The following is a 57671-nucleotide window of genomic DNA, read 5'->3' as shown; positions in this document are numbered from 1 at the left end:
GCTGCCGACCGGCATCAAGGACGAGTTCGACGCCCTCAAGCACCGCCTCGAAGCCGAAGGCAAGTAAGAGCCCCAGGCCCAAGTCAGCGCGAGCGTGCGTGTTTGAGGCAGACACGCCGCAGGATTTGCGGAGTTCCCGCACGCTCGCGCTCGGCTTCTCACCCTCTTGACACCTGTCAAGTCGGCGCATCGTAAAGTCGTGACATGCAGATTCGCGAACACGCTGTAGCCAACCCCGACAAGCCCGCCGCCATTCTTCATCCCAGCGGGACGGTGGTGACGTTCGGCGAGATGGAGGCGCGCGCCAACCGATTGGCCCACGCTTTCCGGGAGGCCGGCCTGGTCGAGGGCGACACCGTCGCGATCCTGATGGAGAACAACGAACACCTCCACGCCGCGATGTGGGGCGCGCGCCGATGCGGGCTGTACTACACGGTCGTCAACACCCATCTCACCCCCGCCGAGACGGCCTACATCATCGACAACAGCGGGGCCAAGGCCATCATCGGATCCGCGGCGATGCGCAAGGTCTGTGAGGGATTGGCCGAACATCTGCCCACCGGGCTGCCGGACCTGCTGATGATCGCCGACGACGACATGGACGGCTGGCAGCGCTATCCCGAATGTGTGGCCCACCATCCGATTACCCCCATCTCAGATGAGATCGAAGGCGACCTGCTGCAGTACTCGTCGGGAACCACCGGACGGCCCAAGGGAATTCGGCGCGAGTTGCCGCACGTTCCTCCCGCGGACGCGCCGAACGTGCTGTCCGCCCTGCTGATGGCCATCCAGATGACCGAGGACTCCGTGTATCTGAGCCCGGCCCCGCTTTATCACACCGCACCGTGCCTGTGGTCCATGGCCGCCCAGGCGATGGGCGTGACGACGGTGGTGATGGAGAAGTTCGATCCCGAGCAGGCCCTCGACGCAATCCAGCGCTACCGCGTCACCAGCGGCCAGTTCGTGCCGGCGATGTTCGTGCGGATGCTCAAACTTCCTGAGGACGTGCGTAATTCGTATGACGTGTCGAGCCTGAAGCGGGTGGTGCACGCGGCGGCGCCGTGTCCGGTCGACATCAAGAAGCAGATGATCGACTGGTGGGGTCCGAAGGTCGACGAGTACTACTCGTCGTCCGAGGGCGCCGGCATCACCTTCATCACCGCCGAGGACTGGTTGACACACCCCGGCTCGGTGGGCAAACCGCTGCTCGGTGTCGCACACGTACTCGACGAGGACGGTGAGGAACTGCCCGCGGGTCAGGCCGGTCAGATCTACTTCGACATGGCCGGAATGGAATTCGTCTATCACGGGGACCCGAAGAAGACCGCCGAGTCACGCGACAAGCACGGCTGGGTGACGGTCGGCGACGTCGGATACCTCGACGAGGACGGCTATCTGTTTCTGACCGACCGCAAGAACCACATGATCATCTCCGGCGGGGTGAACATCTATCCGCAGGAGGCCGAGAACCTGCTGATCACCCACCCGAAGGTGCTCGACGCCGCGGTGTTCGGCATCCCGGACGAGGAGATGGGTCAGACGGTCAAGGCCGTGGTGCAGACCGTCGACCCTGCCGACGGTACCGATCAGTTCGCCGACGAGCTGCTGGTCTGGCTGCGAGACCGGTTGGCGCACTACAAGTGTCCGCGCTCCATCTCATTCGAGACGCAGTTGCCACGCACCGAGACCGGCAAAATGCTCAAGCGGGAGCTGGTAGAGAAGTATTCGTGAAACCAGTCGAACTCGGGCCGGGTGTGGTCGTCGCGGTAGGGAGACCGTCCGACGACGCGGCGTTCACCCTCGCCGACGACGACGTTGACGACCGGCGCGTCGTGCCGGTGGCGTCCGTTGGTGACGCGCTCGACGAACTGCGCGAGCGCTGCCGGCGCTGGCCGCACGCCTCGGCCGTCTGCGTAGACGTGTTGCGCGCCATGGACCCGGCGGCGGCGGCGTTCGGTGGCGTCGTCACCGAATCGCTGGCGTACTCGACGCTGCAGTCCGGTCCGGAGTTCGCGCGCTGGCTCACACAGCGGGGCCCGGCCCGGCCGGTCGAGATACCCGACCCCGTGCAGGCCGACCGGGTCGGCGACTCGCTTCGGGTGCGGTTCAACCGGCCCCAGCGGCACAACGCGTTCTCCACCGATGCCCGCGCCGCGCTGCTGGAAGCCTTGGAGGTGGCCCGCCTCGACCCGTCGGTGACCGAGGTGGTGTTGTCGGGCAACGGGCCGTCGTTCTGCAGCGGCGGTGACCTCGCCGAGTTCGGTACCTTCGCCGATCCGGCCAGCGCGCACCTCGCGCGCACCCGGCACAGTCCCGCCCTCGTGCTCGACGAACTCACTGCCAGGCTCGGCCGCGGCTGCCGCGCCGAGGTGCACGGCCAGGTGCTCGGCAGCGGGCTGGAGATGGCTGCCTTCTGCGGCTGGGTGCAATCGCGACCCGACGCCGTGCTGGGCCTGCCGGAGCTGAGCCTGGGCCTGATTCCCGGCGCGGGTGGCACGGTGAGCATCACCCGGCGGATCGGACGCTGGCGCACCGCCTATCTGGTGTTGTCCGGCCACACCATCGACCCGCAGACCGCGCTGAGCTGGGGCCTGATCGACGAAATCCGGTGATTTCGGCGTGGTAGGTCGCGCTCAGCGCAACCAGACACGCCGAAATCGCTAGCCCGAGCGGCGCAGCGTGACCCGGTAGGTGTACTGCTCGGGCAAAAAGTGGCTGACCGAGAACTCGACCGGGCGCCCGCTCGCATCGGAGTACAGGCGGTCCACCCGCAGCATCGGATGACCGACTTCGCACTCGACCGCCTCGGCGACCGCGCCGTCGGCCGGGGCCACCGTGATCGACTGGGCCGCTTCGACGATCGGTTCGGCCAGATGCGGCTCGAGCACGCCGATGACGGTCTGCGGGCCGACCGCGCCGTCTGCCAACTCCGCAGATCCCAACACCGCCGCGGCCACCGACGGCACCAGATGTACGGCCGTCGACACGAACGGCACCCCGTCGTGCAGGCGGCGGAACACCACCGAGTACACGACGTCGTCGTCGAGACGCAGCCTGCTGGCGGCATCGAGATCCACCCGCCTGCGCAGCCCGGCCAGCACCTCCATGGTGGTGTCGTCGGACAGGCTCATCAAATCCTCGATGGAGCCGAGCTGCCGCAGATACCGCCGCCCCGGCTCACTGGCGTAGGTGCCGCGTCCCGGCACCCGGTACACCACACCTTCGGCCACCAGATCCTGAAACGCGCGCCGCACGGTCTGCCGTGAAACACCATGTGCTTCAACGAGTTCTGTCTCGGTGGGTAGACGCATGCCATCGCGGTAGCGGCCTGCGACGATATCGTCGCGGAGCCGGTCGCGTAGCGACTGATAGGCGGGCGCGGGTTTGGTCATCTGGCCCTCGCGTCAGAGCCCTCCGCGGGCGACCAGTTGGGCGGCGATCACGTTACGCTGGATCTCGTTGGTGCCCTCACCGACGATCATCAGCGGCGCATCGCGGAAGTAGCGTTCGACGTCGAACTCGGTGGAGTAGCCGTAACCACCGTGAATCCGAACGGCGTTGAGCGCGATCTCCATCGCCACCTCGGAGGCGAACAGCTTCGCCATGCCTGCCTCCATGTCGCAGCGATCGCCGCTGTCGTAGCGCTCGGCGGCGTAGCGGGTGAGTTGGCGTGCGGCGGTCAGCTTGGTGGCCATATCGGCCAGATAGTGGCCGACGGCCTGATGCTTCCAGATCGGCTGGCCGAAGCTTTCGCGCTGCTGGGCGTACTCCAGCGCATCCTCCAACGCCGCGGTGGCCACCCCCAGCGCCCGCGACGCCACCTGGATCCGGCCCGTCTCAAGGCCTTTCATCATCTGGGCGAAGCCCTTGCCCGGTTCGCCGCCCAGAATCGCCGACGCGGGCACCCGGCAGTCCTCGAACGTCAACTCACACGACTCGACACCCTTGTATCCGAGCTTGGGCAGGTCGCGCGACACCGACAAGCCCGTCGTGCCCTGCTCGACCAGCACCACCGAGATGCCCTTGTGTCGCGGCGTGGCGCCGGGATCGGTCTTGCACAGCAGCGCGATCAGGCCGGATCGCCGGGCATTGGAGATCCAGGTCTTGGAACCGTTGATCGCCAGCCCGCCGCCCTCGGAGGGCAACGCCGTCGTCGACATGTTCTGCAGATCCGAACCGCCGCCTGGTTCGGTGAGCGCCATCGTGGCGCGCAGTTCGCCGGTGGCCATCGGCGGCAGGTAGCGCTGCTTCTGCTCATCGGTGCCGAACAGGTCCAGCAGCTTGGCGACGACGGTGTGGCCGCCCATTGCGCCGGCCAGGCTCATCCAGCCGCGGGCCAGTTCCTGGGTCACCTCGACGTAGCAGGGCATCGACACCGGCACGCCGCCGTATTCCTCCGGCACGGCCAGCCCGTAGATGCCGATGCGTTTCATCTGCTCGATCCACGCCTCCGGGTAGGTGTTGGCGTGCTCGACCTCCCGCACCGTCGGCTTGACCTCCCGGTCCACGAAGGCCCGCACGGTCTCGATCAGGAGCTTCTCTTCGGCATTCTCGGTACTCATAAGTACGGCCATATTGACACTTTGTACGGCCCAATGCCAACATGACCTCCCGTGAGCGGCCCATTTTTCGACGATCTCCGCCTCGGCCAGGTATTCGACACCGCGCCGTCGATGACGCTGACCGCCGGCGTCGCGGCCGTGCACCAGTCGATCGTCGGGGATCGGTTGCGGATGGCCCTGGACGGTGAACTCGCGACGGCGGTGACCGGGGCGACGGCGCCGTTGGCGCATCCGGCGCTGGTGTGCGATGTCGCGATCGGCCAGACGACGCTGGTCACCCAACGGGTGAAGGCCAACCTCTTCTACCGCGGGCTGACGTTTCACCGGTTCCCGGTCATCGGCGACACCCTGTTCACCCGCACCGAGGTGGTCGGGCTCAAGCAGAACTCGGCTCGGCCCGGACGTGAACCGACCGGCCTTGCGGCCCTGCGGATGACCACGGTCGACGGCGTCGGCCGCTTGGTGCTCGACTTCTTCCGCTGCGCGATGCTGCCGCTTCGGGACGGCGCGTCCGACACCGGCCACGCCGACGACCTGTCCACGATCGGCACCGAACAGGCGCCGACGCCCGACCCGACGGCCGACTGGGACGCCGACGCCTACCGCACCAAGGTGCCGGGCGCCCACTTCGATGCGGGTCTGGCGGGTGCGGTCCTGCACAGCAGCGCCGATGTCGTCACCGGCGCCCCCGAGCTCGCCAGGCTGACGTTGAACATCGCTGCCACCCACCATGATTCCCGCGTCGGCGGTGAACGCCTCGTCTACGGCGGGCACACCATCGGTCTGGCGCTGGCCCAGGTGACCCGGCTGCTGCCCAACATCGTCACCGTGCTGGGCTGGCAGTCCTGCGATCACACCGGGCCCGTCCACGAAGGCGACACCCTTTACAGCGAACTGCACGTCGAAGACGCCGCGCCGTTGCCCGACGGCCGCGGCGGTGTCTTGCGCCTTCGCTCGCTGGTCTACGCGGTCGGTGATCCCGACCGGCAGGTGCTGGACTGGCGGTTCACCGCCCTGCAGTTCTGACGCCCGGGAGGAAACGCACAATGGGGACATGGCGTCGTTGGTAGTGCCCACCGCGGTGCTGACCCGGGCCCGGCAGACGGCCGACGCCTACCAGGCACTGACTGGCACCGCTGTCGACTCCGAGGAGATCATCGCGGGCCGGGCCGGGCTGCTCGACATCGCCCCGCGCGGCACGGTGTCAGCGGGCGGCGCGTCGCGCCTGATGCGCAGCCGCGACGGGTGGTGCGCGTTGACGCTGTCGCGCCCCGACGACGTGGACACGGTCCCGGCGCTGCTCCAGACCGACGGCATCGACGCTGACCCGTGGCCGGAAGTGCAGCGTTGGGTGGCCGCCCACGACAGCGCCGACGTCACCGAACGTGCCCGCCTGCTCGGTCTCCCCGTCGCCGCGCTGGCGGAGACACCCCCCGAGCCGCCACGCGTCTACCCGTTCGGGGCCGCCACCGCCGGCCGCGACCCGTCCGGTCTGTTGGTGGCCGACCTCTCGGCGATGTGGGCGGGCCCGCTGTGCGGACAACTGCTGGCCCGCGCCGGCGCCACCGTCGTCAAGGTCGAGACCGCCGCCCGTCCGGACGGCGCGAGGGCCGGCCCGCCGGAGTTCTTCGACTGGATGAACGGCGGCAAGCTGTCCTACGCGGCCGACTTCGCCGAGCCGTCAGGCCTGCGGTCGCTGCTGGCGGCCGCCGACGTGGTGATCGAGTCGTCGCGCCCGGCCGCGTTGATCCGCCGCCTGCTGGGCCCGACCAACATCGAACCCCGGGAAGGCCGAGTCTGGTTGCGGATCACCGGACACGGCACGGACGGAGGGCGGGCGAACTGGGTGGCCTTCGGCGACGACGCCGCGGTGTCGGGCGGGTTGGTGTGTGGCACCGACGACGAGCCGGAGTTCTGCGGTGACGCGATCGCCGACCCGCTGACGGGTCTGCACGCGGCGCTGGCGGTCAGCGAGTCGTTGCGTGGCGGCGGTGGTGAGCTCATCGAGATGTCGATGTCCGCTGTCGCCGCCGGCTACGCCGAGTTGCCCCGAACCGACGAAAGCTTTTGCCGCATCACCCCAGAACTGTCAGCGGCGGCATCCGCGCTGGGCGCCGACAACGCCACCGTCGAACGGTTGATCGCTGACAGGCGTTACGCCCGATGCTGATCACGCGGGCCACCCTGCTCGACGGCCGCACCGTCGATATCCGCGTCTCCAACGAAATCATCGCTGTCACAGACCGATTGACACCACACTCCGGTGAAGAGGTCTACGACGCCTCGGGCACCACCGTCGTCCCCGGCCTGCATGACCACCACGTCCATCTGCGGTCGGCGGCCGCGGCGCTGACCTCGACCCGGGTCGGCCCCGCCGAGGTACACACCCGCGAAGACCTCGCCCGCGCACTGCGGGCCGCGCCGGTGGGGTCCGACGGCTGGATCAGGGCAGTCGGCTATCACGAGGCCGTCGCTGGGCCCCTCGACCGTCATGTGCTCGACGGGATTTCGCCGCCGGTGCCGGTGCGTATCCAACACCGCAGTGGTGTGCTGTGGACGCTGAACACCGCCGGGCTGGAACGGGTCGGGCTGGCCGACCACCCCGACGGCCGCCTGCCCAGCGCCGACCGTAGTTGGTCGGATACGTTGCAGCGCAGCGAAACCGGGCTGGCCGACGTCAGCCGAGTTCTCGCTTCGCTCGGGGTCACCGGCGTCACCGACGCCACTCCGGACCTGGCCGCCACCGACATCGTCAAGCTGGTGCGGGCCCATCGGCGCGGTGAGCTGCGACAGCGTCCGCACTTCCTGACGCCGGGCAAGCGCATCCTGCACGACACCGATCTCGACCACGACGAGCTCGCCGGCTGGATCGCCGACCGGCACACCGACGACGTCCCGGTTGCCGTGCACTGCGTCACCGCCGCCCAGTTGATCGTCACGCTGTCTGCGCTGCGGGCGGCGGGCACGCATCCGCGCGACCGCATCGAGCACGCGGCCGTGGTGCCCGACGACACCGTCGCCGACCTCGCTGAAACGGGCGTCACCGTGGTGACGCAGCCGAACTTCATCGCCGAGCGCGGAGACCAGTACCGCGAGGACATCCCGGCCACCGAGCACCACGAACTCTGGCGGCTGGCCTCGCTGCTCCGCCGCGGCGTGCCGGTCGCGCTGTCCACCGACATGCCCTTCGGCGCGGGCGATCCGTGGGCCGCCATGCGGGCGGCGGTATCGCGTACGACCGCGCGCGGTGCGGTGCTCGGTCACGACGAGCGAGTCGCCGCGGCCGAGGCGGTGACGATGTTCTTCGGCGCGCCGGAGAGCCCGGCCCGTGCCCGCCGCATCGAGCCGGGGCAGCCGGGCGACCTGTGCGTGCTGGGCGCGTCGGCACCAGAGGTGCTGCGCGAACTGGATCCGACGATGGTGGCGGCCACCGTCGTGGCGGGCGAGGTGGTGTTCGAGCGGACCCGCTGAGAGGTCAGGCCACCGCCGGGGCCAGCGCCCGACGCAGCATCGCGCACTGACTACCGAAGAAGTCCTGAGACACCGTGGCTTTGGGGGCGATCCCGTCGAAACCGTGGAACGCGCCCTTGATCACCTCGACCTCGCAGGCCACCCCGGCGGCCTTCAGCCGTTCGGCGTAGGCCAGGTCCTCGTCGTGGAACAGATCCAGGGTGCCCACCCCGATCCACGCGGGCGGCAGCCCACTGAGATCGGAGCGACGCGCAGGCACCGCCGCCTCCGGATCGGCATCGCCGAGATAGGCCGACCACCCGAATTTGTTCAAGGTCTGATTCCACAGCCGGTGCCCGGGGTGGTCCAGACCGCCGCCGATGGTGCGGTCGTCGAGCATCGGATAGGCCAGCAGTTGCGCCGCCGGGGACACCTCGCCGCGGTCGCGGGCCCACAGCGCCAGCGTCGCGGCCAGCCCACCGCCCGCGCTGGCGCCGCCGATGGCGACCCTGTCGCGGTCCACCGACGGCAACTCCGCCAGCCAGGTCAGCGCCGAGTAGCAGTCCTCGACGGGCGCCGGATAGGGATTCTCCGGCGCCAGCCGGTAATCGACTGAGGCGACGGTGATTCCGAGTTCTCGAGCGAATCGCCTGCACAGCACGTCGTCCTGACCGGCATGGCCGATGATGTAGCCCCCGCCGTGAATCCACAACAGGGCCGCCCCCATCCCGGCGCCGGGAGGCGGGGCGAACAACCGCACCCGGACACCGGAGGCCAGGGTCAACGCCTGGATGTCCTTGGGCACCCGGCGCCACATGACGCGGGTGGCCATCCGGACGAGCGGGAACGTGACGGGCGTGAAGACTTGTTTGGGCACATACCGCGCGACGCGGCGCAGATCGGGATGGAACTCGACGGAGGGCACGCGACCAGTATTGCCGTCTGCGGCCGTCCGAACCCCGCGACCGCACATTCCCGGCGACTTGTGACCAAGATCGGTCTAGTTTTTACATATCTCTTTCGTATAAACTCTGTGCACCAGCCGACCACTCGAGCTGATCGAGGCAGGAGGACCGCGCGATGCACAGCCTGGCGCCGGATATCGCACTCGAGCGTGAGCACCGTGAAATCGACGCCGGCATCGAGGCGTTCGTGGATCGCCTCGGTGAGGGTGAGGTCCGTCCTCGGCTTCTGGAAACCGCGCTCGACGCGCTGCGCCGCCACATCTACCTCGAAGAGGTGTTGATGTTTCCGCCGATCCGCGAGGCCGGGCTGGTGATGCCCATCTTTGTGATGATGCGCGAACACGGCGAGATGTGGCGCACGATGGACGCCCTGAGGGATCTGCTGGCCGCCCCGGCCGACGTGCAGCGCCTGGCAGACGGCTGCGCTGGGTTGCTTGCCCAACTGCAGCAACACAATTCCAAGGAAGAACCGGTCGTCTATCCGCATGTCGAGACCGCGCTGCCCGCGCAGACAAAAGCAGAACTGAGCCGGTTCATCGAGACCGGTCGCACGCCCGAGGGCTGGGTGTGCCAGCACGCCAGGGAATGAGACCGCCATGGGGCAACCCGAGACCACACAGGAGGAGCCATGCGCATCGCGGTGAACAGGGATCGCTGTGAGGGCAACGCGATATGCGTGAAGTACGCCCCGGAGGTGTTCGAACTCGACGAAGACGACTATTCGGTCGTGTTGCTCGACCCGATCCCGGCCGAGTACCAGGATCGCTGCGAAAAGGCCATCGCCGAGTGTCCGCGGGTGGCGTTGTCCCGCATCGACTGACGGTGATGTTCATCCAGGCAAGGACTGTCAAAACACTTGGAGGCTGATATGGCGGAGCAGGAACTCGACGTGCGTGGACTGCCGAAGCCCGACAAGCACCCGGCGATCTTCGCGGCCTTCGAGCATGTGCGGCCCGGAAGCGGTTTCGTCCTGGTGAACAACCACGACCCGAAGCATCTGCGGGAGGAGTTCGAAGCCGACTACGCGGGTAGTTACGGGTGGCAGTACGTGGAGTCGGGGCCGCGGGTGTGGCGTATCCGTATCTCCAAACTCTCCGCGCCCGCTCCCCGGATGGCCGAACTGCCACTGAGGGAGGGATGATGACTGGACGACGTGAGGACGTGTTGGCCGCGCTGCGTGACGCGGATCGGGCCCTGAGCATCGTCGAGGTGGCCGAGCGACTGGCGGTTCATCCGAACACCGCGCGCTTTCATCTGGAGGCGCTGGCCAAGAGTGGTCGGGTCGAGACCATCAAGCCCAGCCGTGCCAAACCCGGGCGCCCACCGTTGATGTTCCGGGCGACCACAGGCATGGACCCGGACGGTCCGCGCGACTACCGGATGCTGGCTGCTGTCCTCGCGGATGCGTTGGCGCGTCAACGTGATCCGGCGGGCAGGGCGGTCGCGGCCGGTCGGGCATGGGCGAAAAATCATGCGCCCGCGGCCGCCGCCCCGGACGAGAAGAAGGCCATCGACAAGCTCACCGCGCTGCTCGCGGAGATGGGCTTTGCCCCCGAAAGACGCTTGGATGACCACGATCTCGGCGAAATCGCACTTCGCAATTGCCCGTTTCTGGAACTCGCGGACAGCCGGCGCGACGTCATCTGCCCCGTGCATCTCGGGCTCATGCAAGGTGCCCTGGCGGCCTGGGAGGCGCCGGTCACCGTGGACGCGTTGATCCCGTTCGCCGAGCCCGATCTCTGCGTGGCGGGTCTGGCGCCGAAGGGGCGGTCGTCGTGAGCGCCGCGCTTGCGGTCGCCGTCGCGGTCGTGTTCGTGTGGCTGGGCATGGTGGTGGCGATCTCCTTCATCGAGGCCCCGCTGAAGTTCCGCGCCCCGGGGGTATCCCTGCAGGTGGGCCTCGGCATCGGCCGCTTGGTGTTTCGCGCGCTCAACTCGATCGAAGCCGCGATGGCGGTGATCGTGGTGATCGCCGTCGTGATCGGCCGGCCCTCGACGCTGGCCTGCATCGCGCTCGGCGCAGCGATCCTGATGCTGGTCGCTCAACTGGTGGCGGTTCGGCCCGCGCTGAACCGCCGATCCGACGCCGTGCTGTCCACTCCGCCCGCGGTGAGCCCGGCCGGGCAAAAGCGGTCACGGGTGCACTACGCCTACGTCGCGCTGGAATCGGTGAAGGTCATCGCGCTGATCGTCGGTGGGATCGCGCTGCTGGCGACGTGACGTCTCATTTCAGCAAGGGATCACGGGGGAGCCCCAAAATGCGCTCGGCGATCGTGTTCCTGGTGATCTCCGACGTGCCGCCCGCAATCGTCATGGCCCGGTTACCGAGGTAGGCAAGCGTCAGCATCGGGGTCTGCCCGACGACGGCCGCGGTCCCGGCCAGCGCCAGGCCCAACTCCGTCATCCGCTGACCCGCCTCGGCCACCAGCAGCTTGGTGACGTTGCCCTCCGGCCCCGGTTCGGACCCGGCGATGGCGCGGGTGATTCGGCGCAGGTTCAGCAGCCGCAGCGTATGCGCCTCGGCGAACGCCTCGCCGGCCTGACGCAGGTGGTGCGCCGCGGTGTCGGGCGGCGCATTGTCCAGCAGCTTCATCAACTGGTCGGCGGTGAATCCGGTGGCGCCGCCGGAGCCGCCGCCGATCGAGATGCGCTCGTTGCCCAGCGTGGCCCGCGCCACCAGCCAGCCCTTGTTCACGTCGCCGACCACATCGGCGTCCGGAACGAAGACGTCATCGAAGAAGACCTCGTTGAAGTGAGCGTGCCCGGTCAATCCCCGCAGCGGATTGACTGTCACGCCAGGGGCTTTCATGTCGATCGCCATCATCGTCACGCCGGCGTGCTTGGGGGCGTCGGGGTCGGTGCGTACGGTGGCCAGACCCCACTGGCACTGGTGGGCCAGGCTGGTCCACACTTTCTGCCCGGTGACCCGCCAGCCGCCGTCGACCTTCTTGGCCGCGGTCCGCACGGCCGCGGCGTCCGATCCGGCGCCGGGTTCGGAGAACAGCTGGCACCACAGCACCTCGCCGCGCAGCACGGGTTCCACCCAACGCTCCCGCTGGTCGTCGGTGCCCGCCTGGGCGATGGTCAGCGTCACCCACCCGGTAATCCCCATATCGGGGCGCTCGACGCCGCTGAACTCCTCCTCGATCACCAATTGTTCGAGCACGTCGGCCGCGCGCCCCCACGGTTTGGGCCAGTGCGGCACCAGATAGCCGGAGTCGACGAGGAAGTCCCGCCGCTTGTCGGCGGGCAGGCTGCGCAGCGTGGAGACGGCCTCGCGCGCCTGCTCGCGGTATCTCTCGGCCTCAACCGGCAGGGTGAACGAGGCGCCGTGAGCCTGTCCACTGCGTTGTGCCTCGACGACGTCGACGAGCGGGTCGGCCCCTTCGGTCATCAGCGCGGCCAGCGTGCGGGCTCGCCGCAGATACAGGTGCGCGTCATGCTCCCAGGTGAAGCCGATACCGCCGTGCAGTTGAATGTTGTTCTGTGCGTTGAAGACCTGCGTGCGCACGGCGTGCGAGGCGGCGACGGCGGCGGCAAACCAGGCGCTGTCCAGGTCGTCGGCGCGCGCTGCGTCCCAGGCCGCCGCGGTGGTCTGCTCCGCATTGACCAGCATGTTGGCCGCATGATGTTTGACCGCTTGAAACGTGCCGATGGTGCGGCCGAACTGCTCGCGGACCTTGGCGTACTCGACCGCCATCTCCAGGCTGGCCCAGGCCACGCCGACCGCCTCCGCCGAGGCCAGGATGCGGAACACCGTGAGCGCCTTGCGCGCGGCGCCGCGCAGCACGCGGTCCTCGGCGACGGGAACTGCCCGCAGCGACACCGACCCGATGCTGCGGGTGGTGTCCAGCGACTCGAGTGCGGTGACGACGACGCCCTCGGCGGCGGCGTCGAGCAGCACGACGTCGTCTCCGGCCACGAGCGCGAACAGGTCGGCGTCGGGTGCGCCCAGCACGGCCGGAACCTCACCGGCGACCGTCAGGTCGGACCCGACGCTCAGCCCGCCCGAGACGGCCAGCGCGCCGACGGTACTGCCGTCGGCCAACCCCGGAAGCAACTGGGCGCGAACGGCATCCGATGCGCACCGGTCGATGACCACCGCGGTGGCCACGGTCGGCAGAAAGGGGCCGGGGCACAGTTCGCGGCCCTGGGCCTCTAGGACGACGGCCAACTCGGCGAGCCCGAATCCCGACCCGCCGTGTTCTTCGGCGACGGCCAACCCGGTCCAGCCCAGCTCGGCGGCGCCCCGCCAGATCTCGGCGGGATGCGACGGTCCGTCCTCCAGCGTCGCGCGGGCGGCCGCGCGGCTGTTCACCCGGCTGAGCTGGCCGAACGCCGCATCGGCGAGGTCGGTGTGTTCTTCGGTGATGGCAAGGGCTGACTTGCTCACGGTGGACGTCCTTGTCTACGGTCGGCAGGCGTTTTTCGGCGCTGGATGCCTAACGGTAGTCATCCGCCCAGGTCAGCACATACGTGACGGCGGTCACATCTGATCTTGAAAATGTCACCGGTAGACACTTCCCCGATGTTGTCGTTTGGAATTCGGGGGCCGGGGTACAGTCGCGAAATGACGGTGCGACCGGATACCCGCTACCCCGGGCCGACTCTGATGAGCCGTGCGGAATGGTTGCTGAGGGCCCGGCCCGCCGACTACATGCTCGCGATGAGCGTGGCGTCGGCCTCCCTGCCCGTCATCGGGAAACATCTTGAGCCGCTTGGCGCCGCGGCGGCCATGAGCGTGTGGGGATACCGTCATCTACCCGAATTTTTCGGCGCGACGGCGAAATCGTGGCTTAGCCCGGGCAACGCCGAACTGCGGCGCACCGAGGTCGGCAGCACCCACGCCGTCACCGACGCCGCGCTGCGCGGAATCGTCAACGCCACCGACCTCGACATCGAGTGGCCGCGGCCCGAGCGCATGCCGCCGTTGTGGAAGATGCGCGAACACCGGCGCAACGTGTATCGCAGCTCGGTGCGCTACGGCCCGCTGCCGTCGCAACTGCTCGACGTCTGGCGGCCCAAGGAGTTGCCCGTCGAACCCGCTCCGGTGCTGATCTTCGTTCCCGGCGGGGCATGGGTGCACGGCAGCCGCATGCTGCAGGGCTACGCGTTGCTGTCGCACCTGGCCGAGCAGGGCTGGGTGTGCCTGTCCATCGACTACCGGGTCGCCCCGCACCACAGGTGGCCCGCGCATCTCACCGACGTCAAGACCGCCATCGCATGGGCGCGGGCGAACGTCGACAAGTTCGGCGGCGACCGCAATTTCGTCACGATCGCGGGCACCTCGGCCGGTGGCCATCTCGCAGCGCTGGCCGGTCTGACCGCCAACCATCCAGAGATGCAGGACGAATTGGCGGAGGGCTCGGACACCTCGGTGGACGCGGTCATCGGCGTGTACGGCCGCTACGACTGGGAGGACCGCTCGACCGCGGAGCGGGCGCGGTTCATGGACTTCCTGGAGCGGGTCGTTGTCGGTCGCCGGTCGGCCAAGCACCCCGACATCTTCCGCATGGCCTCGCCGATCGCGCAGGTCCACGCCGACGCGCCGCCGTTCCTGGTGATCCACGGCTCGGCCGACTCCGTCATCCCCGTCGCGCAGGCCCGCGTGTTCGTCGAACGGCTGCGCGCGGCATCGCGTTCGGTGGTCAGCTACGTGGAGTTGCCCGGCGCCGGGCACGGTTTCGACATGATCGACGGAGCGCGCACCGGGTCGACGGCGACCGCAATCGGTCTGTTCCTCAACCAGATTCACCGAAACCGGTCGCTGATCGGCGCGAAGAAGGTCATCTAGGCCGCTTCGAGTAGGAGGTGGTTGTTGAAGAGGCTCAGCGGCTGGGACGCCCTCCTGCTGTACAGCGAGACGCCGGCCGTGCACATGCACACCCTCAAGCTCGCGGTGATCGACATCTCCGAGTTGCGCGGCCGCAAGTTCGGTGTCGATGAATTTCGCGAGGTCATCCACGGCAGGCTCTACAAGCTCGACCCGTTCCGCTACGAACTCGTCGACATCCCGTTCAAGTTCCATCATCCGATGTGGCGGGAGAACTGCGAAGTCGACCTCGACTACCACGTCCGGCCCTACCGCGTGGACGCACCGGGCGGGCGCCGTCAACTCGACGACGCGGTCGGCCGGATCGCCAGCACGCCGCTGGACCGCAGCAGGCCACTGTGGGAGATGTACTTCATCGAAGGTCTCGCCGACGGCCGGATCGCGGTGCTGGGCAAGATTCATCACGCCCTCGCCGACGGCGTCGCGTCGGCCAACCTGCTGGCCCGCGGGATGGATCTGCAGGCCGGGCCCGACCGGGACTCCTATGCCACGGATCCCGCGCCGGCCCGCTCGGAGTTGGTGCGCACCGCGTTCGCCGACCACATGCGCCAGATCGGCCGACTGCCGGGGGTGATGCGCTACACCGCCCAGGGGGTGCGACGGGTGCGCAAGAGCGCGCGCAAGCTGTCCCCGGAGTTGACCCGCCCGTTCACCCCGCCCCCGTCGTTCATGAACCACCGCGTCGACGCTGTGCGCCGATTCGCCACCGCCACACTGGCTCTCGATGATGTGAAGAAGACCGCCAAGCATCTGGGCGTGACGATCAACGACATGGTGTTGGCCATCTCCGCTGGGGCGTTGCGGCAGCTGTCGGTGAAATACGACGGGCGCGCCGACCACCCGCTGTTGGCGTCGGTCCCGGTCAGTTTCGACTTCTCACCCGAGCGCATCTCGGGCAACCGGTTCTCCGGTGTGATGATGGTGGTGCCCGTGCACCTCGCGGACCCGCTGCAGCGAGTGCAGGCCGTGCACGACGGTGCGGTGGACGCCAAGGAGGCACACCACCTGCTCGGGCCCGAACTCGTCAGCAGGTGGTCGGCCTATCTGCCGCCGGCGCCCGCGGAGCGGTTGTTTCGGTGGCTGGGCGAAAAGGACGGCCAGAACAAGGTGCTCAACATTCCGATCTCCAACGTGCCGGGACCGCGTGAACCCGGACGGGTGGGCGGCGCGCTGGTCACCGAGATCTACTCGGTCGGCCCGCTCACCACCGGTAGCGGGCTGAACATCACGGTGTGGAGCTACGTCGACCAACTCAACATCTCGGTGCTGACCGACGGTGCCACGCTGTCGGATCCACACGAGCTGACCGACGCGATGATCGACGCCTTCGTCGAGATCCGCCGCGCCGCAGGCCTTCCCGAGGAACTCACGGTCGTCGAATCGGCGATGGCCCAGTAATCATTCCCCGCGAGCAGACGCGAACACCCCTAAAATTGAGGCAATTAGGGGGTTTTGGCGTCTGCTCGGCGCAGGGATGCTGTATGTCTGGCGTGCACCCAGGACAGGAACTTCTCCACGGCCTGCGCGGTGTAGTGCGCCCGGGGTGACCCGTAGAAGTCGAAGGCGTGCTGGGCGTGCGGGATCTCGGCGTAGACCACCGTGGAGTTCGACACCTTGCGCAGCGCCTCGGCGAAGTCGCGGCCCTCCTGCACCGGGATGATCGAGTCGTCCTGGCCGTGCAGGATGAAAAACGGTGGCGCATCGGGCCGCACCCGCCGGATCGACGATGCGTCGACATAGGTTTGCCGGTTTTCGGTGATGCGCTTCTTCACGACGAATTTCTGCAGAAATGCGATGAATTCGCGGCGGCCCGTCCCGCGTGCGGACACCCAGTCGTAGCGGCCGTAGATCGGCACGGCCGCCGCGACGGAGGTGTCGATGTGCTCGAATCCCGGTTGCCACTGCGGGTCGTCGAAGGTGAGCGCCGCCAGCGACGACAGGTGTCCACCCGCCGACCCGCCGGTGATCGCCACGAAATTCGGGTCGCCGCCGTAGTCGGCGATGTTCTCCTTGATCCAGGCCAGTGCGCGCTTGACGTCGACGATGTGGGCCGGCCAGGTGTGCCGCGGGCTGACGCGATAGTCGATCGACACGCACACCCATCCGCGGTCGGCCAGGTGGCTCAACAGCGGATAGGCCTGGGGCCGCCGCATGCCGATCGCCCAGGCGCCGCCCGGGACCTGCAGCAGCACCGGTGCCTTACCGTCGCGGGGCAGATCCGCGCGCCGCCAGATGTCGGCGTGGTTGACCCGCGGATGCGGCCCGTACTGAACGGTGTCGGCCCACTCCACGTAGCGCCGCCGGATCAACTCGTTCGGCGGCACACCGACGAGGGCGCGACGCCGGCGCGCCGGCTGTGACTGCGCAGCGATCGACTCGTAGTCCTCGCCCAGCGTTTCGCGCAACGGTTCCTCGAAGTAGCGTCGCGACGTCGCGTTGCGGTACATGATGAGGCCGAGCAACGCCCACGAGATCGCCGTGAGCACCAACGCAATTCGCCCACCGGCACCGCGGAAGTCACCGCGGATCGCGCGCCGGATCGCATCCAGGATCGAGCCGACCAGATACAGCGGTGCAGCCTCGGTCGTCGGCCAGCCGAACGCGAACACCGGAAGGGTGATGTACCCCTCCCGCGCGATGGGCCGCACCCCGTTGGCCGCGTTGACGAATTCCGCGATGGCCCGCGGCAGCGCAAAGCGCCGCATCAGCCGAGCACCGGCAGCCGGCGCTCGGCGGCCAGTTCGTCCAGCGCGCGCTGCATGAGATGGCGAACATGGGCGTCGACCTCGTCGATGTCGGGGCTCTTGCCGAACTCCGCGACGATGTCGACCGGCGGCAGCACCCGCATCACGATCTTGGCGGGCAGCGGGATGTTGGGAGGTATCACCACGCTCAACCCGAAGGGGAAGCCGAACGAGATCGGCACGATCTTGGTTCGCGCCAGCCGCGCGATCGGCCCCAGGCGTTTGGCCAGCCACGTGCCGCGGGAGAGGAAGATCTGGGTCTGCTGACCGCCGATGCCGACCGCGGGCACGATCGGCACCCCCGCGTTCAGGGCGGCCTTGATGTAGCCGGTGCGGCCACCGAAATCGATGACGTTCTCGCTGAAGGTCGGCCGGTACACGTCGTAGTCTCCGCCAGGGAACACCACCACCAGCCCGCCGGAGCGCAACGCCGCGTCGGCGTTGGAGTGGTTGGCGCTGATGTAGCCGATCTTGCGGAAGAAATCCCCGGTCGGTCCCGTCATCAGCATGTCGTGGCTGAGCGTGTACAGCGGCCGGCGGTACCCGTGTTGTTCGTAGAAATGGGCGGCCAGGATCGGCACGTCCATCGGCAGCATCCCGCCGGAGTGGTTGCACACCAGCAGCGCACCGCCGGCGGGCACGTTCTCGAGTCCGTGCACCTGCGAGCGGAAGTAGCGCTTGAGGAACGGCCGGGTCACGCCCATCACCCGCTCGGTGAGCTCGGGATCCCACTGGGTGAGCTCCGAGCGCTCGCTGTCGGTCGCGGTCACGGGCGGTCCCCTCGCAGCAGAATTGAAACGTGTTCTAGTTTACCGGTTCGGCGGCACGTTTGGCGCGGCACCCACCCGGCTACGTTAGGGCCATGGCCCCCGAATCGCTTGTGGGCCGCTACGAGTTGCGGACCGTTCTGGGCCGCGGCGGTATGGCCGAGGTCCTCGACGGCTGGGACACCCGCCTCAACAGGCCGGTCGCGGTCAAGCTGCTGTACCCGGCGTTCACGGGCGACGCCGTGGCGCGTCGCAGATTCGCCGACGAGGCGCGGGCCGCCGCGGCGCTCAACCATCCGCACATCGTGGCGGTGCACGACTACGGCGAGCACGACGGCGTCCCGTTCATCGTGATGGAGCGCCTGCCCGGCCGGACCCTGGCCGACGAGATCGCCGCCGGCCCGATGCCGCCGCAGCGGGTGCACTCGATGCTTGCCGACGTCCTCGGGGCGCTGGGCGTTGCGCACGCCGCGGGCGTCGTGCACCGTGACATCAAACCGGGCAACGTGCTGATCGCCGGGGACAGCGGCGCTATGAAGGTCGCCGACTTCGGGATCGCCAAGACCGCAGGCGCCGCGCACACCGCGACCGGCCAGATCGTCGGGACCATGGCCTACATGAGCCCCGAGCGGGTGGCGGGTGCGCCGGCTTCGACCGCCGACGACATCTACGCCGTGGGCGTGATGGCCTACGAGGCGCTCACCGGTCGCCGACCGTTTCCGCAGGAGAATCCCGCCGCCCTGCTGCACGCCATCCTCGACGCCCCGCCGTTACCGGTCGCCCTCGCTCGTCCCGACGCCGATCCGGCGCTGGCCGCGGCGATCGACCGGGCGATGGCCCGTGACCCCGGTATGCGATTTCCCGGTGCAGCGGCGATGCGCGACGCACTCGACGGCCAGCCCGCGCGGCCCGCGACCAAGGTGCTCGCCCAACCGCTGGCGCCGTCGGCGAACTACTTCGTTCCCCCGCCCACCCGCCGCCGACCCATGAGTCGGGAACGCAAACTGCTCGTGGCCGCGGCCGCATTCGTCGGTCTCGTGGTCGCGGTGCTGGCGCTCGCCCTCGATCCGTCGACGACCACGCAAGCCCCGGAGCCGATCGGCACCAGCACCACCGCCCTCGCGCCTCCGCCTCCGCCACCGCCACCGCCGTCGTCGAGTGCTGCTCCAGTGCAGGAGCCCCCGAAGGGCCCGAAAAAGAAGAAAGGGGAGGACCAGGGCCCCGGCAACGGCCGTGGTCACGGCAACGCCGGCAACCGCGGCAACGGCAACGGCAGGGGAGATTAGCGACGCGATCGGCCGGCCGGTCACCGACCGCCCCTACGGCGCTCGCCGACCGAACTGTCTTTGCCGACCCGCGCAGACCGGGCACAACCGCCTCCCGGTCGGCGACGACCGACCGCTCGGCTTGACGGGTGTCGCGCTCGTTACGATCACGGCGTGAGCAACGAAACCACAGGGACCCAGCAGCCCGTCCTGGTCGAGCAGCGCGACCGGATCCTGATCATCACCATCAACCGACCCGAGGCCCGCAACGCCGTCAACGCCGCGGTGAGCCAGGCGTTGGCCGACGCGATGGACCGACTCGACGGCGACAAGGACCTGTCGGTCGGCGTCCTGACCGGAGCCGGTGGCTCGTTCTGCGCGGGGATGGACCTCAAGGCGTTCGCCCGCGGCGAGAACGTCGCGATCGAGGGCCGCGGTCTGGGCTTCACCGAGCGTCCGCCGAACAAGCCGCTGATCGCCGCGGTGGAAGGCTTCGCGCTGGCCGGCGGCACCGAACTGGCGCTGGCCACCGACCTAATCGTGGCGTCCAAGGAGTCCGCCTTCGGCATCCCCGAGGTCAAGCGTGGACTTGTCGCCGGCGGCGGCGGGCTGCTGCGGCTGCCCCAGCGCATCCCGTACGCGATCGCGATGGAACTGGCGTTGACCGGTGAGAATCTGCCCGCCGTGCGGGCCCATGAACTCGGCATGGTCAACGCGCTGGCCGAACCGGGCCAGGCGCTCGAGGCCGCGATCGCGCTGGCCGAGAAGATCACCGCGAACGGGCCGCTGGCGGTCGCCGCGACCAAGCGCATCATCGTCGAGGCGCGCGGCTGGAGCCCGGACGAGATGTGGGCCGAACAGGGCAAGATCATGGCTCCGGTGTTCACGTCGAACGACGCCAAGGAAGGCGCGATCGCGTTCGCCGAGAAGCGCGCGCCGAAGTGGACGGGCACCTGAGGGTTTCTCCGACCGCCGGGGTGGGCAACCGAGTGGCGTGACCACCTCGGCCCCACTGCGGCGCGTGCGAAAGCGCGCAGCGGGGCCGATCCTGCTGCTGGCCGGCGTCGGCGCCGTCGTGGCCGCGGTCGTTTTCGTGCGCGGCCGACAGGCCGAGGGGTCGCCGACACCGGTCGACGGCCTACCTCACCTGTAAGGAGACCGTGCATGTCGCACAGCGACCTTCCCATTCCGGACTACGACCAGCTGCCGTTGACCGACCTGCGGCACCGCATCCGCTCGCTCGACGAGGCCCAGCTGCAGCGGGTGTTCGAGCACGAAACCGCCCACGGCAACCGCATTCCGGTGCTCGAGGTGGTGCACGCTCGGCTCAGGGATCTGCGGCACGGTGCCGAACCGTCAGGCGGCGACCAGGCCAATGCCCCCGGCGTGAGCGGAACCTCCGGTGGCTCGCAGGTACAGGAGTCGACGGCCGCCGAGCCCGGCACCCCGCTTCGTCACGGCATGGCCGCGCAGACACCCTCCCGTGGCCGTCGGTAGCCGGTGAGCGCGGGAGTCGACATCGGCGCGTACTGCGCGCGCATCGGGCACACCGGGCCGACCGAGGCCACCGTCGACACACTCCACGCCGTGGTGGCCGCACACAACCGGTCCATCCCGTTCGAGAACCTCGACCCGCTGCTGGGCATCCCGGTCGCCGACCTCGGCGCGGCGGCGCTCTTCGACAAACTCGTGCACCGGCACCGTGGCGGATACTGCTTCGAGCAGAACGGCGTGATGGGTTACGTGTTGGCCCAGTTGGGCTTTGGAGTACAGCGCCTGGGCGGCCGGGTGTTGTGGATGAACACCTCCGGCACGCTGCCCGCGCAGACCCACGAGACGCTGGCGGTGACGGTGCCCGGTACACCAGGACAGTGGTTGGTCGACGTCGGGTTCGGCGGTCAGACCCTCTCGTCGCCGATCCGATTGGAAACCGGTCCGGTGCAGCAGACCCGCCACGAGCCCTACCGGTTGGTCGACCATGCCGACGGACTGCTGTTGCAGGCGCAGATCCGCGGGCAGTGGCAGCCGCTGTACGCCTTCACCGCCCGCCCGCAGCCGCAGATCGACCTCGAGGTCGGAAGTTGGTATGTCTCAACGCATCCCAGCTCACGATTTGTGGTGGGGCTGTCGGCGGCGCTGGTCACCGACGACGCCCGCTGGAACCTGCGTGGCCGCCACCTGGCAATCCACCGTGACGGCGACACCGAACGCGTCCGGTTCGACAGCGCAGCGCAGGTGATGACGGCGCTGACCGACCGCTTCGGTATCGACCTGTCCGACCTGAAGGGATATGACGTCGAGGCGCGGATCAGCGAGGTGCTGGACAGCTGACGGATACTCGGTGAGCCACTACCGGACTGGATGAGAAGGGGCAACTGAGATGGCGACCGTCTATTACACCGCCGCCAGCCTCGACGGCTACATCGTCGACGAATCCGACAGCCTGGACTGGCTGACCTCGCGCACGATCGAGGCCGACGGGCCCTTCGGCTACGACGAGTTCATCAAGACCATAGGCGCGGTGGTGATGGGCTCGGCCACCTACGAGTGGATCGTGCGCAACCATCCCGGCCCGTGGATGTATGAGCAACCGTCGTGGGTGCTGACCCGCCGCCCACACATCGTCGCCGCGGACCATCCCGTGCACATCGCCGCAGGCGACGTCGAGGAACTGCACCCGAGGCTGGTGTCCGCCGCGGCGGGCAGGGATGTGTGGGTGGTCGGCGGTGGGGACGTGGCCGCGCAGTTCGCGGCGGCGAAATTGATCGACGACATGATCGTGAGCTACGCGCCGTGCTCACTGGGCGGCGGCGCACCGGTGCTGCCCGTTCGCTCGGAGTGGAAGTTGGTGGAGTCCGCCGTCAACGGCGAATTCGTCTGCGCCAGGTGGCGCGCCGCTCAGGTCGTCGGCATACCGTAGCGGCGGACGAATTCCCTTGACTTGATCAGGAATTCGAGTTGGCTGGCGACGTCGCGCAACGGGTCCACGGTGCGGGTGGAGCGGCACAGCACGACCGACCCTTCCAGGGCTGAGATGCACATGATCGCCAGGGATGCGGCGTCGGCCTCCTCGAAACCGTCCGCGACGAACGCCAGGGTCAACCCGTCCCGCCAGTGCCGGAAGATGGCGCCCGCGACGGTCGTCAACTGCGGCCCGACGTCGGCGGATCCGATCGCCGCCGCGACCACCGGACATCCGGCCGTGAAGTCGCTTTCGACCAGCATCTCCTGCCAGAACGCGACGAACCGCCGGATCAGGTGCAGGCCGCCGTTGGCGGCGGCCTCCTCGATGACCCCGGTGATCTCCTCGCCCGCGTACTGCAGCGCCTCGGTGAGGATCTGGCTTCGGCCCTGCGGGAAGTGGTGATACACCGAACCGCGCGGGGCGCCGCTACGAGCCAGCACCTCGTCGATCGTGACACCGGCGGCCCCCCGCTCGCGCAGTACCTCGGCGGCGCTGATCAGCATTTTCATGCGGGTCGAGATACGGGTGGGGCGACCCTTGACGGTCGTCAGATCGCGCCCGTCTGCCGGAGCCGCGACGCACGCCAGCCCAGCCGGCGCGGACCGTTGCGGAAGGCGGACCGCCGGATATGCAGTTCGCGCGTCACGCGCCAACCGGCGATGTTGAGCTCAACGATCCACATGAGCTGCCTTCCTTTCTATGACTTGAACCATAGAAGCGGCAACACATCGGGGCAACATTTGTATTCCGAATCACAGCGCGCGCGACTGTGAGCAGGACGAACAGCGCCGCGCGAAATTGCCATCGCGCAGTGGGCGACCGGCCCGGATTATGGTGAAAACCATAATCCGGGCCTGCCCGCGGTTATTCGGGGGTGTAGCCGAACGGCAGCAGGATGCTCTTCTGCTCGCAGTAGGCCTCGATGCCTTCCCAGCCGTTCTCGCGGCCGATGCCGGAGTTCTTGTATCCGCCGAACGGGGCCACCGGATCGAACGCGTACATGTTCACCGCGTACGTACCGGTGCGGATCTTCGACGCGATCTCCATGGCCTTCTCGTTGTTCGTGGTCCACACGCTGCCGGCCAGGCCGTACACCGAGTCGTTGGCGATGCGCACCGCGTCGTCCTCGTCCTCGTAGGGGATGACCGCGAGCACCGGGCCGAAGATCTCCTCCTGCGCGATCGTCATCGAGTTGTCGACGTCGGCGAACACCGTCGGCTGCACGAACCAGCCCTTGTCGAGGCCCTCGGGCCGGCCGCCGCCGGTGACGATGCGGGCGCCTTCCTCGACACCCTTCTTGATGTAGCCCTCCACGCGCTCACGCTGTGTCTCGGAGATCAGCGGACCGACCGCGGCCGCCGGGTCGTCGGGCAGCCCGACCGGCATCGCGGCCACGGCGCCGGCCACCTTGTCCACCACCTCGTCGTAACGCGAGCGCGGCGCCAGAATCCGAGTCTGCCCGACGCAGGCCTGCCCGCAGTTCATCAGCCCGGAGAACACCAGCATCGGCAGCGTGGAATCCAGGTCGGCGTCCTCGAGGATGATGGCCGCCGACTTGCCGCCCAGCTCCAGCGTGCACGGCTTGAGGTTGTCGGCGGCGATCTTGGCGATCTCCTTGCCGACCGCGCTGCTGCCGGTGAACGTGTACTTGTCCAACTCGGGGCTGGCGGTCAGGGCACGGCCGGTCTCGGCGCCGCCGGGCACGATGGACAGCACGCCCTCGGGCAGGCCCGCCTCGGCGAACATCTCGGCCATCGCGAACACCGACAGCGGGGTCTCCGCGGCGGGCTTGAGCACGATCGTGCATCCGGCCAGCAGCGCGGGGCCCAGCTTGTTGGCGGCCAGGAAGAACGGCACGTTCCATGCGGTGACGGCGCCGACGACACCGATCGGTTCGCGCACCACCTGGGTCTGCCCGTACACGCCGTCGCGGATCTCCTTCCAATGGAACTTGTCCGCTGCGCCCGCGTAGAACTGGAACGCCGACATCGCCGCGCCGTACTGCATCATGTCGACGATGGTCTGGGGCTGACCGGTCTCCGCGGCCAACAGGAACTTCAGTTCGTCGGCGCGTTCCTCCATCAGCGTGATCGCCGCGCCCAGGATCGCGGCCCGCTCCTGCGGCGACATGTGCGGCCACGGCCCCTCGTCGAACGCCTTGCGCGCGGCCGCGCACGCGGCGTTGACGTCGGCCTCCACCGCCAGCGGCACCTTGCCCACCAGGTCGCCGGTGGCCGGTGAGCGCACCTCGATGACCTCCGAGGAGGACGGCGCAACCCACTTGCCGCCGATGAACAACTTGTCCCACTCGGTTCGATACTTGGAAGCCACGGTCTGTGTCATGACCGTCACACTACCCACGATCAGCGGGAAGTAGAACCTGTTCCAGTCGGCGGTCGCAGCACCAGCACCAGATTGCTCACCAGGAACTCGCGCAGCACCGGTACGTCGGTCATCCACCAGGCCCATCGAGGGTGGTAGCGGGGGAATGCGGCGAGCAGTGCGCCGGTGCTGGCCGCCCACTGCAGCCCGTCGGCGGCCGATACGGCGAACAACGACGAGCCGTAGTCGTTCTTCGGCCGGTGCCCGTGTCTGCGGGCATACCGTGCGGCCGCGCGGGCGCCGCCGAGGTAATGCCACATGCCGGTCTCGTGACCGCCGAACGGCCCCAGCCACACGGTGTAGGACAGCACCACCAGACCGCCCGGCCTGGTGACCCGCAGCATCTCGCGGCCCATCCGCCACGGATGGGACACATGCTCGGCGACATTCGACGACAGGCAGATGTCCACGCTGGCGTCGGCGAACGGCAACGCCAGGCCGGACGCGCGCACATAGGCAGCCTCGGTGTGGTCGGCGGCAGGCCCGGAGTGCATCTGATGGATTTCTGCAGGGTCGGGTTCCACGCCGACGTACGCCAAGCCCGCCTCGGCGAACGCGGCCGCGAAATAGCCGGGCCCGCCGCCGATGTCGAGCAGCGTGCGGCCGTGCGGGGAGTCACCGGTCGCGGCCGACCAGAGATCGGTCACCATCGCGGCGGTGTCGGCGGCCAGCGCCCCGTAGAACCGGGCCGGCCGGGTCTGCTCGAAGCGGAATTCGCGCAGCAACCGCCATGACCGCGACAGCGTGGCCCGGCGGGCGAAGGAGTCGGTGACGGCCATCGGACGAACAGTAGCCAGCCATTAGGGTGGACGGGATGTCCGACCGCCCTGTCCGCTCCGTGCTGCTGCTGTGCTGGCGCGACACCGGCCACCCCCAGGGTGGCGGCAGCGAGACCTATCTTCAGCGCATCGGCGAACAGTTGGCCCGGTCGGGCGTGCACGTGACGCTGCGCACCGCGCGGTATCGGGGCGCGCCGCGCCGCGAAGTGATCGACGGGGTGCACATCAGCCGGGGCGGCGGCCGCCACACCGTCTACCTGTGGGCCGGCCTGGCGATGGTGCTGGCCCGCATCGGCCTCGGCCCGCTGCGCAGTGCGAGGCCCGACGCCGTCATCGACGCCCAGAACGGGATTCCGTTTCTGGCCCGGCTGGCCTACGGGCGCCGGGTGGCCGTGCTCGTGCACCACTGTCACCGTGAGCAGTGGCCCGTTGCGGGCCCGGTACTGGGCCGGCTCGGGTGGTTCATCGAATCGCGGCTGTCGCCGCGGGTGAATCGCGCCAACCAGTACGTGACGGTGTCGCTGCCCTCGGCTCGCGATCTCACCCGTATCGGTGTGAACGCCGGACGAATCGCCGTGGTGCGCAACGGACTCGACCGGGCACCGGCCGCGACGCTGTCGGTGCCGCGCTCGCCGACACCGCGGGTGGTGGTGCTGTCCCGGCTGGTGCCGCACAAACAGATCGAGGATGCGCTGGACGCCGTCGCCGAACTGCGTACGCGGATCGACGGCCTGCATCTGGACATCGTCGGCGGCGGATGGTGGCGACAACGCCTCGTCGACCACGCCGAACTGCGCGGGATCACCGATGCGGTGACCTTCCACGGACACGTCGACGAACCAACCAAACACGCTGTGCTGCAGCAGTCCTGGGTGCAGGTGTTACCGTCGCGCAAAGAGGGCTGGGCGCTGGCGGTGACCGAGGCTGCCCAGCACGCGGTGCCCACGATCGGCTACCGGTCCTCCGGCGGCCTGACCGATTCCGTCGTCGACGGGGTGACCGGCCTGCTGGTCGAGGACTACGACGGGCTTGTCGACGGGCTTGCCCGGGTGCTGTCCGACCCGGAGTTGCGTGAACAGTTGGGCACCAAGGCGCAGGTGCGCAGCGGCGAGTTCTCCTGGCAGCAGAGCGCGGCCGCGATGCGCACCGTGCTGGAATCGGTCTCGGCGGGCCGCCACGTCAGCGGCGTGGTCTGACCTTACGACGCCCGGCGGCGCCGCAGCCGCCCCAGCATCCATCCGGCCATAGCGCCGATCAGCAGGGTCAGCCACCCGAAGTGCGTCGCGAGTAACACCGCGCGCCCCGGCGCCGCGGGCTGGTCGCCACCCACCCGGTACAGCGTCAGCTCCCCGCCGCGGTATGCCACTGGCAGTTCCAATGTTTCTGTCGCGGAGTCGGATTCGGCGACGACCCAGCCCACGCCGGCGCGCTCCAGTTCTTCGCGCGACGCCCCGTCCAGCAGCAGCTGTTGGACCTGCCTGGCCCGCAGGCCCTCACCGGGGATGACGCGCCCGCCGACGCTCAGGTCGCCCGACGCCAGCACGTCGGCCCGCACCCACCTCGGCAGCGGATCGAGCACCGGCGCGTCCCCGGCCCAGTCGAACCGCCGCATGCTGCCCACTGGAAGGACCGCGACCGGCCGCGGCTCGGCGTTGATCATCTCCGCGACGGCTGGCCATTCCGGCGGGTACCGCACCGCGGTGACCTTCCCGCCCACGCCCCATGCGAGATCGGGCAGCGTGGCAAGCAGTGCGGCGCAGCAGACGGCCGCGGTGGCCGCCGTCGGTATGCGCCGCCGCAGCGTGAGAACCGCCGCGGCGCCCGCCAACGCGTAGGCCGGCATCGCCAGCCCCACCCACTTCTGGGCGTCGCGCAGCACCCCGAGACCCGGCAGCGTGCGGATCGTCGCCTCGAGCAGTGCCAGGCCCGGCCCGGTCGCCAGCAACGTCGGCGCCACCACCGCGGTGGCCGCCAGCCACAGCAGCGGTATCGCCACCGGGCGGCGCACCAGCACCGGCAAACCCAGCGCAACGACGCCCAGCAGCACAGCCGCCGCAACCACCGCGAAAAGCGTTGTCCGCGAATCGGGTACGGACTGTCCGTTCCAGATGCCACCGAGGCTGGCCAGGCTGCCGAACGTTCCCAATCCCGGCTCGGCGCGGGCGGCGAACCCGCGCACCCCCTCGGCCTGCGAGGACTGCAACGAGTCGGCGACCATGGCGGCCGTCAGCCATGGCAGCGCGGCCACCGCGGCGGCCCCCAGTGCCACCGCCGCGCATCGCCACCGGGGCCAACCGTCGCCGGGCGCGCACAGACTCACCACGGCCACCGTCGCCGCCAGCATCAACCCGGTGGGGGTCAACCCAGCCAACGCGATCCAGAACGCCAGTGCGCACGCGCCCGACCAACCCGGTGCCCAGCCACGCAGCGCCAGCGTTGTCGCCGCGACCCACGGCAGGCACCCGTAACCGACGACCAGACTCCAGTGCCCCTGCAGCAGGCGTTCGGCGACGAACGGATTCCAGATCGCCAGCGTGGCGGCCACGAACTGACCGGCCACGCCGGCGTCGGGCAGCACCACCGCGACAAGTCGCGCCGCACCCCACCCCGCCAGCCACACCCCGGCCGCCAGCAGGAGCTTGACCACCAGGCCGCCGTCGAGCACCGCCGAGGCCATCGCCACCGCGAAGTCCTGGGGCAGCGCCCGCGGGGCGGCCTCCGCGAGTCCGAGCGCGCCGTCGGAGAGATACGAGCGCGGCGTGGACACCGCGTCCCGCAGCAGCAGGTAACCCGGGGCGAACAGCGGGGCGGTCACCGCGACCGCCAGCACCAGCGCGTAAGCGGGCGCTACCAGCGTGCGCGCCCGCTCAGACGCGGGAAAGCGTGCGATCAGACCGGTCTGTCCGGCGGCAGGTCGGTGGGTCTGGACGCGGGCAGCTTCTCCGTCTGCGCTTCGGCGCCGGGCACCGGTTCCCCGGTCTCGCCGCGGGCCCCGAAGAAGCCGTGCTCGGCCTCGTCGAGGCCGGGGTCGATGAGCGCGGATTCCGCCCGCAGGCTGAACGATCCCAAAAGCGCGCCGCCGATGAGCATGACCAACCCCGTCGCGGTGAACGTGATCGGCAGGATGCGGCCCCACAACGCCACCCGATCACGCTCGTCTCCGGCGCTGGCCACCTGCGTTTCGACGGTCTCCTCGTCGTAGGAGACCTTGAAGTCGACGAACGTCACCTCGGGCTTGAGCGCTTCCCGGGCGTAGTAGTGGTAGCCGTGCTCGTCCTTCTTGACGATGGTGCCCGACACGGGTTCCACCCAGAACGTGCGCTGCGCGGCGTAGTAACGGGTCATGGTGATCGGCTCGTCGGGCTCGCCGGGCACCTCCCACATCGAGGCGGGCGCGGTGACCTGGCTGTCGGCGTCGTCGTCGTAGAGCGACGAGTACTTGACCGGCTCCACCAGCTTGCCGTCGGCGTCGTAGCCGACGTTCTGGCTGAACCGATAGGTCGTCATGCCGTTGACGTCCTCTTCGCCGTCGTAGTTGGCGTCGAAGGCCTGCTGGGCGATCGGGTCGAAGACCGGATAGCTGCGCTTCTCGGTGCCGACCGGGAACCGGTAGGTCAGACCCTCGTGCGGAAGCGCGATGTTGGTGGGTGGCTGCTCGTCTTCGATCGCGCGTGGCTTCTGCACCGCGCCACCGGGATTGCTCTCGGTGGACACGGCCTCCGCGGTGGTGCGGTTGACCGTGACGGTGTCGACCAGCGCCAGCAGCAGCCCGGCGTCCTGCTGCTTGTCGGTGCGTCGCAGCGAGCTGCCGACCTGGAGTGTGACGACGTCGGCATTGGACGGCGCCTCCACGGTGAGCTGCTCCTGCAGCACCATCGGCACGTCACGGTCGACGACGAAGCGCTCACTGTTCAGCGAGGCCGGATCGAACGCCGTACCGCTGCCGTCGCTGACAAGCGTGGTGTCGAGGTCCAGCGGAATCTTTGCGATCTTGCTTTCGGTGTACGTCGAAAGCAGCAGGGCGGCGATCAACAGGGCAGCGCCCAGCCCCATCAACCCGCACGCCGCAATACGCAGCGCCACTGCGCGGTTCAAACCGTGCCTCCTTCAGCTGCGGGTCCCCCGAAAAAACCTGTTCGACCCTAACAGCACACATTAAGGTCGTCGCTTACTCCGAACGCATTCGCCCGCGGCGCTTTGACTACCCCTTTTTCCGGGGCCCGGCACACTCGCGGCACACTGGTCGTCGTGACCGGAGCCATCCAGGTGGGCGGAACCCGCAGCTTCCTGCCCGCCGTCGAGGGGATGCGCGCCTGCGCGGCCGTCGGAGTGGTGGTCACCCACGTCGCCTTTCAGACCGGTCACACCTCCGGGTTCACCGGCAGGTTGTTCGGCCGATTCGACCTCGCGGTCGCGGTGTTCTTCGCGCTGTCGGGCTTTTTGCTGTGGCGCGGCCACGCCGCCGCGGCCCGCGGCCTGCGCGACGTCCCGCCCACGGGCCACTACCTGCGCTCTCGCGTCGTCCGGATCATGCCGGGCTACCTCGTCGCGGTGGTGCTGATCCTGAGCCTGCTGCCCGACGCAAAGGCCGACCTGACGGTATGGCTGGCGAACCTGACGCTGACTCAGATCTATGTACCGCTGACGCTGACCGCCGGGTTGACCCAGATGTGGAGCCTCTCGGTGGAGATGGCGTTCTACCTGGTGCTGCCCGTCCTGGCGCTGTTGGCGCGCCGGGTGCCGGTCCGCGCGCGCATACCGGTCATCGCGGCCGCGGGGATGGCCAGCTTCCTGTGGGTGCTGATCGGATTCGACACCCCCTACGGTGTCAACGCGTTGAACTGGCCACCGGCCTTCTTCTCCTGGTTCGCCGCCGGGATGCTGCTCGCCGAACTCACCGTCAGTCCGATCGGGTGGGCGCACAGATTGGCCAGGCGACGGGTGCTGATGGCCGGTATCGCCGTCGCGGCGTTCGCGGTGGCTGCCTCACCGGTGGCCGGACCCGAAGGCCTGACCCCCGGCACCGCGAGCCAGTTCCTGGTCAAGGTCGCGATGGGCGCGGTGGTGGCGGCGGCGCTGGTCGCGCCGTTGGTGCTCGACCGCCCCGACACCGCGCATCGTCTGCTCGGCAGCCCGACGATGGTGACACTGGGCCGGTGGTCGTACGGCTTGTTCATCTGGCACCTGGCCGCGCTGGCGATGGTGTTCCCGGTGATCGGCGAGTTCCCCTTCAACGGCCACATGCCGGTCGTGCTGGTGTTGACCGTGGTGTTCGGGTTCGCGATTGCCGCGGTCAGCTACGCGCTGGTCGAGTCGCCATGTCGGGTCGCGTTGCGGCGCTGGGAGTTTCGCCGCCAACGCCCGGCTCCGCCGCTGGACTCGTCGGTCCGGGACGTGCCGGAGCCCGTCGCACGTTAGCTGGACTGCGCGGCCCGCCGCGAGATGACCTCGTCGCGGACCGCTGAGCGCCTGGCCTTCCCGGCGTCATCACGCAGTGGGGTGCCGCTGAACTCCACCGAGCGGGGAACCTTGTATCCGGCAATCCGTTCGGCCAGGTACGCGATCACCGCATCCTCGTCGAGACCGTCTGCCTGCACGATCGCGTGTGGCACCTGGCCGAGATCCTCATCGGGCACTCCGACCACCAAGCAGGACACCACGTCCGGGTGCGCGGACAACGCCGACTCGATCTCGGCGGGATAGACGTTGCGGCCCCCGACGGTGAACATATCCACCCGGCGGTCGTTCAGGTACAGGAAGCCCTCGGCGTCGAAATAGCCCATATCGCCGATCGACTCCCATCCGTCGCGGCTCTTGGCCGTCGCGCCGACATAGCGGTAGGTCGGCGCGCTACCGGGTGCCGGACGCAGGTAGATCTCGCCGGTCACCCCGGGCGGGCATTCGTTGCCGTCGTCGTCGAGCACCTTCATCTCGCCGGCCACCACCACCCCGACCGAGCCGGGGTGGGACAGCCATTGCTCGCCGGAGATGAACGTCAACGCCTGTAACTCGGTGCCGCCGTAGAGTTCCCACACGACGTCGGGCCCGAGGATGTCGATCCACGCGCGCTTTACGGCCGGCGGACACGCGGCGCCGACATGCCAGAACCTGCGGATCGACGACAGGTCGTAGGCGTCGGGGTGCGCGCGGTACACCGGCAGCAGTCGTTGCATGATCGTCGGCACGGTGGTCAGAAACGTCACCCGGTGTTCGGTGGCCAACCGCAGGAACTCGTGCGGGTCGAAGCGTGGCATCAGAACCATGTGATGGCCCTGCACCAGTCCGATCGCGAACGTGGTGAAGCCGGTGTTGTGACTCAGCGGCACCGAGAGCAGATTGACGTCGCCCTCCTTGGCGCCCAGTGGGTAACCCGCGGCGGCGGGTAGCCGGCTGTCGCCGCCGGCTTCGATCAACTTCGGCCGTCCGGTGCTTCCGCCGGACGCCATCGACTTCCACACCGGCGAAACCGCTTCCGGCAACGGCCCGTCGGAGAACTCTGGACCGGGGGAGAAATCCGAAGACAGGCTGGGGGACCGGCCGCTGGGGTCGTCGCGGCCGACCACCAATGCGGGCGGGCGCAGTTCGAGCAGGGCGGTCAACTCGGCGTCGGGCATGCGTGCCGAAAGTGGCTGCGGCACCGCACCGAGCTTCCAGGTGGCCAACACCGCCGTGGCCCACTCGATCGAATTGGGCAACACGACGGTAACGTAATCACCTTGTCGCACACCGAGTTCGGCGAAGGCGCGGGCAACCCGGTTGGTGACGGACTCGAGTTCGCCGCGGCTGATCGTGCGGCCTGCGCAGGTCAGCGCGGGTGCAGCGGGGTCCGCGGCGGCCAGGCGGGAGAACTGCGTGCTGATCGGGGGAATCTCGTCCATCTTCGGCCCATCTTAATAGGTACCCGCGGTCTCGAAGATTCTGCGCGGATTGTCCACCAGCATCGTGGTGAGCTGATCGTCGGTGACGCCGCGCCCCTTGAGGGCGGGGATGACGTCGTTGTGGATGTGCAGATAGTGCCAATTCGGCATCGCGACCGCCACAACGTCTTCGGGCAGCCAGTCGATGAAACACGAGGCGTCGTGCGACAACACCATCTTGCCGGCGCGGCCGCGCTCGCACATCGTCGCCACGGTGGCCACCCGGTCTTCGAACGACAGAAATGTGTCGACACCGAAGCGGTCCATCCCGATGTAGGAGCCGTTGCCGATCAATTCCTCGAGATACCCGATATCGGTGGTGTCGCCGCAGTGGCCGATCACCACACGGGTCAGGTCGACGCCCTCGTCGGCGAAGATGCGCTGCTGCTCCAGACCCCGTCGGGTGGCCGCGTGGGTATGGGTGGAGATCGGCACGCCCGTGCGCCGATGCGCCTGCGCGACCGCCCTCAGCACGCGTTCGACATCGGGTGTCACGCCGGGTTCGTCGGTGGCGCACTTCAGGATTGCGGCCTTCACCCCGGTGTCAGCGATGCCTTCTTCGATGTCGCGGACGAACATGTCGACCATGGGCTCGGGCCCGTCGAGCAAGGTGCCCGGCCCGCTGAAATGAAAGTACATCGGCACGTCGTGGTAGGTGTAGACGCCGGTGGCGACCACGATGTTGATGTCGGTCTGGGCGGCGATGCGCGCGATGCGGGGGATGTAGCGGCCCAGCCCGACGACGGTGAGGTCGACGATGCTGTCGACACCGCGCGACTTGAGCTCGTTGAGCCGGCGCACGGCGTCGGCCTCGCGTCTGGCCTCGTCGCCCCACACCTCGGGGTAGTTGTCGGTGATCTCCGGCGACAGGACGAAGACGTGCTCGTGCATCAGGGTGACGCCGAGGGCGGCGGTGTCGAGGGGACCACGAACGGTGTTCAGCTGCGGCATCTCGCCGATGCTAGGTGGTCTGCCGGCGAATGACCGCGGGTTCGACAAGTGAGGCCGCCAGCATGGCCACCGAGACGAGCGCCAGCAGCTGCACACCCGCCGAGTGCCCGACGTATCCGTCGACCGACCGCCACGGGTTCTGGCTGAGCACCGCGCCGGCCACGATCAATCCGCCCGCCGTCGCCGTGATCGTGACCGCATCGCGCAACCTGTCCCTGTGCCGCAGCAGATGTCGCACACCCAGTGCCGCCCCGACCGCCACCACCCCGACGACTCCGGACAGGACGGCGCCCACGGCCAGCACCGCCGCACCCGTCGCCCATCGCGCCGGCCGCCACACCGGGGCGGGCTCGGCGGCGCGGGCAGGGCGGCGCGCAGGGAGGAACGCGAGCAGCAGCAGAAGCGGCAGCAGCGCCAACCCGCCGAACAGGCCCGCGCGGTAGTTCGCGTTGAGCGGGAACGTCAGCGTGACCGGTCCCGAGGTTCCCGGCGGCAGCACCCAGCCCTGCTGCCAGCCGTTGACGGTCACCGGGGTCAACTCCGACCCCTCGGCGGTGCGGGCCACCCAGCCCGGATTGACGCTTTCGGGCACCACCAACACCCGCGAGGCATCCGACGCCGCCACAGTGACCTCGCGGCGGTCGGAGCTCCATGTCCCGGTCGATACGGAATCCGTTGGTGCCGAACGTATCCGGTCGGCCAGCGGGCCGGCGAGCTGGACACCGTCGACGACGAACGCGGAGCCCGGGCTGATCACCAGTTCCTGCTCGCCGGCCGGCAACGTGATCGGCGTCGCCCGGCACGGTTGCGCCGCGACCGGGTCACCGTCGAGCAGGGTGCCCACCGTCGTGCTGACCGAGGTATGTACGAACTGCCCGGCCACCCCGATGATCGGACCGCGGCCGCAGGGCAATTCGATGCTTCGGGTCCGGTTGCGGGTGGCGTCGGCCTCGGCGATCGGCGCGCCCTGCGGGTCCAGCGCCGTCACCTCCGCCAGGCCGGGTGGTTTGAGTTGGTCGAACCCGAGCGCGGTGCGGTCGATCACGTCGTCCCAGTCCAGCAGCGACAGTTTCACGGTATCGGTGATGTGGGGTTTCAACTCGACTGTCTGCGTGCCGCCGTCGGCCGCCAGCCTGCGCACCTGCGGTCCGTCGCCGAGATCGACGGCGACCAGCGTCGGATGCGCAGGCAGCTCAGACGGACTCGGGGTCAGCCGAAGGCCGGCGACTTCGGACCTGGTGGGCAGCGTCAGCGTGAGCGTGGGCGGGCTGCGGTGCTGCACGACGGACTGCGGGGCGGTCCACGCGGTGTCGAGATCACCGTCGGCGGCGGCGTATGCCGAACCGAGCACGTCGATCGGATCGGCCTCACCCGTCGCCCGTGCGGCGCCGGGGGCGCTGATGAGGTCGGCCAGGTTCGGGCCCTGCCGTGCCCGCACCCACACGGTCGGCGTCACGTCGACGGGCTCTGGCACAGTGAGCGTGCGGCTCAGGTTCACCGGTTCCTCGGGCGACAGCGCCATGGCCGCCGCGCATCTGATGCCCGTGGGACTGTCCGCGCAGCCCGGCCTGCCGAGTAGTTCGGAGCCCAGATCCCACTGCGCCACAGCCGAACCCGGCGGTGGTCCGGGTACGGATACGGTGTGGCGCAGGTTGACCGGATGGGCGAACCCGTTGGCGTCGTACTGGGTGATCGCGAAATCGGTGATACCGAACTGCACACCGGGGGACCCGTCCTCGGTGCCCACCGCGGTCATCCGCACCCACGGCGACTCCCCGTAGGGCAGCGCCGCGGTCACCGGCTTGCCCGCTTCCTCGAAGCGCAGCGTGCTGGTGCCGTTGACGGTGGACACCTCGATGCGGCGCACCTGTGCGCCGACGGCGGTCGCGCTCGGCGTGATCGTGATGGTCGCGTTGGTGACCGGATGGTCGAAGTCGACCTGCAACCACTGGCCCAGCGCGGACTGCAATGAGTTGGACACCCACGACGTCGACGGGTCGCCGTCGACGGCGGCGGCGGGACCGGTCGCGGGGGCGACGTGGGGCAGCGCGGTCGAATCCGACGCCGAACTCGACGCGGTCACTCGACCGCCGTTCCACTGGCCGTACACCAGATCTGTTCCGGCCGCCGCGGGATAGTCCATCACCCGGTTGAAGGTGTGCCTCGGATCGTCGGGGGTGCGGATCGCCGACGAATGGTCGTCGACGCGGCCGTAGTCGGTCTCGCGGGCCACCGGGGTGTCGGTCACCGTGACCACGGGAACGGACAGGCCCGCCCGTTGCGCGTCGGCGGTCAGCAGCATCGGCCCGAGTGGCGGGCGGTCCAGCAGGCGGCGCCGCTCGTCGAGCCGAAGCAGGGCCTCGGGGGCGCCGTCGACGCGAGCCATCGCGTCGGTGTCGACCAGGTACGGCGTCACGGGCGTGCTCGCGTCGACCCGGTAGATCTCGACAGCCGGGTAACTCGGGCGCAGTCCGCTGTCGGTGACGAACCCCGCCAGAGTGCCGGGCCCGACCGATTCGCCGAACTCCGCAACCTTCTCCAAGCCGGGCGAGCCATGGACCGCCCGGTGCACCAGCAGCGGACGCGCCGAGCGAGACGTCTCGGGATCCAGGTCGTTGCGCACGACCACGTATGAAATGCCCTGCCTGGCAAGGGTGTCGGCGAGACCGGCAGACGGACGGCCCGCCGCGAACAGGCGTTGCACGGAGTCCAACGCACGAATGGTCTCCGGCGGCGTCAGCGGGATCGAATCCCGCACCCCCCACGCGCTGTCGCCGAGCACCTGCAGCGGTTCGTCGTGACTGCTGCCCCAGACCTGGGTGGCGAACGGTGCGCCGGGCGCCACCAGCACGCGTCCGCCCGAGTTGTGCTCGTCGAGCCAGTCCGCGGTTTCGTGCCAGTACTGCGGGATCGCGTCGAAGGCGCCGGGCGGGCTGAGCCGGCCGGTCCAGGCCAGTGAGGTGGCCGCGGTCAGTGCCACCAGCACCACCACCCCGACCGCGACGCGTTTGTCGTCTTCGGGGTGCGCCCACGCGTGCGTCCACACCGCACGTGGCGCGTTGCCGGCGAACGGGATGCGGCCCAGCAGATGCGCCAACCCCAGCGCGATCGGGATGCGCAGCAGCGGATCGAGTTTGTGCAGGTTGCGCAGCGGCGTGCCCGCCGCATCGAGGAAGGCCTGAACCTCAAGGGCGACAGGAGATCCCAGAGCGCCGGAGTATCCCAGCCCGAGCAGCGCTACTCCGATGAGCAGGATGGTGATCAGACGACCGCGGGCCGGCATCGACCGCATGGCCAGTCCGGCCAGGCCGGCCGCGGCGACCAGAGCGGTGGCCAACACGGCGAGGGACCCGGTCACCAGCGAGGCCCCGGCGGTGGCGTTCGGCGCGACGAACGGCGTCCAGGCGTGGGTGCCGCGCAGCATCTCGGTCAGCGACATCCACTGCGTGGTGACGCCCGAGGACTCGATGAAGTCGAGGAACGGCGGGCTGACCCGGCCGAGCATCACCAGCGCGACCGCCCACCACAGCACGGCCAGCGTGATGCATGCCGCCCACCACGCGGTGAACCGCAACCACAGCCGGTTGGGCCGGTGGCACAGCAGCCAGATCAGCGCCGGCAGGCAGGCGGTCAGCGTCGCGACGGCGTTGACGGCGCCCATCAGCGCGATCGCCAGCGCCGAGCGCGCCGCCAGCACCCGCGGCGACTGTGGACTCGTGCCGCGCACCGCGAGGATGGCGGGCAGTAGCACCCACGGCGCCAACATCATCGGCAGCGTCTCCGACGAGATCGCGCCGAGCGTGGTGAGCACCCGCGGTGACAGCGCGAACGCGACCGCGCCGACGATTCGGGACGCCGGGCTGCCGATACCGAGGGCCTCCGCGACGCGCAACAACCCCCAGAACCCGGCCACCAGCAGCAGCGCCCACCACAACCGCTGGGTGACCCAGGCGGGCAGTCCGAGCACGTCGCCGATCAAGAAGAACGTGCCGTGCGGAAACAGGTAGCCGTAGGCCTGGTTCTGGGTCTGCCCGAACGGCATCTCGCTGCTCCACAGGTTGAGCGCGCGAGCAAGGAATCGCAGCGGGTTGGCGGTGAGATCGAGTTTGGTGTCGGGCGAGATCTGTCCGGGTGACTGGGCGAAGGTCAGGATCAGCGCCGCCGCGGCGACCAGCCACAACCAGCGCCGGGACAGCGGCGCGGGCGAACTAACCTCGGTCGCCGTACTCGACCCTGTTGAGTACCGACGACGCCGGATCGCCCGCCTGCAGCGGAGGCTTGTTGTCCTGCTGCACCATCAGCGTCACCCCGAATACGGCCGCCGCGCCCAGCAGCAGTCCGACCACGATGCTGGCCGCGGCGGGCACGAGAAACCGATCCATGCGGCCAAAGTAGCAGACGGTGCGGCGTGCGATTACCACCGCGCGACCGGCGGCGTCAACCCAAGTGACCAAGATCAAAGTTTGCCCGATTTTGTGTAAATGTGTGCTGTATAACGCGCTCCGCTCTGGTAAAAAGCTAAGCGCTCGAAGTTTGCCCACGCAACGAGATTGCTGGCACACAGGGCATGAATTGCTGGACTGGGAGGGCTGGGCGGATGCGGTACGCGAAGTATGTCGGTCGGGTGGGTGCGTTGGCCGTGGCGCTGGGCGTGGGATCGGTGATCTCGCCGATGCCCGGCGTCGCGTGGGCGCAGCCGACCGGTTCCAACTCCACCGACAGTGCCGAATCCACGAGTTCAGAGTCGTCGACCGCGCCGGACTCGGCCACGGTCAACGCAGGTACCGACGGCAGCGGTGTCGATGCGTCAACAGACGACGCGACGATTGTCGACACCCCCGCAACCGACGGCACCGACGAGGGGGTGGTGGTTCCCGGGTCGGACGCCGTGGACCCGCCGGGTGACGACGACGGCGGCCTCCAACCCGAACCGGACGTCGAACCGGTTGCCGAGCCGCCGGGTCAGCCTTACCAGCCGCAGACGTTCCCGGGCGGCTCACATCGCGACGATGTGCCGTCGGACGACGCGGCCGTATCGGCGATCCCGACCGGCCAGGTGAACTCGGTTGCTCAGCACGATCTCGCCGTTGCGGATTCGAAGGTGGTGACGCTGTCGACCACGGAAGCGACCGTGTTGCCGCCCATGTCGCAACCGACCGGCGGTGACGCCGAACCGCAGGTGCTCGAACCAGTGCACGTGCCGAACGCCGCGCCGGAGCCGGCGCAGACCGTGCGAGTGGACCTCGTGACCCGGATGCTGGCGGCGGTGTTCGCGCCGTTCATCGGATCCGGGCCGGCGGCGCCCGCGGATTCGCCGCTGCTGTGGGCACTGTTGGCGTGGGCGCGTCGGCAGTCCGGATCGTCGGACGAGGTGACCCCGGCGCTGGTGACGACGAGCCAGCTGACCACCGCCGCCGCACCGATGGCGATGTCGGTGACGGCGGCGGCCGACGGCAATCAGCCGCCGACACAGATCGCTGGGCCGACCCTGCAGGATGCGGTGCCCGCGACCGGGACCATCGTCGGCCAGTTGAACCTGATCGACCCGGAGGGCAAAACCCTGCGGTACGAACTGACCGGTGCGCCCACCTCGGGCATGGTCGTGGTCGACTCGCGCACCGGTGCGTTCACCTACACCCCGGACGCGGTCGCCCGGGTGGCCGCCGGGCTGACACCCGGGGCGGACACCGATTCGTTCACTGTCTCGGTACGTGATGGATCGCGTCGCGCCGACGCGGTGCCGGTGGTGGTGACGGTGCCGGTGTCGCCGGTGGTGGTGGCCAACCAACCGCCGGTGTCGTTGGGTGACAACAGCATCCCGGTTGCGGTCACGGTGTCGGGCAGTCGGGTCTATGTGGCCAATTCCGCGGCGGGCACGGTGTCGGTGATCGAAACCGCGACGGGCACCGCCGAGGTGGTCGACGCGATCGACCTCGGGACGGCCTCGTCCCCGGTCGCGGTGACCGCCTCTCCGGACGGCACCCGCGTGTACGTCGTCGACGCCGGATCGCTGTCGGTCATCGCCACCGCCACCAATACGGTGGTCGGCACCCCGGTCGCGGTGGGCCACACCCCGGCCGGGATCGCGGTGGCCCCCAACGGCAAGACGGTGTTCGTCGCCAATTCCGACGGCACGGTATCGAAGGTCACCGTCTCGAATATGCGGGTGCGCAACGTCACCGGACTGCCGCAGGGCACACCCGGCGCCATCACCGTCAGCCCGGACGGCCGCAAGATCTATGTGGCCAACGCCGACGGGTCGATCTCGATGTTCACCTCGTCGGGCAGTAGGGCCAAGACCGTGGCCACCGGGATCGGCGATCCGGCCGGACTGGCGGTGTCGCCGGACAACAAGACGCTGTATTTCGCCGACCGCGAGGGCAACGTCGTGGTGATCGAGACCCGGAGGCACACCGTCGTCGACACGTTCGCCGTGGGCGGGACACCGACCGATGTCGCCGTCAGCGGTAACGGGCGGGTGCTGATCGTTGTCGACGCGAACAGTGTGACGCTGGTGGACGCCGCCAACGGCGCGGTGCTCACCGGCGTGGCCACCGATGCCGGCGGCAAGGATGGGTCGGCGCGCATCGCGTTCAGTGCCGACGGCACGCATCTGTATCTGACCGATCCGGCCGACGACACCCTCCGCGTGCTCACCGTGCTGCCGCGCGCCACGAACACCGCGCCCTCGGTGGCCGGCCCACCGACCGCCGGCGCCGCAGATCCAGGCAACGGCGCGCTACTGGGTTCGCTTCTGGTGTCCGACGCCGACGCGGATACGTTGACCTACACCGTGATCGGGGCGCCCGACAAGGGCACGGTGACGATCGACCCCGCAGGCGGCGGCACCTACACCTACACCCCCACCGCGCGGGCGCGACACATTGCCGCCGCGGTCGATGCGGCCGCCGAGGACAAGACCGACGCCTTCACCGTCTTGGTGACCGATGGATACGGGACGAGCGTGACGGTGCCCGTCACCGTGACCATCGAACCGGCCAACACGGCGCCGACGACGAAAAGCACCGTCCGCAGACCCTCGTCGACCGGCGTGGTGAAAGGAACCGTCACCGCCAGGGACGCCGACCGGGACAAGCTGACCTACGAAGGGTCGACCACCACCGCCAAGGGCACCGTCGTCGTGGACTCCAGGGGGCGGTTCACCTACACGCCCACCGCCGAGGCCCGTCATGCGGCCGCCGCCGACGGGGCCACGGCCACCGACCAGACCGACTCGTTCACGATCACCGTCGACGACGGCCACGGCGGCACCGTCGCCGTGCCGATCACCGTCACCATCAAATCGGTCAACACCCGGCCGAAGGCACGCGCCACGGTCGGAACGCCCGACGCCTCGTCCGGCATCGTCACCGGGACGGTCAGCGCCACCGACAACGACGCCGACACCCTCGTCTACACCGCCTCGCCGACCACCAAGGGCGACGTGGTGATCGACTCCGACGGCACGTTCACCTACACGCCCAGGCTGGCCGCGCAGCTGGCCGCGGGAGCGAACGGCGCGAGAACGTCGGACACGACCGAGAAGTTCACGATCACCGTCGACGACGGTCACGGCGGCACCACCACGGTGCGGGTCACCGCCACCATCGCGGCGGTGACACCCAGTCCGGCGATCACCGGCACGGTCGGCGTCGGCAGCGGCCCCCTCGACGTGGCGGTCAGTCCGGACGGTCGCTACGTCTACACCGCGGGCTGGGGCAGCTCGTACTCCACGCATGACGGCGGCGTGACGGTGTTGGACACCGCCACCGACACCGTGGTGTCGACCGTCGACATCGACGGCACCGTCTACGGCGTGGTCGCCGCACCCGACGGCAAGGTCTACGCGGTCAGTACGAACGACGCGGACGGCGCGGGCACCGTGTCGATCATCGACACCGCCACCCGCACCGTCACAGGCAGCATCGGGCTGACCGCCGGGAACTATCCCACCTCGGTCGCGGTCACCCAGGACGGCAAGACCCTAGTCGTCGCCAGCCACGACGGCACCGTGACCGTCATCGACACCGCCACCAGGACGGTCACCCGCACCCTCAATGTCGGTGGGTACGCCAACCAGATCGCGATCACCCCGAACGGCCGCGAGGTCTGGGTGGCCCACGACGACGCCTACCCGCAGGTGTCGGTGATCACGCTGTCCAACGGTCGGGTCAAGGACGTCGTGATCGGCGACTACCCCAGCGCGCCGGGTGTGGTGGCCAGTCCCGACGGGAAGTGGGTGTACGTCGCCAGCGACGGCGTCGCCGTCATCAAGGTCGGCACGCGGCCGACGGTGACCACCATCGAGGGCGTGTACGGCGAGGATCTCGCGATCAGCCCCGACGGCCGCTATCTTTACGTCGCCCAGGCCGACGGTGCGCTGAAAGTCGTTGACACCACGACGAAGACGGTGGTGAAGACCGTCACCGTCGGCGACCGCGCCGATGCGGTGGCCGTCAGCGCCGACGGCGCCCGGATCTATGTCACCAACCGCCTCGACGGCACGGTCACCGTGCTCGCCGCCTACGCGACGAACGCCGCACCGACGGTCAGCGCCGCGGTGGGGGAGCCGGATCCGGACACCGGAGCGGTTCGCGGTTCGATCACCGCGACGGACCCCGACGGCGACGCGGTCACCGTCACCGCGGGCACCTGGTGGGCCGCCAGGGGCAGCGTGACCGTCGACCCCGACGGCACCTTCACTTACACGCCGACCGACGACGCGCGCCACCGGGCCGCCGCGGTCGACGGCCCCACCGCCGACAAGACCGATGCCTTCGAGGTCACGGTCAGCGACGCCCGCGGCCAGGTGGCCACGGTGTCCGTCACCGTGCCCATCGGGCCGGCCAACAACGCGCCCGGCGCGTTCGTCCCGGACTGGGAACTGACCACCGACCCGTCGACCGGAAAGGTGACGGGCCGCATCTACGGCAGTGACCTCGACGGGGACACCCTCGCCTACGGTGGCTCGGCCCCGTCGGGCAAGGGCACCCTGGTGGTCGGGCCGGACGGCCGGTTCACCTACACGCCAACGGAGGCGGCCCGGCACGCGGCTTCCGCCGTCGGCGCGTCCACCGAGACCAAGACCGACACCGTCACGCTGACGGTCGACGACGGGCACGGCGGGCTCACCGAGACGCAAGTGACCATCACGATCTCGCCGGCCAATGCCGAACCGATCTACACCGGCTGGACGGGAACCACCGACCCGGTCACCGGTGTGGTGACCGGTCAACTGCACGGCTTCGATGCCGACGGGGATCCGTTGAGCTTCGACACGTATTACTCGTGGGGCCCCGGCGGGCCGATCCACAACAGCGACGGCACGCTGGTGCTCAACAGCGACGGCAGCTTCACGTACACGCCGAGCGCCTCGGCCCGGTTCGCCGCGGCGGCCACGGACGCGACCGCCGCCGACAAGAACGCGACCTGGTCGATCGTGGTGTCCGACGGACACGGCGTGGAACCGGGTGCGAACCAGACGCTTTCGGTTGCGATCAGTCCCGCGGTCCTCGACCACCAGGTGGCGGCCAGCCATGTCCTGGACGGTTTCGACTTCATTCGCGAGATCGTCACCGGCCCCGACGGCCGCATCTATGTGGGCCAGGTGAGGTGGAACGACTACTCGGACTGGCGGTCCTACCAGCACGGGCCTGCCGACAGCGCCTCGATCGTGGTGATCGACCCCGACAACGGATTCCAGACCTACTCGATTGCGCTCACGCATCTGTCGGACTTCAGCGACATGGCGGTCACCCCCAACGGCCGGATCTACCTGGTGGACAAGGGCACTGTGGTCGAAGTCAACCCCGACACGCGTGTCGAGGCAGTGGTGTCCGGAGCGGCCGCGGGCCCCGAGTACAACCGGATCGTGGCCGGGACGGATAACCAGATCTATCTGTTCGGTGGATCCGGGTCGGCCATCACCCAGGTCAAGCGGATCAACCCGGCCGAGCACTACGACGTCACCTACGACAGCATGCTGCAGAACATCCGGGATCTGGCCGTCGACGCCGACGGAAGGATGTATCTGGGGTCGGCCGATCAAATCGAGATCATCGACCCGGACGCCACCGCCACCGTGATCGATCTCGACGACGACTACCCGACGCTGGATCCGCTGATCAGCCTCCACTCGACGCCAGAGGGCCGGGTGTTCGCGCGGTTCCTCTCGGAAAACGACGGCTTTTACCAGTCGAACAGCCTGAACGAGATTCATGCCGACGGCACCGTCAGCGGCGCCGTCTGGTCACCGTCGACCTATCGCGGGTATTCGGCCGCGGTACTGGGTGTGGACGGCCTCTTCTACGCGTGGAACTCGCAGGACGATCACATGGCGACGGTCGACCCCACGCGCCCCGCGATGTCGCTTTCGACCCTCGGCGGTCAGTGGGCCTACGCGTCGGCTGTGGACGCCGACGGCAGGATCTACGCCCACGACTGGACCGGTTATCGTGTCGCGGGGGAGTACCGGGTGCGCTCCACGGTGACGGTGATCAGTCCGACCACCGCGGGTGCACCTGCCGCCGATCCGGTGCACGTCTACAAGGTTGCCGACTCGGTGTCGGTTCATTACGAGCGGCTGCGTGAGGTCACCAACAACACGCACGGCGTGTACGTGGAGAAGATCGTCGACATGGACGGTCAGGAGCGCCTCATCGCCTACATCGGCGGCACCACAGCGGATTTCGTCGGTCCCAACCAGCCGTGGATCGAGAACATCCCGGCCGCGATCGGATTCCCGGATCCCAAGATCCTGGAGGTTCTTGACCGGGCCGTCGCGGACAATCCCGATGCGCCGCTGCTGATCTTCGGCTACAGCCAGGGCGGCATCGACGCGCAGAATATCGCGGTGTCGGGGCGCTACGAGAACCTCACCACGGTGGTGACGTTCGGCACCGCGGTGATCGCGAACCCGGCGGGCAGCTTGCCGTCGGGTCGGCCGAACCTGCCCGAGGACGTGCACGTCGTGCACATCGTGGACCAACTGGACCCGGTGACCGCGCACGCGAGCTTCGACATCCCGCTGCAGAACGCGGTGGACGCCGGACAGGTGATGTTCGGCCGCGGCGGCGTCGAACCCGACAGCAATGTGCCCCTCTTCGGCTACGTCAACGTGCACACCGACATGCAGACGTACCGCAACCTCGGCGCCATGTTCGAAAATCCCGACGATGAGCGTTTCGCCGAGGTCAAGCAGGATCTGAAGAAGTTCCAAGGCAAGGTCGTCGACGACGTCTGGCAGTGACGGTGCCCCGCACGTTGGGGTGGCGGCCGCGGCCATGACAGCATGGCGGGATGCGCTTACCTCGCATCCTGGCCGTGCTCGCCGCGGTGCCCGCTTTGATCGTCGCGTGCTCGCCCGCAGAACCGCCCGCGCAACCGAGCGCCGCCCCGTCGAGTGAGGTGACCCACCAGCGCGGCACCGTGCCGGCCGCCCCGGCACCCGCCGCCCCCGCCGCGCCCGCGTGTGGCGACGGGCAGGCGCTGCTGGCCAGCATGTCGACCCGCGACAAGCTGGCGCAGCTGTTGATGGTCGGTGTGACCGGCGCGGCCGATGCCCGCGCGGTCGTCGAGAACCACCACGTCGGCGGCATCATGATCGGCAGTTGGACCGACCTGTCGATGTTGTCCGACGGATCGCTGGGGGCCATCGCCGGTGAGGCGACGCCGCTGCCGCTGGCGGTCAGCGTCGACGAGGAGGGCGGCCGGGTGTCGCGGCTGTCCTCGGTGATCGGCTCGCAGCCGTCACCGCGGGTACTGGCGCAGACCAGCACGCCCGAACAGGTCTACGACATCGCGCGGCAGCGCGGTCAGGCGATGCGCGGACTGGGCATCACCATCGACTTCGCTCCGGTGGTCGACGTCACCGACGCTCCGGACAACACGGTGATCGGCGACCGGTCGTTCGGAGCGGACCCGGCCACCGTCACCGACTACGCCGGGGCCTACGCGCGCGGCTTGCGCGATGCAGGCGTGCTCCCGGTGCTCAAGCACTTCCCCGGCCACGGCAGCGGCTCCGGGGACTCTCACGAGGGCAGCGTCACCACGCCGGATCTGGCCCAGCTGCAGGAGACCGACCTGGTGCCGTACCGGACGCTGGCGGCTCAGGCGCCGGTCGGCGTGATGGTCGGCCACATGCAGGTTCCCGGCCTGACCGGCAGCGATCCGGCCAGCCTGAGTCCACGCGCGTACGGGCTGTTGCGCTCGGGCGAGTACGGCGGCCCGCCGTTCAACGGTCCGGTGTTCAGCGACGACCTGTCGTCGATGCGAGCCGTGTCGGACCGGTTCGGCGTCGCGGAGGCGGCGTTGCGGGCCCTGCAGGCCGGCGCCGACACCGCGCTGTGGGTGACCACCGGCGAGGTGCCCGCCGTACTCGACCGGCTGGAGAGCGCGCTGGCAGCCGGGGAACTGGCGATTTCACGGGTGGACGAGTCAGTGTTGAGGATGGCCGCGGTGAAGGGCCCGCACGCAGGCTGCGGGGGCTGACTTCGCGCCTGTTGCTTACTCTGGAGTAATGGCAGGTGGAACGAAGCGGTTGCCGCGCGCGGTGCGTGAGCAGCAGATGCTCGACGCCGCCGTACAGATCTTCTCCGTCAACGGCTATCACGAGACGTCGATGGACGCCATCGCCGCGCAGGCCCAGATCTCCAAACCGATGCTGTATCTGTACTACGGCTCCAAGGAGGAACTGTTCGCCGCCTGCCTGGACCGCGAGTTGGGTCGCTTCGTCGACGACGTCCGCAGTCGGATCGATTTCCGGCAGAGCCCGAAGGACCTGCTGCGCACCGCGGTGCTGGCGTTTTTGAACTACATCGACGCCAACCGGGCGTCCTGGATGGTGCTCTACAGCCAGGCCACCAGCTCGCAGGCGTTCGCCCATACCGTGCGGGAGGGCCGCGAGCGCATCATCGATCTGGTCGCCCGATTGCTGCGGTCAGGCACCCGCAATCCCGAACCCGACACCGACTTCGACATGATGGCCGTCGCGCTGGTGGGGGCCGGTGAGGCGGTGGCTTCGCGGGTGAGCACCGGAGACGCCGACGTCGACGAGGCCGCCGAACTGATGATCAACCTGTTCTGGCGCGGCCTGAAGGGCACCCCGGCCGAGCACCCGCCCGAAGGGGCGGCGCCGCCCGAGACCGCGGCCAGATCTCAGAACTGAGCAGCGCCGCTCTCTACAGCGGCGTCACCGTGCCGAAGAGGTGCGGGTCGCCCTTGGTCAGGTGGCGCAGCGCCAACTCCCAGCCGTCGGTGCGGCGCTCGACGTACAACCCGGCGCGCGCGGGCAGCACCACCGGTTTGGCGAACCGCACCGAATACTTCACCGCATCGGGCAGCTGACCTTCGATATTCGCCAGAACTGCTGCCGCGCTGAACATTCCGTGCGCGATGACGGTCGGGAAGCCGAACAGCTTGGCCGCGATCGGGTTGGTGTGGATCGGATTGTGGTCACCGCCGACCGATGCGTAGTGGCGGATCTGCCCCGGCGTGATGTGCAGTACCGCGTTGGGCGGGCCGAGCTTCGGTTGCTTCTGCGGCGGGGGTTTGGGCTCGTCGGACAGGCTGGTGCGCTGCTGGTGCAGAAACGTCGTCACCTGATGCCATGCCTGTTCGTTGCCGACGTGGACATCGGTGACGATGTCGACCAGCAGTCCGCGGCGGTGCTCACGCAGGTTCTCCGCGTGCACCCGCACCGACACCGTGTCGGTCACCGAGATCGGCCGATACTGGGTGATGTGGTTCTCGATGTGTATCGAACCCATTGCGGCAAACGGGAAGTCGAAGCCTGTGACCAACGCCATCACCGTCGGGAACGTCAGCGCGAACGGATACGTCAACGGCACGGTGTCGCCGAACCGCAACCCGGTGACGTTGGCGTAGGCCGCCACGTTCGCCTTGTCGATCGCCAGGTCCTCGACGGTCAGTGTGCGGTCGGGCAGCGTGTCGCCGCGGGGCACGAACGGCAGCGCGCCCGCCGCGGCACGCACCAGGTTCATCAAGCCGGATGGTTGGGTCACGTCATGCCCCCAGCCATGCCTGGCCGCAGACGCGAACGGTGTTGCCGGTGACGGCGTTCGACGCCGGGTTGGCGAAGAAGGCGATGGTCTCGGCGACATCGACCGGCTGCCCGCCCTGGTGCAGCGCGTTGAGTCGACGAGCTACTTCCCGGGTGGCCATCGGCATCGCATCGGTCATCTTGGTCTCGATGAAACCAGGTGCCACGGCGTTGACGGTGATGTTCTTGTCGGCGTATGCCTCCGACAACGCGTCGGTCAACCCGATCATGCCCGCCTTGGTGGCCGCGTAGTTGGTCTGGCCGCGGTTGCCCGCGATGCCGGCCATCGACGACAGGCCGACCACCCTGCCGCCCTCGCCGATCACACCGCCGTCCACCAGGCCTTCGGTAAGCCGCAGCGGCGCAAGCAGATTCACCGCGATCACGGAATCCCAGCGAGCCTCGTCCATGTTGGCCAGCAGCTTGTCGCGGGTGATGCCGGCGTTGTTGACCAGGATGTCGGCGCGGCCGTCGTAGTTCTCCCGCAGATGCTCGGTGATCCTGTCGACAGCGTCGTCGGCGGTCACGTCCAACGTCAGCGCGGTGCCGCCCACCTTGGTCGCGGTCACGCCGAGCGGTTCGGCGGCGGCCTCGACGTCGATGCACAGCACCCGAGCGCCGTCGCGGCTGAACACCTCGGCGATCGTCGCGCCGATACCCCTGGCGGCCCCGGTGACGATCGCCACCTTGCCCTCCAGCGGCCGGTCCCAATCGGCGGGCGGGGGCGAATCCTCGGCGCCGACGCGGAACACCTGCCCGCCGACGTATGCCGACTTGCCCGACAGCAGGAACCGCATGGTGGACTCCAGTCCGGTCGCCGCGGGCTTGGCGTCGGCCGACAGGTACACCAGGTTGACCGTGGCGCCGCGGCGCAACTCCTTGCCCAGTGACCGGGTGAACCCCTCGAGCGCGCGCTGGGCGATGCGGGCGTGCGCGCTGCCGGCCTCCTCCGGGATCGTGCCGATCACGACGACGCGTCCGGACCCGCCGAGGTTGCGCAGCAGCGGGGTGAAGAACGTGTACAGCTCCTTGAGACCCGCGGGTTCGGTGATGCCGGTGGCATCGAACACCAGTCCGCCGAACGAGTCGGCCCAGCGGCCGCCGAGGTTGTTCGACACCACGTCGTAGTCCTCGGCCAGCGCGGCCCGCAGCGGTTCGACGACGCGGCCCTGTCCGCCGATCAGCAGGGTGCCCGCCAGCGGCGGCTGCCCCGGCTTGTACCGGCGCAGTGTCTCGGGCTGCGGAATGCCGAGCTGCTTGGCCAGGAACGATCCGGGCGCCGAATGGACGATTTGTGAGTACAGATCGGTAGCCATGAAAACGAACTTACTCCAGAGTAAGAAGGGTGGGTACTATGGGTTCTATGGCTAGTGATACCCGCCGACGGGTCGCCATTCTCGGCGGCAACCGAATTCCTTTCGCACGGTCGGACGGCGCCTATGCAAACGCCTCCAACCAGGACATGTTCACCGCGGCACTGGGTGGGCTGATCGACCGGTTCAACCTCGACGGCCAGAGACTCGGGGCGGTCATCGGCGGCGCGGTGCTCAAACACAGCCGCGACTTCAACCTGATGCGCGAGTGCGTGCTGGGCAGCGCGCTGTCGTCATCGACCCCCGCATTCGACATCCAGCAGGCGTGTGGCACCGGTCTGCAGGCCGCCATCGCCGCGGCCGACGGCATCTCGGCCGGCCGTTACGAGGTCGCAGCCGCCGGCGGGGTGGACACCACCTCGGACGCCCCGATCGCGTTCGGCGACGACTTCCGGCGGGTGCTGCTGGGCCTGCGCCGGGCAAAGTCCAACGTCGAGCGGCTCAAACTGGTCGGCAAGCTGCCGGCGTCGCTGGGCGTGGAGATCCCCGTCAACAGCGAACCGCGCACCGGCATGTCGATGGGCGAGCACGCCGCGGTCACCGCCAAGGAGATGGGCATCAAGCGCACCGACCAGGACGAACTCGCCGCGGCAAGCCATCGCAACATGGCCGCCGCCTACGACCGGGGATTCTTCGACGACCTGGTGACGCCGTTCTTGGGCCTGTACCGCGACAACAACCTGAGGCCGGACTCCTCGGCGGAGAAGCTGGCCACCCTCAAGCCCGTCTTCGGCGCGAAACAGGGTGACGCGACGATGACCGCAGGCAACTCGACGCCGCTGACCGACGGCGCCTCGGTCGCGCTGCTGGCCACCGAGGAGTGGGCCGCCGCGCACTCGATCGAACCGCTGGCGTACTTCGTCGACGCCGAGACCGCGGCCGTCGATTACGTCAACGGCCGCGACGGTCTGCTGATGGCGCCCACCTACGCGGTGCCGCGGCTGTTGGCGCGAAACGGCCTGAGCCTGCAGGACTTCGACTTCTACGAGATCCACGAGGCATTCGCATCGGTGGTGCTCGCCCACCTGCAGGCGTGGGAGTCCGAGGAGTACTGCAAGGAACGGCTGGGTCTGGACAAGGCGCTCGGCCCGATCGACCGGTCCAGGCTCAACGTCAACGGCTCGTCGATCGCCGCGGGGCATCCGTTCGCGGCCACCGGCGGGCGCATCGTCGCGCAACTGGCCAAGCAGCTCAGCGACAAGAAGAAGGAGACCGGCAAGCCGGTGCGCGGGCTCATCTCGATCTGCGCGGCCGGCGGCCAGGGCGTCGCGGCGATCCTCGAAGCCTGATTTTGGCGATCCTGTAACGGCGGCGACGGGTCCGTCGATACACCGGTTAGCTCCGTATTGGCGTCTGACCCCCCGACCCGACGTCAATACGGGGCTCTTACTTCTTCGCGCCGGATGCTTCGATGGACGGTATGCAGATAAGCCTCACCGTCCTCGGTATGCCCACCGGCGACCCTTCCCCGGTCGACGCGCTGGTGGGGGAGCTCGCGCAGCTGCGCGACGAGGGGTTGCGCCGAGTGTGGATGGCGCAGCTGCCCTACGACATCGACCTGCCCGCCGTGTTCGCGGTGGCGTTTCGTGAGGTCGACGGGCTCGAATTGGGCTCCGGTGTCATCCCCATCCAGGTGCAGCACCCGATGCAGCTCGCGCAACGCGCCCTGACGCTCTCGCTGATCAGCGGCGGCCGGTTCACGCTGGGCATCGGGATGAGCCACCGCATCGTCGCCGAAGGGGTGTGGGGCGCGTCCTGGGACAAGCCGGTGCGCCAGATGCGCGAATACCTCGACGGCCTGCAACCACTGCTCGAGGGGCAGCCTGCCGACGCGACTGGCGAGTTCTGGACCACCCGGGGGTCGCTGCAGCTGCCGGGGGTGGCGGCCCCGCAGGTCTACCTCGCCGCGCTCGGTCCCCAGATGCTGCGCCTGGCCGGACGCCGCACCGCGGGGACCCTGACGTGGATGACCGGACCCACGACGCTGGCCGAGCACGTCGCGCCGACGCTGCGCCAGGCTGCCGCCGACGCGGGCCGGCCCGAGGACGCTGTGCGGGTGGCGGCGTCGCTGCCGGTCAGCGTGACCGACGACGTCGACCGCGCCCGCGCCCAGGCCGCCGACCAGTTCGCGATCTACGGGCAATTGCCGTCTTACCGCGCGATGCTCGATCGGGAAGGCTATGCCGGGCCGCAGGACGCGGCGATCATCGGCGACGAGCGAACGGTGTCCGATCGCCTCGACGAACTGGCCGCCGCCGGTGTCGACGAATTCGCGGCGGTGATCTTCGATGCCGACCCGGAGATCCGGGCGCGCACCCGCGCGCTGTTGCGGGCCAAAGACGCCTGAAATTGGCTCTGGTGTCGGCTCGGCGGCGGGCGTAGCATCGAGAGCACGACGGGTTCGGGAGTGACTGATCCAAAGAACCGGCATCAGGGTTGAAAGCCGGGCGCGCGAGATTAAAAGTGACGCACCTGAGTGTCCTCCCGAACCCGCCTTTTTGTTGGCGGCTCAAGCTATTCGCTGTCGAGCACACCGCCCGTGCGGCCGTTGCCGATCTTGACTCGAGGCGTTGCGCTCCCCCCGGTGTCGATGTCCGGCATGCCGGTGGGCATCGAGGGCGCCGAGGAAGAAGCTGATCGGCCGGTCGGTGGGCCGGCGCTGCCGGCCCGCATCTCGGTCAATGTCACATCCGGGACGGGTTGCGGTGCGGCGGAAGGACTCTCGTCTGGGCCGACGTTGGCCGGGTGAGTCGCCGCGCGGGCACTGCCGATCGGCCGTTTCGGACCGGTGATCGGCGGCAGGTATCCAGGCGGGACTCCGGTGGCGTACGCCTCGGCCCACCCCAGCACGTTGGTGGTGTAGGGCATCGAGTTGTTGTAGCGCAACACCGCGGTGATCAGCTGGGACCGGTCGCGCAGGTCCAGACCTCCGCTGCACAGGTAGCGGGCGGCCGCCAGGGTGGCGTCGAACAGATTCTGCGGATCGACCATCCCGTCGCCGTTACCGTCGGCCGCATAGTGGGTCCAGGTGCTGGACAGGAACTGCATCGGACCCATCGCCCGCGCGTACACTGGGTGGCCGTCGTAGCGGCCGGCGACGATGATCTCGTTGCCGGGCAGGGAGCCGTCGAGCGCCGGGCCGAAGATGGGCTCTACCGCCGTGCCGCGATCGTCGGCCTTGCCACCGCTCGCGTGCCGCGATTCGATCTGCCCGATCCCGGCCAGCAGGTTCCAGCTGACACCGCAGCCCGGCTCGGTCCGCGCCATCAGGCCGTCGGCATTGCGGTACGCGGTCAGCGCGATCGCGGGGATGTGCAGGGTGCCGGGTGCGCTGACGGCGGCGGGCGGCGGAGGCCCGACGACATGCGAAACGGTCGCAGGACCCTCTGGATGCACCGCGGCCGAGGGGCCGTCCGGAACAACAGGCTGCGGCGCGACGGCAGCCAAGGGTCGGACATCCAGATCGTCGTGCACGGCCACGATCAGACTCGGCGCGGTCGCGACGGCGCTCGTCAGAACGATTCGGGCCAGCACGCCCACGCCGGCGACCGGGGTGCGTGCGGCCCAGCCGACAAGGCGACGAATCCGCTCTGTCTGCACTGGCCTCGTCCTCGTCGTCGCGATATTCGGCCCCATCATAGGTTCTGCCGTTCCGCACGACGGCGAGTGTTGGCTTGTGTTACGCCAATTCGAGCAGAGGGTGACACAACCCGACGTTCGACAGCCGTACAACGCAAGAAACCCCCGGGAAGAGTCCGGGGGTTTCTTGGTTACGCGGTAAGGCCTAGAACCTTAGAACGCCGCCTCGTCGAGTTCCATCACCTCGTTGTCGAGGTTCTCGATGACCTGGCGGGTGCTGGTCAGCAGCGGCAGGAAGTTCTTCGCGAAGAACGACGCCGTGGCGACCTTGCCCTCGTAGTAGGCGCGGTCGTTGTCGGCAGGGCCGCGATCCAGCGCGTCGAGCGCCACCGCCGCCTGCTTGGCCAGTAGCCAGCCGATGAGCAGGTCGCCCACGCTCATCAGGAAGCGCACCGAACCCAGGCCGACCTTGTACAGCTCGGTCGGGTTCTCCTGCGCCGCCATCAGATAGCCGGTCAGCGAGGCCGCCATGCCCTGGACATCCTCCAGCGCGGTGGCCAGCAGCGCACGCTCGGCCTTCAGCCGACCGTTGCCCGCCTCGTTCTTGACGAACTGTTCGATCTCGGCGGCCACGTGCGCCAGCGCCACACCCTTGTCGCGGACGATCTTGCGGAAGAAGAAGTCCTGCGCCTGGATGGCGGTGGTGCCCTCGTAGAGCGAGTCGATCTTGGCGTCGCGGATGTACTGCTCGATCGGGTAGTCCTGCAGGAAGCCCGATCCACCGAGCGTCTGCAGGCTCTCGGTCAGCTTCGCGTAGGCCTGCTCCGAGCCCACGCCCTTGACGATGGGCAGCAGCAGGTCGTTGACCCGAACGGCCACGTCGGCGTCGACGTCATGGACGGCCTTGGCCACCACGTCGTCCTGGAAGGTCGCGGTGTAGAGGTACAGCGCGCGCAGACCCTCGGCGTAGGCCTTCTGGGTCATCAGCGACCGACGCACGTCCGGGTGATGGGTGATCGTCACGCGCGGTGCGGTCTTGTCGGTCATCTGGGTCATATCGGCGCCCTGGACACGCTCCTTGGCGTACTCCAACGCGTTGAGGTAGCCCGTCGACAGCGTCGCGATGGCCTTGGTGCCGACCATCATTCGGGCCTGCTCGATGACCTCGAACATCTGCTTGATCCCGTCGTGCACCTCGCCGACGAGCCAGCCCTTGGCGGGCACACCGTGCTGACCGAACGCCAGCTCACAGGTGGCCGAGACCTTCAGGCCCATCTTGTGCTCGACGTTGGTGACGAACACGCCGTTGCGCTCGCCGGGCTCGCCGGTCTCGAAGTCGAACAGGAATTTGGGCACGATGAACAGCGACAGTCCCTTGGTGCCCGGGCCTGCGCCCTCGGGGCGGGCCAGCACCAGGTGCATGATGTTCTCGCCGAGGTCGTCGGCGTCACCGGAGGTGATGAAGCGCTTCACCCCGTCGATGTGCCACGAACCGTCGTCCTGTTGGACGGCCTTGGTACGGCCGGCGCCGACGTCGGAGCCGGCGTCGGGTTCGGTGAGAACCATGGTCGACGTCCAGCCGCGCTCGGCGGCGAGGATCGCCCACTTCTTCTGCTCCTCGGTCGCGAGGTTGTAGAAGATCTGGGCGAAGCCCGCGCCCATGCCGTACATGTAGACGGCCGGGTTGGCGCCGAGGATGTGCTCGACGAGCGCCCACTGCAGCGCACGCGGCATCGGCATACCGCCGAGTTCCTCGTTGATGGCGATCTTGTCCCAGCCGCCCTCGATGTAGGCGCGGACGGACTTCTTGAAGGACTCCGGCAGCTTGACGGAGTGGGTTTCGGGGTCGAACACCGGCGGGTTGCGGTCCGCGTCGGCGAACGACTCGGCGATCGGCCCCTCGGCCAGCCGAGCGATCTCGCCGAGCATCTCACGAGCGGTGTCGGCGTCCAGATCGGCATAGGCACCCTCACCAAGGGCCTTGTCTACTCCGAAGACCTCGAACAGATTGAATACCTGGTCACGAACGTTGCTCTTATAGTGGCTCACAGTTCCTCCTCGTCGAGACGGCCACCTTGGTTGGGTACTTTTGGCTAAGTTACCCACCAGTAACTGCGCCAAACTATACCGCTCGGTAACTTCAACACCAAGCACACCCGGGCAATTTCCATCCGCTAACCAACCCGGTGGTTGGTGGTGCCGCATAACTGCAGTTGACAGGTGTAAATTTCGGCCGGGCGAGGCGCTGTGACAATGGTCACCACCGCCCCGGATAGGGTGTTCGCGTGCTTCGTGTCGCGGTGTGGGGAACAGGAAATATGGGGGCGGCGGCGATCCGGAGCGCGGTGGCGTTCCCCGGGCTCGAACTGACCGGGGTGATCACGTCGTCACCGGACAAGCACGGACAGGATGCCGCGTCGTTCGCGCACCTGGACGGTCCCACCGGGGTGGCGGCGACGATCGACGTCGGCGCGGGCCTGGCCGGCTGCGACGCCGTGGCCTACATGGCCTCCGGCGACATCCGGCCCGATGACGCCGTGGCAGACATCGAACGATGCCTGCGCGCCGGAAAGCACGTGGTGACGCCGTCGCTGTACTCGCTGTACGACCCGCGCTCGGCCCCGCCGGACTGGGTGGACCGCCTCACCCGAGCGGCCGAAGAGGGCAACTCCACGCTGCTGGTCAGCGGCGTGGACCCGGGTTGGGGCAACGACGCGCTCGCGGTGATCGCGGCCGGATTGTGCACGCGCATCAAGACGATCCGCTGCCAGGAGATCTTCGACTACTCGACCTACAACCAACCGTTCGCCGTGAAGGTGTCCTGCGGCTTCGGCGGGTCGATGGACGAGACGCCGATGATGCTGCTCCCGTCGATCCCCACCATGGTGTGGGGCGGCAACATCCGATTGGTCGGCCGCAACCTCGGTATGGAGATCGACGAGATCGCCGAGGAGGTCGAGCGCCTTCCCCTCGAGGAGTCCGTCGAGACCGTGATGGGCCGCTTCGAGAAGGGCACCCAGGGCGCCTTCTGGCTGAGGATCATCGGCAAGTCGGACGGGCAGGCGCGCATCGTCATCGACCACATCACCCGCATCCACGCGTCGTGCGCGCCGGACTGGCCCTATCCCGACGAGGGGGTGGGGGACCACCGGGTGATCATCGACGGCGATCCCGTGCTGACCATCACGACGCGCGCCGACGTGCCGGGCGGCACGCGCGCCGACGGCGGCAACACCACCGCCGCGAACCGCCTTCTCGGCGCGCTGGGGTGGCTGGCCGACCAGAAACCCGGCATCTACGACGGGCTCGACGTGCCGCTGCAGTCGCCGCTGCCGCCCGAGGTACAGGCGCAGCGCTGGGTCTAGTCGGCCGGTTCGCCGGAGGGCAACTGCCCGACCAGATACTCAGCGAGTCCGCCGATGGTCGGATAGTCGAACACCGCGGTCGCGTTGATCGTGAACGCCCCGCCGAACTGGCTGTGCAACCGGTTGCGCAACTCGATCGCCATCAGCGAATCCGTCCCCAGGTCGAGGAACCGACTGGTGGCCGCCGGTGGTTGTGCCAACCGCAGGAAGGTCTGCACCTCGCGTTGCAGGAACTCGGTCACGAAAGCGGCGCGCTGCGGCACCGGAATCTCCTGCAACTGGCGGAGCAACTCGCTGTCGCCGGTCGCCTCGCCGGCCGCGCTGGGCAACACCAGGTCGAGAATCGGTGGGCGGGCGGCGCCCAACAACTTCGCGGCGCGCTGCCAGTTGGCTTTGATGACGGTCGCCTGCCCGGTGCCGTTCGCGACCACCTCGGCGAGTGCGCTCAGCGCGGCCGACGGTTCCAGCGGCACCAGACCCTGCGCGCTGAGGTTGGCGCGCGCGGCCTCCGACGAGGCCATGCCGCCGTCGGCCCACGGGCCGAAGTTGATGCCCGTGGCCGGCAGACCCAGGGCCCTGCGTCGCGCGACCAGGCCGTCGAGCAGCGCATTGGCGGTCGCGTAGTTGGCCTGACCGGGCGATCCGAGAACGCTGGACACCGAGGAGGACACGATGAAGAAGTCCAGATCGTCATCCCTCGTCAGCCGGTCCAGGTGGCACGCACCGAAAGCCTTGGGCGCCAACGTGAGCTGGAATCGCTCCAGGCTCTGCTGGGCAAGCAGTGCATCGTCGAGCACCCCGGCCAGATGGGCCACCCCGGCGAGCGGCGGCAGTTCCGCGCGGATCCGCTCCAGCAGCGCCGCCACCGCGGACTCGTCGCCGACGTCGGCCGCAAAGGTGTGGATCCGGCACTTGTAGCGTTCGGTGATGTCGTCGATGGCGCGTTGGGTGTCCGCATCGGGGGTGCGACGGCTGGTCAGCACGATGTCGCCGGCCCCGAGTTGGGCCAGGTAGGCCGCGGTGTGCAGGCCGATGGCGCCCAGTCCGCCGGTGATCAGGTAGCTCCGATCCGCCTGCGGCTGCAGCGGATTGGGGATCTGCAGCACGATCTTGCCGATGTGTCGCGCTTGCTGCATGCGGCGGAATGCGGCTCTGGCCTCGGTCAGCGGATAGATCTCGGCGGGTAGTGGTGTCCACTGGCCGCCGGCCAACCCGTCGGACACCTCGGTCAGCAAGGTTCGGATGCGCTCGGGCTCCTGGAGGGTCACCGTGTCCAGCGCCACGATCTCGTAGGCGATGTCGGGGCGGGCGGCCGCCATCTGCTCAGGCGTCCAGATGTCGCGCTTGGCGATCTCGGCGAACCGACCGTTGTGGGCGGTGGCCCGCACGGTCGCTTCGACGAAGCCCTCGTTGGTCAGGCTGTTGAGCACCACGTCGACACCCGCGCCGCCGGTGTCGGCCAGAATCTGATCGGCGAAGTCCGTTGTGCGCGAGTCGTAGACGTACTTCACCCCCATCCTCTGTAGCGTCGCGCGCTTGTAGGTGCTGGCGGTCGCGAAGACGACGGCGCCGTGCTGCTGGGCCATCTGGATCGCGGCCAGTCCGACACCACCGCTGGCGGCGTGGATGAGCACCCGGTCACCGGGCTGCAACTGCGCCCAGTCGAACGCGAGTCGGGCAGTGAGTGCCGCGGCGGGGATGGTGGCCGCCGCAACC

48 protein-coding genes (2 of these 48 running past the window's edge) are annotated in these 57671 nt (G+C 68.8%); 27 read left to right on the top strand and 21 right to left on the bottom strand.

Annotated elements, in window-relative coordinates:
* The 3 genes from ABQE89_RS03450 to ABQE89_RS03440 form a co-directional block, all read left to right on the top strand.
* Positions 1-67, top strand: the end of a protein-coding gene (locus tag ABQE89_RS03450) for a phosphoenolpyruvate carboxykinase (GTP) (RefSeq protein ID WP_448414126.1). The gene continues 1763 nt to the left of window position 1, outside the view; the window shows 67 of its 1830 coding nt (coding positions 1764-1830); its start codon lies beyond the left edge, outside the window; it ends in the stop codon at positions 65-67.
* A 137-nt stretch (positions 68-204) separates the two neighbouring features.
* Positions 205-1731 carry a fatty-acid--CoA ligase FadD4 gene (fadD4, locus tag ABQE89_RS03445; RefSeq protein ID WP_448414124.1) on the top strand — a complete coding sequence of 509 codons (1527 nt, stop codon included), beginning with the start codon at positions 205-207 and terminating at the stop codon, positions 1729-1731.
* The gene (locus tag ABQE89_RS03440; protein WP_448414122.1) at positions 1728-2612 is read left to right on the top strand and encodes an enoyl-CoA hydratase/isomerase family protein; all 885 of its coding nucleotides are present in this window, start codon (positions 1728-1730) and stop codon (positions 2610-2612) included. Before fadD4 ends, ABQE89_RS03440 begins: the two co-directional genes overlap by 4 nt.
* 48 nt (positions 2613-2660) lie before the next feature.
* Here ABQE89_RS03440 and ABQE89_RS03435 read toward each other — a convergent pair whose 3' ends face one another.
* Together ABQE89_RS03435 and ABQE89_RS03430 are read right to left on the bottom strand one after the other, a co-directional pair.
* Entirely contained in the window at positions 2661-3392 is a 732-nt protein-coding gene (locus tag ABQE89_RS03435) for a GntR family transcriptional regulator (protein WP_448414120.1), read from the bottom strand.
* A 12-nt stretch (positions 3393-3404) separates the two neighbouring features.
* On the bottom strand, positions 3405-4562 hold the full coding sequence (locus ABQE89_RS03430; protein WP_448414118.1) for an acyl-CoA dehydrogenase family protein: 1158 nt from the start codon (positions 4560-4562) through the stop codon (positions 3405-3407).
* 111 nt (positions 4563-4673) lie between these two features.
* Between ABQE89_RS03430 and ABQE89_RS03425 the strand changes: the two genes are divergently transcribed.
* The 3 genes from ABQE89_RS03425 to ABQE89_RS03415 are packed head-to-tail and all read left to right on the top strand — an operon-like array spanning position 4674 to position 8033.
* Positions 4674-5588: a hotdog family protein gene (locus tag ABQE89_RS03425; RefSeq protein ID WP_448414213.1), complete on the top strand. Its 915-nt coding sequence runs from the start codon at positions 4674-4676 to the stop codon at positions 5586-5588.
* A gap of 28 nt (positions 5589-5616) precedes the next feature.
* Positions 5617-6732 carry a CoA transferase gene (locus ABQE89_RS03420; RefSeq protein WP_448414116.1) on the top strand — a complete coding sequence of 372 codons (1116 nt, stop codon included), beginning with the start codon at positions 5617-5619 and terminating at the stop codon, positions 6730-6732.
* The gene (locus ABQE89_RS03415) at positions 6726-8033 is read left to right on the top strand and encodes an amidohydrolase family protein (RefSeq protein WP_448414114.1); all 1308 of its coding nucleotides are present in this window, start codon (positions 6726-6728) and stop codon (positions 8031-8033) included. The genes ABQE89_RS03420 and ABQE89_RS03415 overlap by 7 nt, the downstream gene beginning before the upstream one ends.
* Positions 8034-8037: 4 nt before the next feature.
* Here the strand turns inward: ABQE89_RS03415 and ABQE89_RS03410 are convergent, their stop codons facing one another.
* On the bottom strand, positions 8038-8937 hold the full coding sequence (locus ABQE89_RS03410) for an alpha/beta hydrolase (RefSeq protein ID WP_448414112.1): 900 nt from the start codon (positions 8935-8937) through the stop codon (positions 8038-8040).
* 155 nt (positions 8938-9092) lie between these two features.
* Between ABQE89_RS03410 and ABQE89_RS03405 the strand changes: the two genes are divergently transcribed.
* From ABQE89_RS03405 to ABQE89_RS03385, 5 genes are read left to right on the top strand one after another with little or no spacing between them, the layout of a single operon-like run.
* Complete coding sequence (locus ABQE89_RS03405; RefSeq protein WP_448414110.1) at positions 9093-9566, top strand: hemerythrin domain-containing protein; 474 nt, start codon at positions 9093-9095, stop codon at positions 9564-9566.
* Positions 9567-9605: 39 nt separating this feature from the next.
* Positions 9606-9797, top strand: a complete 192-nt coding sequence (locus ABQE89_RS03400) for a ferredoxin (protein ID WP_448414108.1) — start codon at positions 9606-9608, stop codon at positions 9795-9797.
* A 48-nt stretch (positions 9798-9845) separates the two neighbouring features.
* Positions 9846-10118: a DUF2249 domain-containing protein gene (locus ABQE89_RS03395; protein ID WP_448414106.1), complete on the top strand. Its 273-nt coding sequence runs from the start codon at positions 9846-9848 to the stop codon at positions 10116-10118.
* Positions 10118-10756: a helix-turn-helix transcriptional regulator gene (locus tag ABQE89_RS03390; RefSeq protein WP_448414104.1), complete on the top strand. Its 639-nt coding sequence runs from the start codon at positions 10118-10120 to the stop codon at positions 10754-10756. The genes ABQE89_RS03395 and ABQE89_RS03390 overlap by 1 nt, the downstream gene beginning before the upstream one ends.
* The gene (locus tag ABQE89_RS03385; RefSeq protein WP_448414102.1) at positions 10753-11196 is read left to right on the top strand and encodes a hypothetical protein; all 444 of its coding nucleotides are present in this window, start codon (positions 10753-10755) and stop codon (positions 11194-11196) included. Before ABQE89_RS03390 ends, ABQE89_RS03385 begins: the two co-directional genes overlap by 4 nt.
* A 4-nt stretch (positions 11197-11200) precedes the next feature.
* Here the strand turns inward: ABQE89_RS03385 and ABQE89_RS03380 are convergent, their stop codons facing one another.
* Positions 11201-13369, bottom strand: coding sequence for an acyl-CoA dehydrogenase family protein (locus tag ABQE89_RS03380; protein ID WP_448414101.1), 2169 nt, complete (start codon positions 13367-13369; stop codon positions 11201-11203).
* Between the two features lie 177 nt (positions 13370-13546).
* Between ABQE89_RS03380 and ABQE89_RS03375 the strand changes: the two genes are divergently transcribed.
* Positions 13547-14770 (top strand): alpha/beta hydrolase fold domain-containing protein, encoded by a 1224-nt coding sequence (locus ABQE89_RS03375; RefSeq protein ID WP_448414099.1) that lies wholly within the window; start codon positions 13547-13549, stop codon positions 14768-14770.
* A 24-nt stretch (positions 14771-14794) separates the two neighbouring features.
* Positions 14795-16207 carry a WS/DGAT/MGAT family O-acyltransferase gene (locus tag ABQE89_RS03370; RefSeq protein ID WP_448414097.1) on the top strand — a complete coding sequence of 471 codons (1413 nt, stop codon included), beginning with the start codon at positions 14795-14797 and terminating at the stop codon, positions 16205-16207.
* 44 nt (positions 16208-16251) lie between these two features.
* Here ABQE89_RS03370 and ABQE89_RS03365 read toward each other — a convergent pair whose 3' ends face one another.
* Positions 16252-17514 carry an alpha/beta hydrolase gene (locus ABQE89_RS03365; RefSeq protein ID WP_448414095.1) on the bottom strand — a complete coding sequence of 421 codons (1263 nt, stop codon included), beginning with the start codon at positions 17512-17514 and terminating at the stop codon, positions 16252-16254.
* On the bottom strand, positions 17514-18323 hold the full coding sequence (locus ABQE89_RS03360; RefSeq protein WP_448414093.1) for a lysophospholipid acyltransferase family protein: 810 nt from the start codon (positions 18321-18323) through the stop codon (positions 17514-17516). Before ABQE89_RS03360 ends, ABQE89_RS03365 begins: the two co-directional genes overlap by 1 nt.
* 92 nt (positions 18324-18415) lie before the next feature.
* Here ABQE89_RS03360 and ABQE89_RS03355 point away from each other — a divergent pair, with 92 nt between their 5' ends.
* The 6 genes from ABQE89_RS03355 (at position 18416) to ABQE89_RS03330 (ending at position 22505) form a co-directional block, all read left to right on the top strand.
* Positions 18416-19606 (top strand): serine/threonine-protein kinase, encoded by a 1191-nt coding sequence (locus ABQE89_RS03355; protein WP_448414091.1) that lies wholly within the window; start codon positions 18416-18418, stop codon positions 19604-19606.
* Between the two features lie 153 nt (positions 19607-19759).
* Positions 19760-20542 carry a crotonase/enoyl-CoA hydratase family protein gene (locus ABQE89_RS03350; protein WP_448414089.1) on the top strand — a complete coding sequence of 261 codons (783 nt, stop codon included), beginning with the start codon at positions 19760-19762 and terminating at the stop codon, positions 20540-20542.
* A gap of 37 nt (positions 20543-20579) precedes the next feature.
* On the top strand, positions 20580-20738 hold the full coding sequence (locus tag ABQE89_RS03345) for a hypothetical protein (protein ID WP_448414087.1): 159 nt from the start codon (positions 20580-20582) through the stop codon (positions 20736-20738).
* Positions 20739-20749: 11 nt separating this feature from the next.
* On the top strand, positions 20750-21082 hold the full coding sequence (locus ABQE89_RS03340; RefSeq protein ID WP_448414085.1) for a DUF8129 domain-containing protein: 333 nt from the start codon (positions 20750-20752) through the stop codon (positions 21080-21082).
* 3 nt (positions 21083-21085) lie between these two features.
* Positions 21086-21916 (top strand): arylamine N-acetyltransferase family protein, encoded by an 831-nt coding sequence (locus tag ABQE89_RS03335; RefSeq protein ID WP_448414083.1) that lies wholly within the window; start codon positions 21086-21088, stop codon positions 21914-21916.
* Between the two features lie 49 nt (positions 21917-21965).
* The gene (locus tag ABQE89_RS03330) at positions 21966-22505 is read left to right on the top strand and encodes a dihydrofolate reductase family protein (protein WP_448414081.1); all 540 of its coding nucleotides are present in this window, start codon (positions 21966-21968) and stop codon (positions 22503-22505) included.
* On the opposite strand, the gene ABQE89_RS03325 is transcribed toward ABQE89_RS03330, so the two are convergent.
* The 4 genes from ABQE89_RS03325 to ABQE89_RS03310 all read right to left on the bottom strand — a co-directional run bounded on the left by ABQE89_RS03325 (position 22484) and on the right by ABQE89_RS03310 (position 25711).
* Entirely contained in the window at positions 22484-23059 is a 576-nt protein-coding gene (locus tag ABQE89_RS03325; RefSeq protein ID WP_448414079.1) for a TetR/AcrR family transcriptional regulator, read from the bottom strand. The genes ABQE89_RS03330 and ABQE89_RS03325 overlap by 22 nt on opposite strands.
* 38 nt (positions 23060-23097) lie before the next feature.
* Positions 23098-23232: a hypothetical protein gene (locus ABQE89_RS03320; protein WP_448414077.1), complete on the bottom strand. Its 135-nt coding sequence runs from the start codon at positions 23230-23232 to the stop codon at positions 23098-23100.
* A 182-nt stretch (positions 23233-23414) separates the two neighbouring features.
* Positions 23415-24893: an aldehyde dehydrogenase gene (locus ABQE89_RS03315; protein ID WP_448414075.1), complete on the bottom strand. Its 1479-nt coding sequence runs from the start codon at positions 24891-24893 to the stop codon at positions 23415-23417.
* Positions 24894-24913: 20 nt separating this feature from the next.
* A complete protein-coding gene (locus ABQE89_RS03310) occupies positions 24914-25711 on the bottom strand; it encodes a class I SAM-dependent methyltransferase (protein ID WP_448414073.1) in 798 nt (265 codons plus the stop codon).
* Positions 25712-25746: 35 nt separating this feature from the next.
* On the opposite strand from ABQE89_RS03310, the gene ABQE89_RS03305 reads away from it, so the two are divergent.
* Positions 25747-26907, top strand: a complete 1161-nt coding sequence (locus tag ABQE89_RS03305) for a glycosyltransferase family 4 protein (RefSeq protein ID WP_448414071.1) — start codon at positions 25747-25749, stop codon at positions 26905-26907.
* A gap of 2 nt (positions 26908-26909) precedes the next feature.
* Here ABQE89_RS03305 and ABQE89_RS03300 read toward each other — a convergent pair whose 3' ends face one another.
* Both ABQE89_RS03300 and ABQE89_RS03295 read right to left on the bottom strand, forming a co-directional pair.
* Positions 26910-28526, bottom strand: a complete 1617-nt coding sequence (locus ABQE89_RS03300; protein WP_448414069.1) for an MmpA family trehalose lipid delivery protein — start codon at positions 28524-28526, stop codon at positions 26910-26912.
* A 74-nt stretch (positions 28527-28600) separates the two neighbouring features.
* Complete coding sequence (locus ABQE89_RS03295) at positions 28601-29806, bottom strand: cell envelope lipid trafficking protein PgfA (RefSeq protein WP_448414067.1); 1206 nt, start codon at positions 29804-29806, stop codon at positions 28601-28603.
* A 210-nt stretch (positions 29807-30016) separates the two neighbouring features.
* On the opposite strand from ABQE89_RS03295, the gene ABQE89_RS03290 reads away from it, so the two are divergent.
* Positions 30017-31129: an acyltransferase family protein gene (locus ABQE89_RS03290; RefSeq protein WP_448414211.1), complete on the top strand. Its 1113-nt coding sequence runs from the start codon at positions 30017-30019 to the stop codon at positions 31127-31129.
* On the opposite strand, the gene ABQE89_RS03285 is transcribed toward ABQE89_RS03290, so the two are convergent.
* From ABQE89_RS03285 to ABQE89_RS03270, 4 genes are read right to left on the bottom strand one after another with little or no spacing between them, the layout of a single operon-like run.
* The gene (locus ABQE89_RS03285) at positions 31126-32589 is read right to left on the bottom strand and encodes an AMP-binding protein (protein WP_448414065.1); all 1464 of its coding nucleotides are present in this window, start codon (positions 32587-32589) and stop codon (positions 31126-31128) included. The genes ABQE89_RS03290 and ABQE89_RS03285 overlap by 4 nt on opposite strands.
* 12 nt (positions 32590-32601) lie before the next feature.
* Positions 32602-33579, bottom strand: coding sequence for a phosphotriesterase family protein (locus tag ABQE89_RS03280; protein WP_448414063.1), 978 nt, complete (start codon positions 33577-33579; stop codon positions 32602-32604).
* A 10-nt stretch (positions 33580-33589) separates the two neighbouring features.
* Positions 33590-37759: an alpha-(1->3)-arabinofuranosyltransferase gene (locus ABQE89_RS03275; protein ID WP_448414061.1), complete on the bottom strand. Its 4170-nt coding sequence runs from the start codon at positions 37757-37759 to the stop codon at positions 33590-33592.
* 28 nt (positions 37760-37787) lie between these two features.
* Positions 37788-37961, bottom strand: coding sequence for a DUF2613 domain-containing protein (locus ABQE89_RS03270; RefSeq protein WP_448414059.1), 174 nt, complete (start codon positions 37959-37961; stop codon positions 37788-37790).
* A 215-nt stretch (positions 37962-38176) separates the two neighbouring features.
* On the opposite strand from ABQE89_RS03270, the gene ABQE89_RS03265 reads away from it, so the two are divergent.
* Genes ABQE89_RS03265 through ABQE89_RS03255 form a run of 3 tightly spaced genes read left to right on the top strand, consistent with a single transcriptional unit; the run spans position 38177 to position 46744 of the window.
* On the top strand, positions 38177-44827 hold the full coding sequence (locus tag ABQE89_RS03265; protein WP_448414058.1) for a cadherin-like domain-containing protein: 6651 nt from the start codon (positions 38177-38179) through the stop codon (positions 44825-44827).
* Positions 44828-44877: 50 nt separating this feature from the next.
* Complete coding sequence (locus ABQE89_RS03260; RefSeq protein ID WP_448414056.1) at positions 44878-46068, top strand: glycoside hydrolase family 3 N-terminal domain-containing protein; 1191 nt, start codon at positions 44878-44880, stop codon at positions 46066-46068.
* Positions 46069-46096: 28 nt separating this feature from the next.
* The gene (locus tag ABQE89_RS03255) at positions 46097-46744 is read left to right on the top strand and encodes a TetR/AcrR family transcriptional regulator (protein WP_448414054.1); all 648 of its coding nucleotides are present in this window, start codon (positions 46097-46099) and stop codon (positions 46742-46744) included.
* 13 nt (positions 46745-46757) lie between these two features.
* On the opposite strand, the gene ABQE89_RS03250 is transcribed toward ABQE89_RS03255, so the two are convergent.
* Both ABQE89_RS03250 and ABQE89_RS03245 read right to left on the bottom strand, forming a co-directional pair.
* Positions 46758-47579 carry a MaoC/PaaZ C-terminal domain-containing protein gene (locus ABQE89_RS03250; RefSeq protein WP_448414209.1) on the bottom strand — a complete coding sequence of 274 codons (822 nt, stop codon included), beginning with the start codon at positions 47577-47579 and terminating at the stop codon, positions 46758-46760.
* A gap of 22 nt (positions 47580-47601) precedes the next feature.
* Entirely contained in the window at positions 47602-48954 is a 1353-nt protein-coding gene (locus tag ABQE89_RS03245) for a 3-oxoacyl-ACP reductase (protein ID WP_448414052.1), read from the bottom strand.
* Positions 48955-49001: 47 nt separating this feature from the next.
* Between ABQE89_RS03245 and ABQE89_RS03240 the strand changes: the two genes are divergently transcribed.
* Together ABQE89_RS03240 and ABQE89_RS03235 are read left to right on the top strand one after the other, a co-directional pair.
* On the top strand, positions 49002-50300 hold the full coding sequence (locus ABQE89_RS03240; protein ID WP_448414050.1) for an acetyl-CoA C-acetyltransferase: 1299 nt from the start codon (positions 49002-49004) through the stop codon (positions 50298-50300).
* A gap of 131 nt (positions 50301-50431) precedes the next feature.
* The gene (locus tag ABQE89_RS03235) at positions 50432-51358 is read left to right on the top strand and encodes a TIGR03564 family F420-dependent LLM class oxidoreductase (RefSeq protein WP_448414207.1); all 927 of its coding nucleotides are present in this window, start codon (positions 50432-50434) and stop codon (positions 51356-51358) included.
* A gap of 167 nt (positions 51359-51525) precedes the next feature.
* Here the strand turns inward: ABQE89_RS03235 and ABQE89_RS03230 are convergent, their stop codons facing one another.
* Positions 51526-52611, bottom strand: a complete 1086-nt coding sequence (locus ABQE89_RS03230) for a lytic transglycosylase domain-containing protein (protein ID WP_448414048.1) — start codon at positions 52609-52611, stop codon at positions 51526-51528.
* A gap of 192 nt (positions 52612-52803) precedes the next feature.
* Positions 52804-54639, bottom strand: coding sequence for an acyl-CoA dehydrogenase (locus ABQE89_RS03225; RefSeq protein WP_448414046.1), 1836 nt, complete (start codon positions 54637-54639; stop codon positions 52804-52806).
* A 269-nt stretch (positions 54640-54908) separates the two neighbouring features.
* Here ABQE89_RS03225 and ABQE89_RS03220 point away from each other — a divergent pair, with 269 nt between their 5' ends.
* Positions 54909-55955 carry an NAD(P)H-dependent amine dehydrogenase family protein gene (locus tag ABQE89_RS03220; RefSeq protein WP_448414205.1) on the top strand — a complete coding sequence of 349 codons (1047 nt, stop codon included), beginning with the start codon at positions 54909-54911 and terminating at the stop codon, positions 55953-55955.
* Here ABQE89_RS03220 and ABQE89_RS03215 read toward each other — a convergent pair.
* On the bottom strand, positions 55952-57671 hold the end of the coding sequence (locus ABQE89_RS03215) for an SDR family NAD(P)-dependent oxidoreductase (protein WP_448414044.1). It continues 9230 nt past the right edge of the window; the window shows 1720 of its 10950 coding nt (coding positions 9231-10950); its start codon lies beyond the right edge, outside the window — the gene reads right to left on this strand; the stop codon is at positions 55952-55954. The two genes, ABQE89_RS03220 and ABQE89_RS03215, sit on opposite strands and share 4 nt — an antisense overlap.

The sequence above is a fragment of the Mycolicibacterium sp. XJ1819 genome (assembly GCF_053483675.1).
Note: the sequence above shows the minus strand (reverse complement) of the source record. Positions and strands in the feature narration are given on the sequence as shown.

What these genes read in the sequence shown, in the direction of transcription:
- fadD4 (WP_448414124.1), top strand. Translation starts at nt 205, where the DNA reads ATGCAGATTCGCGAACACGCTGTAGCCAACCCCGACAAGCCCGCCGCC.
- ABQE89_RS03435 (WP_448414120.1), bottom strand. Translation starts at nt 3,392, where the DNA reads ATGACCAAACCCGCGCCCGCCTATCAGTCGCTACGCGACCGGCTCCGC.
- ABQE89_RS03430 (WP_448414118.1), bottom strand. Translation starts at nt 4,562, where the DNA reads ATGAGTACCGAGAATGCCGAAGAGAAGCTCCTGATCGAGACCGTGCGG.
- ABQE89_RS03425 (WP_448414213.1), top strand. Translation starts at nt 4,674, where the DNA reads ATGACGCTGACCGCCGGCGTCGCGGCCGTGCACCAGTCGATCGTCGGG.
- ABQE89_RS03420 (WP_448414116.1), top strand. Translation starts at nt 5,617, where the DNA reads ATGGCGTCGTTGGTAGTGCCCACCGCGGTGCTGACCCGGGCCCGGCAG.
- ABQE89_RS03415 (WP_448414114.1), top strand. Translation starts at nt 6,726, where the DNA reads ATGCTGATCACGCGGGCCACCCTGCTCGACGGCCGCACCGTCGATATC.
- ABQE89_RS03405 (WP_448414110.1), top strand. Translation starts at nt 9,093, where the DNA reads ATGCACAGCCTGGCGCCGGATATCGCACTCGAGCGTGAGCACCGTGAA.
- ABQE89_RS03400 (WP_448414108.1), top strand. Translation starts at nt 9,606, where the DNA reads ATGCGCATCGCGGTGAACAGGGATCGCTGTGAGGGCAACGCGATATGC.
- ABQE89_RS03395 (WP_448414106.1), top strand. Translation starts at nt 9,846, where the DNA reads ATGGCGGAGCAGGAACTCGACGTGCGTGGACTGCCGAAGCCCGACAAG.
- ABQE89_RS03390 (WP_448414104.1), top strand. Translation starts at nt 10,118, where the DNA reads ATGACTGGACGACGTGAGGACGTGTTGGCCGCGCTGCGTGACGCGGAT.
- ABQE89_RS03375 (WP_448414099.1), top strand. Translation starts at nt 13,547, where the DNA reads ATGACGGTGCGACCGGATACCCGCTACCCCGGGCCGACTCTGATGAGC.
- ABQE89_RS03365 (WP_448414095.1), bottom strand. Translation starts at nt 17,514, where the DNA reads ATGCGGCGCTTTGCGCTGCCGCGGGCCATCGCGGAATTCGTCAACGCG.
- ABQE89_RS03355 (WP_448414091.1), top strand. Translation starts at nt 18,416, where the DNA reads ATGGCCCCCGAATCGCTTGTGGGCCGCTACGAGTTGCGGACCGTTCTG.
- ABQE89_RS03340 (WP_448414085.1), top strand. Translation starts at nt 20,750, where the DNA reads ATGTCGCACAGCGACCTTCCCATTCCGGACTACGACCAGCTGCCGTTG.
- ABQE89_RS03330 (WP_448414081.1), top strand. Translation starts at nt 21,966, where the DNA reads ATGGCGACCGTCTATTACACCGCCGCCAGCCTCGACGGCTACATCGTC.
- ABQE89_RS03325 (WP_448414079.1), bottom strand. Translation starts at nt 23,059, where the DNA reads ATGAAAATGCTGATCAGCGCCGCCGAGGTACTGCGCGAGCGGGGGGCC.
- ABQE89_RS03320 (WP_448414077.1), bottom strand. Translation starts at nt 23,232, where the DNA reads ATGTGGATCGTTGAGCTCAACATCGCCGGTTGGCGCGTGACGCGCGAA.
- ABQE89_RS03315 (WP_448414075.1), bottom strand. Translation starts at nt 24,893, where the DNA reads ATGACACAGACCGTGGCTTCCAAGTATCGAACCGAGTGGGACAAGTTG.
- ABQE89_RS03310 (WP_448414073.1), bottom strand. Translation starts at nt 25,711, where the DNA reads ATGGCCGTCACCGACTCCTTCGCCCGCCGGGCCACGCTGTCGCGGTCA.
- ABQE89_RS03305 (WP_448414071.1), top strand. Translation starts at nt 25,747, where the DNA reads ATGTCCGACCGCCCTGTCCGCTCCGTGCTGCTGCTGTGCTGGCGCGAC.
- ABQE89_RS03290 (WP_448414211.1), top strand. Translation starts at nt 30,017, where the DNA reads ATGCGCGCCTGCGCGGCCGTCGGAGTGGTGGTCACCCACGTCGCCTTT.
- ABQE89_RS03285 (WP_448414065.1), bottom strand. Translation starts at nt 32,589, where the DNA reads ATGGACGAGATTCCCCCGATCAGCACGCAGTTCTCCCGCCTGGCCGCC.
- ABQE89_RS03280 (WP_448414063.1), bottom strand. Translation starts at nt 33,579, where the DNA reads ATGCCGCAGCTGAACACCGTTCGTGGTCCCCTCGACACCGCCGCCCTC.
- ABQE89_RS03270 (WP_448414059.1), bottom strand. Translation starts at nt 37,961, where the DNA reads ATGGATCGGTTTCTCGTGCCCGCCGCGGCCAGCATCGTGGTCGGACTG.
- ABQE89_RS03265 (WP_448414058.1), top strand. Translation starts at nt 38,177, where the DNA reads ATGCGGTACGCGAAGTATGTCGGTCGGGTGGGTGCGTTGGCCGTGGCG.
- ABQE89_RS03260 (WP_448414056.1), top strand. Translation starts at nt 44,878, where the DNA reads ATGCGCTTACCTCGCATCCTGGCCGTGCTCGCCGCGGTGCCCGCTTTG.
- ABQE89_RS03255 (WP_448414054.1), top strand. Translation starts at nt 46,097, where the DNA reads ATGGCAGGTGGAACGAAGCGGTTGCCGCGCGCGGTGCGTGAGCAGCAG.
- ABQE89_RS03250 (WP_448414209.1), bottom strand. Translation starts at nt 47,579, where the DNA reads ATGAACCTGGTGCGTGCCGCGGCGGGCGCGCTGCCGTTCGTGCCCCGC.
- ABQE89_RS03245 (WP_448414052.1), bottom strand. Translation starts at nt 48,954, where the DNA reads ATGGCTACCGATCTGTACTCACAAATCGTCCATTCGGCGCCCGGATCG.
- ABQE89_RS03240 (WP_448414050.1), top strand. Translation starts at nt 49,002, where the DNA reads ATGGCTAGTGATACCCGCCGACGGGTCGCCATTCTCGGCGGCAACCGA.
- ABQE89_RS03235 (WP_448414207.1), top strand. Translation starts at nt 50,432, where the DNA reads ATGCAGATAAGCCTCACCGTCCTCGGTATGCCCACCGGCGACCCTTCC.
- ABQE89_RS03220 (WP_448414205.1), top strand. Translation starts at nt 54,909, where the DNA reads ATGGGGGCGGCGGCGATCCGGAGCGCGGTGGCGTTCCCCGGGCTCGAA.